General features: G+C 45.3%; 48 protein-coding genes (2 of these 48 running past the window's edge). 21 read left to right on the top strand and 27 right to left on the bottom strand.

Annotation, left to right across the window (positions count from 1 at the left end):
- The 6 genes from D1614_RS05555 to D1614_RS05530 all read right to left on the bottom strand — a co-directional run.
- A protein-coding gene (locus D1614_RS05555; protein WP_241558081.1) for an SMP-30/gluconolactonase/LRE family protein crosses the window boundary here: on the bottom strand, nucleotides 1-814 show its 5' portion. The gene continues 134 nt to the left of window position 1, outside the view; the window shows 814 of its 948 coding nt (coding positions 1-814); it begins with the start codon at nucleotides 812-814; the stop codon falls past the left edge of the window.
- A 69-nt stretch (nucleotides 815-883) separates the two neighbouring features.
- Nucleotides 884-1,696, bottom strand: coding sequence for a purine-nucleoside phosphorylase (locus tag D1614_RS05550; RefSeq protein ID WP_119436896.1), 813 nt, complete (start codon nucleotides 1,694-1,696; stop codon nucleotides 884-886).
- Complete coding sequence (lpxK, locus tag D1614_RS05545; RefSeq protein ID WP_147384035.1) at nucleotides 1,635-2,741, bottom strand: tetraacyldisaccharide 4'-kinase; 1,107 nt, start codon at nucleotides 2,739-2,741, stop codon at nucleotides 1,635-1,637. The genes D1614_RS05550 and lpxK overlap by 62 nt, the downstream gene beginning before the upstream one ends.
- Before the next feature lie 729 nt (nucleotides 2,742-3,470).
- Entirely contained in the window at nucleotides 3,471-4,769 is a 1,299-nt protein-coding gene (locus D1614_RS05540; protein WP_119436894.1) for an IS1380 family transposase, read from the bottom strand.
- Between the two features lie 222 nt (nucleotides 4,770-4,991).
- Nucleotides 4,992-7,373: a S9 family peptidase gene (locus D1614_RS05535; protein ID WP_119436893.1), complete on the bottom strand. Its 2,382-nt coding sequence runs from the start codon at nucleotides 7,371-7,373 to the stop codon at nucleotides 4,992-4,994.
- Between the two features lie 278 nt (nucleotides 7,374-7,651).
- A complete protein-coding gene (locus D1614_RS05530) occupies nucleotides 7,652-8,476 on the bottom strand; it encodes an aldo/keto reductase (RefSeq protein ID WP_119436926.1) in 825 nt (274 codons plus the stop codon).
- Nucleotides 8,477-8,711: 235 nt separating this feature from the next.
- On the opposite strand from D1614_RS05530, the gene D1614_RS05525 reads away from it, so the two are divergent.
- From D1614_RS05525 to D1614_RS05510, 4 genes are all read left to right on the top strand, one after another.
- Nucleotides 8,712-9,962, top strand: a complete 1,251-nt coding sequence (locus D1614_RS05525; protein WP_119436892.1) for an aspartate kinase — start codon at nucleotides 8,712-8,714, stop codon at nucleotides 9,960-9,962.
- A gap of 92 nt (nucleotides 9,963-10,054) precedes the next feature.
- A complete protein-coding gene (locus D1614_RS05520; RefSeq protein ID WP_119436891.1) occupies nucleotides 10,055-11,377 on the top strand; it encodes an efflux RND transporter periplasmic adaptor subunit in 1,323 nt (440 codons plus the stop codon).
- A gap of 182 nt (nucleotides 11,378-11,559) precedes the next feature.
- Nucleotides 11,560-13,371: a sensor histidine kinase gene (locus D1614_RS05515; RefSeq protein ID WP_119436890.1), complete on the top strand. Its 1,812-nt coding sequence runs from the start codon at nucleotides 11,560-11,562 to the stop codon at nucleotides 13,369-13,371.
- Between the two features lies 1 nt (nucleotide 13,372).
- Nucleotides 13,373-14,146, top strand: coding sequence for a LytR/AlgR family response regulator transcription factor (locus D1614_RS05510; protein WP_162304423.1), 774 nt, complete (start codon nucleotides 13,373-13,375; stop codon nucleotides 14,144-14,146).
- Here the strand turns inward: D1614_RS05510 and D1614_RS05505 are convergent, their stop codons facing one another.
- A complete protein-coding gene (locus tag D1614_RS05505; protein WP_162304422.1) occupies nucleotides 14,147-15,268 on the bottom strand; it encodes a carboxypeptidase-like regulatory domain-containing protein in 1,122 nt (373 codons plus the stop codon). It abuts the gene before it with no gap.
- 272 nt (nucleotides 15,269-15,540) lie between these two features.
- Between D1614_RS05505 and D1614_RS05500 the strand changes: the two genes are divergently transcribed.
- The gene (locus tag D1614_RS05500; protein WP_119436887.1) at nucleotides 15,541-16,197 is read left to right on the top strand and encodes a hypothetical protein; all 657 of its coding nucleotides are present in this window, start codon (nucleotides 15,541-15,543) and stop codon (nucleotides 16,195-16,197) included.
- A 107-nt stretch (nucleotides 16,198-16,304) separates the two neighbouring features.
- On the opposite strand, the gene D1614_RS05495 is transcribed toward D1614_RS05500, so the two are convergent.
- The 5 genes from D1614_RS05495 to D1614_RS05475 all read right to left on the bottom strand — a co-directional run bounded on the left by D1614_RS05495 (nucleotide 16,305) and on the right by D1614_RS05475 (nucleotide 23,780).
- Nucleotides 16,305-17,057, bottom strand: coding sequence for a redoxin domain-containing protein (locus D1614_RS05495; RefSeq protein WP_162304421.1), 753 nt, complete (start codon nucleotides 17,055-17,057; stop codon nucleotides 16,305-16,307).
- Between the two features lie 303 nt (nucleotides 17,058-17,360).
- Nucleotides 17,361-18,113, bottom strand: coding sequence for a carboxypeptidase-like regulatory domain-containing protein (locus tag D1614_RS05490; RefSeq protein WP_119436885.1), 753 nt, complete (start codon nucleotides 18,111-18,113; stop codon nucleotides 17,361-17,363).
- Nucleotides 18,114-18,256: 143 nt separating this feature from the next.
- Nucleotides 18,257-20,884, bottom strand: coding sequence for a valine--tRNA ligase (locus D1614_RS05485; RefSeq protein WP_119436925.1), 2,628 nt, complete (start codon nucleotides 20,882-20,884; stop codon nucleotides 18,257-18,259).
- A 715-nt stretch (nucleotides 20,885-21,599) separates the two neighbouring features.
- Nucleotides 21,600-23,105 (bottom strand): NupC/NupG family nucleoside CNT transporter, encoded by a 1,506-nt coding sequence (locus D1614_RS05480; protein ID WP_119436884.1) that lies wholly within the window; start codon nucleotides 23,103-23,105, stop codon nucleotides 21,600-21,602.
- 84 nt (nucleotides 23,106-23,189) lie between these two features.
- Nucleotides 23,190-23,780 carry a bifunctional nuclease family protein gene (locus tag D1614_RS05475; protein WP_119436924.1) on the bottom strand — a complete coding sequence of 197 codons (591 nt, stop codon included), beginning with the start codon at nucleotides 23,778-23,780 and terminating at the stop codon, nucleotides 23,190-23,192.
- 287 nt (nucleotides 23,781-24,067) lie between these two features.
- On the opposite strand from D1614_RS05475, the gene D1614_RS25940 reads away from it, so the two are divergent.
- The 6 genes from D1614_RS25940 to D1614_RS05450 all read left to right on the top strand — a co-directional run bounded on the left by D1614_RS25940 (nucleotide 24,068) and on the right by D1614_RS05450 (nucleotide 30,075).
- Complete coding sequence (locus D1614_RS25940; RefSeq protein ID WP_175579266.1) at nucleotides 24,068-24,226, top strand: hypothetical protein; 159 nt, start codon at nucleotides 24,068-24,070, stop codon at nucleotides 24,224-24,226.
- 131 nt (nucleotides 24,227-24,357) lie between these two features.
- On the top strand, nucleotides 24,358-24,669 hold the full coding sequence (gene rplU / locus D1614_RS05470) for a 50S ribosomal protein L21 (RefSeq protein WP_119436883.1): 312 nt from the start codon (nucleotides 24,358-24,360) through the stop codon (nucleotides 24,667-24,669).
- 19 nt (nucleotides 24,670-24,688) lie between these two features.
- Complete coding sequence (gene rpmA / locus D1614_RS27825; RefSeq protein WP_119436882.1) at nucleotides 24,689-25,216, top strand: 50S ribosomal protein L27; 528 nt, start codon at nucleotides 24,689-24,691, stop codon at nucleotides 25,214-25,216.
- Nucleotides 25,217-25,438: 222 nt separating this feature from the next.
- Nucleotides 25,439-27,676: a tetratricopeptide repeat-containing sensor histidine kinase gene (locus D1614_RS05460; protein WP_119436881.1), complete on the top strand. Its 2,238-nt coding sequence runs from the start codon at nucleotides 25,439-25,441 to the stop codon at nucleotides 27,674-27,676.
- Nucleotides 27,677-27,810: 134 nt separating this feature from the next.
- Nucleotides 27,811-29,085, top strand: coding sequence for a serine--tRNA ligase (gene serS, locus D1614_RS05455; RefSeq protein WP_119436880.1), 1,275 nt, complete (start codon nucleotides 27,811-27,813; stop codon nucleotides 29,083-29,085).
- A 132-nt stretch (nucleotides 29,086-29,217) separates the two neighbouring features.
- Nucleotides 29,218-30,075 carry a CHAD domain-containing protein gene (locus tag D1614_RS05450; RefSeq protein ID WP_119436879.1) on the top strand — a complete coding sequence of 286 codons (858 nt, stop codon included), beginning with the start codon at nucleotides 29,218-29,220 and terminating at the stop codon, nucleotides 30,073-30,075.
- Here D1614_RS05450 and D1614_RS05445 read toward each other — a convergent pair.
- Nucleotides 30,072-32,288, bottom strand: coding sequence for a glycoside hydrolase family 20 protein (locus D1614_RS05445; RefSeq protein ID WP_119436878.1), 2,217 nt, complete (start codon nucleotides 32,286-32,288; stop codon nucleotides 30,072-30,074). The two genes, D1614_RS05450 and D1614_RS05445, sit on opposite strands and share 4 nt — an antisense overlap.
- Before the next feature lie 38 nt (nucleotides 32,289-32,326).
- Nucleotides 32,327-32,842, bottom strand: coding sequence for a 2-amino-4-hydroxy-6-hydroxymethyldihydropteridine diphosphokinase (gene folK, locus D1614_RS05440; protein WP_119436877.1), 516 nt, complete (start codon nucleotides 32,840-32,842; stop codon nucleotides 32,327-32,329).
- Between the two features lie 202 nt (nucleotides 32,843-33,044).
- Between folK and sppA the strand changes: the two genes are divergently transcribed.
- Complete coding sequence (gene sppA, locus D1614_RS05435; RefSeq protein WP_119436876.1) at nucleotides 33,045-34,829, top strand: signal peptide peptidase SppA; 1,785 nt, start codon at nucleotides 33,045-33,047, stop codon at nucleotides 34,827-34,829.
- 307 nt (nucleotides 34,830-35,136) lie between these two features.
- Here sppA and D1614_RS05425 read toward each other — a convergent pair whose 3' ends face one another.
- The 8 genes from D1614_RS05425 to D1614_RS05385 all read right to left on the bottom strand — a co-directional run bounded on the left by D1614_RS05425 (nucleotide 35,137) and on the right by D1614_RS05385 (nucleotide 41,997).
- Complete coding sequence (locus D1614_RS05425; RefSeq protein ID WP_119436874.1) at nucleotides 35,137-36,009, bottom strand: glycine betaine ABC transporter substrate-binding protein; 873 nt, start codon at nucleotides 36,007-36,009, stop codon at nucleotides 35,137-35,139.
- A gap of 21 nt (nucleotides 36,010-36,030) precedes the next feature.
- Nucleotides 36,031-36,891 carry an ABC transporter permease gene (locus D1614_RS05420; protein WP_119436873.1) on the bottom strand — a complete coding sequence of 287 codons (861 nt, stop codon included), beginning with the start codon at nucleotides 36,889-36,891 and terminating at the stop codon, nucleotides 36,031-36,033.
- Between the two features lies 1 nt (nucleotide 36,892).
- Entirely contained in the window at nucleotides 36,893-38,137 is a 1,245-nt protein-coding gene (locus D1614_RS05415; RefSeq protein ID WP_119436872.1) for a quaternary amine ABC transporter ATP-binding protein, read from the bottom strand.
- 16 nt (nucleotides 38,138-38,153) lie between these two features.
- Complete coding sequence (locus tag D1614_RS05410; protein ID WP_119436923.1) at nucleotides 38,154-39,284, bottom strand: porin family protein; 1,131 nt, start codon at nucleotides 39,282-39,284, stop codon at nucleotides 38,154-38,156.
- 376 nt (nucleotides 39,285-39,660) lie between these two features.
- Nucleotides 39,661-40,386 (bottom strand): DUF6261 family protein, encoded by a 726-nt coding sequence (locus D1614_RS05400; protein ID WP_119436870.1) that lies wholly within the window; start codon nucleotides 40,384-40,386, stop codon nucleotides 39,661-39,663.
- Between the two features lie 35 nt (nucleotides 40,387-40,421).
- The gene (locus D1614_RS05395) at nucleotides 40,422-40,724 is read right to left on the bottom strand and encodes a hypothetical protein (RefSeq protein ID WP_119436869.1); all 303 of its coding nucleotides are present in this window, start codon (nucleotides 40,722-40,724) and stop codon (nucleotides 40,422-40,424) included.
- A gap of 9 nt (nucleotides 40,725-40,733) precedes the next feature.
- A complete protein-coding gene (locus D1614_RS05390; protein WP_119436868.1) occupies nucleotides 40,734-41,288 on the bottom strand; it encodes an REP-associated tyrosine transposase in 555 nt (184 codons plus the stop codon).
- Between the two features lie 148 nt (nucleotides 41,289-41,436).
- Complete coding sequence (locus D1614_RS05385; protein ID WP_119436867.1) at nucleotides 41,437-41,997, bottom strand: hypothetical protein; 561 nt, start codon at nucleotides 41,995-41,997, stop codon at nucleotides 41,437-41,439.
- 728 nt (nucleotides 41,998-42,725) lie between these two features.
- Here D1614_RS05385 and D1614_RS05380 point away from each other — a divergent pair.
- Nucleotides 42,726-43,229: a hypothetical protein gene (locus D1614_RS05380; protein WP_147384032.1), complete on the top strand. Its 504-nt coding sequence runs from the start codon at nucleotides 42,726-42,728 to the stop codon at nucleotides 43,227-43,229.
- 191 nt (nucleotides 43,230-43,420) lie between these two features.
- Here the strand turns inward: D1614_RS05380 and D1614_RS05375 are convergent, their stop codons facing one another.
- From D1614_RS05375 to D1614_RS05360, 4 genes are all read right to left on the bottom strand, one after another.
- Nucleotides 43,421-44,419 carry an NAD-dependent epimerase/dehydratase family protein gene (locus D1614_RS05375; protein WP_119436865.1) on the bottom strand — a complete coding sequence of 333 codons (999 nt, stop codon included), beginning with the start codon at nucleotides 44,417-44,419 and terminating at the stop codon, nucleotides 43,421-43,423.
- A gap of 80 nt (nucleotides 44,420-44,499) precedes the next feature.
- Nucleotides 44,500-45,072 (bottom strand): Crp/Fnr family transcriptional regulator, encoded by a 573-nt coding sequence (locus D1614_RS05370; protein ID WP_162304420.1) that lies wholly within the window; start codon nucleotides 45,070-45,072, stop codon nucleotides 44,500-44,502.
- Nucleotides 45,073-45,287: 215 nt separating this feature from the next.
- Complete coding sequence (locus D1614_RS05365; RefSeq protein ID WP_119436863.1) at nucleotides 45,288-46,865, bottom strand: family 10 glycosylhydrolase; 1,578 nt, start codon at nucleotides 46,863-46,865, stop codon at nucleotides 45,288-45,290.
- A 57-nt stretch (nucleotides 46,866-46,922) separates the two neighbouring features.
- The gene (locus tag D1614_RS05360; RefSeq protein ID WP_119436862.1) at nucleotides 46,923-48,167 is read right to left on the bottom strand and encodes a DUF5009 domain-containing protein; all 1,245 of its coding nucleotides are present in this window, start codon (nucleotides 48,165-48,167) and stop codon (nucleotides 46,923-46,925) included.
- 231 nt (nucleotides 48,168-48,398) lie between these two features.
- Between D1614_RS05360 and D1614_RS05355 the strand changes: the two genes are divergently transcribed.
- From D1614_RS05355 to D1614_RS05330, 6 genes are all read left to right on the top strand, one after another.
- The gene (locus tag D1614_RS05355) at nucleotides 48,399-49,097 is read left to right on the top strand and encodes an epoxyqueuosine reductase (RefSeq protein WP_119436861.1); all 699 of its coding nucleotides are present in this window, start codon (nucleotides 48,399-48,401) and stop codon (nucleotides 49,095-49,097) included.
- A 148-nt stretch (nucleotides 49,098-49,245) separates the two neighbouring features.
- Nucleotides 49,246-50,292: an alpha-L-fucosidase gene (locus tag D1614_RS05350; RefSeq protein WP_119436860.1), complete on the top strand. Its 1,047-nt coding sequence runs from the start codon at nucleotides 49,246-49,248 to the stop codon at nucleotides 50,290-50,292.
- 603 nt (nucleotides 50,293-50,895) lie between these two features.
- A complete protein-coding gene (locus tag D1614_RS05345) occupies nucleotides 50,896-51,825 on the top strand; it encodes a magnesium transporter CorA family protein (protein WP_119436859.1) in 930 nt (309 codons plus the stop codon).
- Nucleotides 51,826-52,064: 239 nt separating this feature from the next.
- Nucleotides 52,065-52,445 carry a hypothetical protein gene (locus D1614_RS05340; RefSeq protein WP_119436858.1) on the top strand — a complete coding sequence of 127 codons (381 nt, stop codon included), beginning with the start codon at nucleotides 52,065-52,067 and terminating at the stop codon, nucleotides 52,443-52,445.
- A 191-nt stretch (nucleotides 52,446-52,636) separates the two neighbouring features.
- Nucleotides 52,637-53,656 carry a TQO small subunit DoxD gene (locus D1614_RS05335; protein WP_119436857.1) on the top strand — a complete coding sequence of 340 codons (1,020 nt, stop codon included), beginning with the start codon at nucleotides 52,637-52,639 and terminating at the stop codon, nucleotides 53,654-53,656.
- A 123-nt stretch (nucleotides 53,657-53,779) separates the two neighbouring features.
- The gene (locus D1614_RS05330) at nucleotides 53,780-54,961 is read left to right on the top strand and encodes an MFS transporter (RefSeq protein WP_119436856.1); all 1,182 of its coding nucleotides are present in this window, start codon (nucleotides 53,780-53,782) and stop codon (nucleotides 54,959-54,961) included.
- 58 nt (nucleotides 54,962-55,019) lie between these two features.
- On the opposite strand, the gene D1614_RS25630 is transcribed toward D1614_RS05330, so the two are convergent.
- A complete protein-coding gene (locus D1614_RS25630; protein WP_155523331.1) occupies nucleotides 55,020-55,157 on the bottom strand; it encodes a hypothetical protein in 138 nt (45 codons plus the stop codon).
- Nucleotides 55,158-55,429: 272 nt separating this feature from the next.
- On the opposite strand from D1614_RS25630, the gene D1614_RS05325 reads away from it, so the two are divergent.
- Together D1614_RS05325 and D1614_RS05320 are read left to right on the top strand one after the other, a co-directional pair.
- On the top strand, nucleotides 55,430-57,388 hold the full coding sequence (locus tag D1614_RS05325; protein ID WP_119436855.1) for a GNAT family N-acetyltransferase: 1,959 nt from the start codon (nucleotides 55,430-55,432) through the stop codon (nucleotides 57,386-57,388).
- Between the two features lie 54 nt (nucleotides 57,389-57,442).
- On the top strand, nucleotides 57,443-57,671 hold the 5' portion of the coding sequence (locus tag D1614_RS05320; RefSeq protein WP_119436854.1) for a glycoside hydrolase family protein. The gene runs 980 nt beyond the window's last position; only the first 229 of its 1,209 coding nucleotides appear in the window; it begins with the start codon at nucleotides 57,443-57,445; its stop codon lies beyond the right edge, outside the window.

Raw genomic sequence — 57,671 nt, 5'->3', positions numbered from 1 at the left:
TTCCCAGGTCGTTGCCACCAAAAGCACAGGAGGTCACGTTTTTTGCGGGCACCTCAATTTTCCGGATCAGTTCACCGTTTTCGGGATTAAAACAAGCCACCGCCGAACCGCCCCACAAGGCCACCCACAGGTTGTCCTCTTCATCAATGGTCATTCCATCGGGGTACCCGGCACCTTCGGGAATTTCAACTGCCACTTTCGGGTGGCTGATGGCTCCCGTTTCATTGTCGTAATCGTAGCCCATCACCTGGCGCGTGGGCGTATCGATGTAATACATTTTTGTTTTGTCGGCCGACCACACAATGCCGTTCGAAGTTCCCACTCCGTCCACCATTTTATGGACCGAAGTGTCGGGATCAAAACGATACAGCGCCCCGGCCTGTTTGGCTCCCACCAGGCTCATTGTTCCGGCCCACAGGCGGCCTGCCGGATCGCATTTTCCGTCGTTAAAACGGTTGTCGGGTTTGTCGGCTTCGGGATCTGCCAGCAGCTTTTTCGTGCCTGTTTCAGGGTCGAGGCTGTAAATGCCGTTCTGCAAAGCCACCAGCACCTGCCCCGATTCGGCGGGAACCACCGTGCCCACCATTTGTCCGGTCAGCATCTCCTTGTTTAAACCCGAAGCCGGGTTGTAAAAATTCAGGATCTTTCCTTTTATGTTCACCCACATCAGCTCGCCGGTCCGGTAATTCCAGATCGCTCCTTCCCCCAGTTCCGACTTCGAATCGATCACCAGCTCCACCTCGCTTGATTTTGGGGCCGAGCAACTCATTCCAATCCATAAAACGAAAAAAATAAGGCCGATTTTATTCTTCATGCTGATGTATTTTTAACCGTTATCCTTCCCCCATTTTCCTCCCGATTACTTTGAACTCTGAACCCTAAACTACAAACTCTTAATCAGCTCGCGCATGATCAGGGTCATTTTAGGCTCCGCTTTCATGGCCACTTCCTGCACTTCTTCGTGCGAAATTTCCACAATTTCGCCGGGAACGCCGCTGTCGGTGACGATGGAAATACCAAACACTTTCAGGCCCATGTGCACCGCCACAATCACCTCGGGGACGGTTGACATTCCCACAATGTCGGCCCCCAGAATACGGAACATCCGGTACTCGGCAGGCGTTTCAAAGGTAGGTCCTGACACTCCCACATACACACCTTCCTTTATGTCGATGTTGTGCTCAGCGGCAATCAGTTTTGCACGGTTGCGCAGGCGTTTGTTGTAGCATTTGCTCATGTCGGGGAAACGCGGCCCCAGTTCGGCCAGGTTTTTCCCGCGCAACGGATGCTCCGGAAAATGGTTGATGTGGTCGTTGATCACCACGATCTCCCCTACTTTCCAGTCGGGATTCAACCCACCGCTGGCATTGGAAACAAACAGGTGGGTGATTCCCACGTATTTCAGCACGCGCACCGGGAAGGTTACTTCTTTCATGTTGTAGCCTTCGTAATAATGAAAGCGGCCCTGCATGGCCAGCACTTCGCGGTCGCCCAGCTTACCGTATATCAGGCGGCCGGCATGCCCGTCAACCGTTGAAACCGGGAAATCAGGAATTTCGTTGTACGGAATGGAATCGATGATCTCGATCTCTTTTACGAGTCCACCCAAACCGGTTCCCAGAATAATTCCTACTTCAGGACTGGCCTGAATTCTTTCTTTTATAAAGCTCGCGGTGGCTTTTATTTTCTCCAACATAATTTAAAATCTTCTTGTTAAACGACTTCTTTTCTTCTTCCGGAAAACTCACTTTTACCGGAAGGTAGTACCACGCCGCCTTCACCTCTCCACTCAGGTGGGCGCTATCTTTCAAACGCATGGCATCCTTTTCGGTTGTGACAATTATCTTTTTTTCTGCATTCATCGATGCAAATGTGCTTTCAATTTGGTGAATATCGTCGCGCGAATAATGATGATGATCGCTAAACGCCAGGCTTTTCACTTGCCCTGAAAAACGTTCCAGGTATTTCAACAGCGGTTGTGGAGCTGCAATACCCGTAACCACCAGCAAGGCATATTTTCGCTCTTCCGAAAACGATTTTCCAAGTTGCGGGCCATCAAATACCGGGGTTACCTTCCCGTATTCAAGCTTGGTAAAAAACAGGCTTTGGTAGGGCAGCAAGCCCACATCGTTCTGAAGAATACGCCGCATAATGGGGGTTACCTCATCGGGACACTTGGTAAAAACAATGATGTTGGCCCGCCGCATTTGCCGGGCACTTTCGCGCAAACGCCCCAGTGGCAGCAGCCGGTCGTCTTTTACCGGGCGATTGTAATCGATCAGCAAAATATTGATTCCCGGGGTGATCCGGCGGTGCTGAAAGGCGTCGTCCAGCAATACCACATCCGGCACAAGGCCGTCGGTTGTGCTTAGCAGTTGCTTCACACCCTCCACGCGGTTTTCGCACACCGAAACCCTGACATCGGGGTGTTTGTGCTTGATCTGCAAAGGCTCGTCGCCCACTTCGAGCGCGGCAGAGGTAGTTTCCACCCAGCGAAAGCCTTTGGTATTGCGCTTGTACCCCCGGCTCAGCGTGGCTACCCGGTATTTTTCCTTTAGCAAGTCGGCCAGGTATTCCACATGCGGAGTTTTGCCGGTTCCTCCCACCGTAATGTTTCCGATGGAAATCACCGGAACATCAAATTCCTTCGATTTAAGGATATGTAAATCGTAGGCATTGTTCCGGAGGTAAACCGCCAGTCCGTACAACCAAGAAAGAGGATACAAGAGGATTTTTAACATGTAATTGATTTCTGTTTGATGCACGAAGATAAGAAAACAATCATGATTCCCGGAAATCAGCAGTAAGAATGGAAGTTGATTTATTATGGCTTGCTTTACCCTTTCTCCTGTCTTCCCTTCACGGAAAGGAAAGACGATTAGCCCCCAAAAGAAGCCACGACCCAAATACTTGATCTCGATTTGCTTCGATCCATTTGCCAATCGTACTTCTTTACAGGTAGCTACCTTTTATACACAAATATGAATTTGAAAGAAGCCAGAGAATAAGAAATAAACAACAAGGAACAACGAATAAAAAAGTGTTGGAAACGAAATAATGCAGGCCAATATTTTCTGATTTTTTATTCCTTATTCCATGTTTCTTATTAAAAATCGTCAGATACTATCATCCGAAACGTTTCTCCTCCTGCCCAGGAGGAGTACTCAGTGGCAGCTTACGGAGACTGAGGGAGGTGCTTATTAAATGATTTGTATTGCAAGAGAAAAGTTGTACCACCCCGCTCCCGCGCGCATCCTTCCTAAAATCCGCATGTCTTAAAATTTGGAGAGCTACAGAACCAATCGCTATTGGTTCTGTAAAGATTTTTAATGATTTGCGAGCCGGTTTTCGCTATTGTCCGTTTTTTTTTACGAATAAAAAAAAAGATTAATCTGTAGTATGAAGCCTATTGTTCCATTAGAATTGCATCTTCTTCGGTTTTTAATATGGAAGTTAACATTTCGGTTTTACTAAGTTCTAAAACTATTATTTCCATATAACTTTAGTTTTGTTTGCCTTCCTGATTTTATCCATTTCCCGGGAATGCAAATAAAACGAAAGATGAATTTTTTGATCCTGAAATTTTCCGACAAAAATGCTACTCTTTTTGAAAATGTTTCAATAATATGCGCGTATAAGTTTCTACACATAGCCATAATCAGCAGAAACACAGTATTCTGTTCCAGCTTCGGGAAAGGCATTTTATCCCATCCAAAATCGTTTTTTAGAATATCAAACTCCCTTTCTTTTGCTCCTCTTGCATTATAAAAGAACACAACTTCATCGTCTGTCATCTCAAAATCATTGGTCATGATAGCGCTGTAATTATAGGCCTCTCCTGTAAACATATTTATTTGTCCATCTCTCCGGGCTTCTTTGGTTACCACCAGCCGGTATTCTTTTAAGGAATCGGTTTTGGTGTTATTTCCTCTGGCATGGCGTTCAAAAGGAGTAAAAACAGTGGAACCTCTGAGTAATATTGAATCTCCGAGCTTTATTTCGTTCCATTCCTTAATGCTGGTAATAGCTCTTTCCAGGGTATCCGTCATCCTTGCCCGTATAAAAATACGCTCGGCACTTTCTTCCATTGCTTTGATTATCTCGTAGCTATATGACGCAGAATCTGCCCGTATCACGTCAATTGTTACCCCTGCTTCTTGTAATAAAGAAGTCATCCGTTCAATGGTTTTGTGCTGTAGCACATGGGCAGTACTATTTCCGTTACGGTTTTCTACATAAACAATATGTTCCCCGATTATTCCAACACCGGGGTAATAACCAGGCTCTTTTTTGTAGGTTCGTTGTGCATCGGCTTTTTCAGTAAATATCAAGGTGTTGTCATAATCCAAAATCACATTTTCTTTTTGGAATCCTGGCAATAACGACAGCATTTTTATATTGAGCCTGTTCAATTCCAGGGCCAATGAGAAATGGTGCTCTGTTTTTCCCCTTTTCGCAGTAAAAAATTGTGGACTTTCCGACAACGATTTAAGTCGGTTCAAAATCCTGTCCGGGCTGGGAATATTGATAAAAGGGTTATTCTGAAGTCCTTCTTTCAAATTAATAGACAGATCTTCAGCACAATCTCCTCCACAAAAAAATACGGACCAATAAGACATTATTATATCAAACCAATTGTATTGAGATTGTTTGGGCAAAGCTGGCAAACTAGTGTTTAATAAAGCATTGACCTTTAAATTGACTGCTTCCTGAATAACAAAATTTAATCCACCAAAGGCTGAAACAGGTTTAGAATTTATTACTTTCATATTGGTATTTTGTAGCAACACCAATTTAGGTGAAAGTACCAAAGCTGTAAAGCATTCATTTGAATAGCCTTACAGCTTTTTTTCAACAGAACATGCGGATTTTAGGTGCAATCGCGCGGGAGCGAAGTGCAGCAGCGAAGGTTTAAGAGAGTATTCTTTGCTGTCGTTTCAAAATGCTTTGCGCCCTTTGCGTGAAAAACGGTGATCCCGGAAGACGGTTACTTACTTCAGGTTTTCTTCGAACAGTTTAAAAATACGTTTGTATTCGTCGGTCCAGCTGCTGGGTTCGGTAAAACCGTGTGCTTCGACGGGGTACACCGCCAGTTCCCAGTTTTCCTTGCCCAGTTCGATCAGCCGCTGGCTAAGCCGCACAATGTCCTGGAACTGCACATTGTCGTCGACCATGCCGTGGCACATCAGCAGGGCGCCTTTCAGGCCGTCGGCAAAGTAAATGGGCGAGCTTTGCACATAGGCCAGGCTGTCTTCGGCGGGCGTATTCAGGATGTTGGAGGTGTAGCCGTGGCTGTAATGCGCCCAGTCGGTTACCGCGCGCAAAGCGGCACCGGCTGCAAAAACACCGGGTTGCTTAAACAGGGCCATCAGCGTTATAAACCCGCCGTACGATCCGCCGTAAATCCCGATACGTTGCGGGGAAACATCGTATTTTTCAGCCAGCATTTTGGCACCGTCCACGTGGTCCGAAAGATCCAACCCGCCCATGTGCCGGTAAATGCCGGTGCGCCAATCGCGGCCATAACCCGCACTTCCGCGGTAGTCGATGTCGAGCACCGTGTAGCCGTTGTCGGCCAGAAAATTGTGAAACTGGTATTCGCGGAAGTACGAACTCCATCCTTTATGGGCATTCTGAAGATAGCCCGCGCCGTGTACAAAGATCACCGCCGGGCCTTGCTTTTCGGGCGATGCGGGGCGGTACAAACGCGCGTGTACCGTGGCTCCGTCGGCCGCCGTAAACGTAATGTATTCGGGCATCCGCCACGGGTACGATTCGAAGGCGGTAGTGGTGGAATGTGTGAGTTGGGTGGGGCTGGCCCCTGCTTTGTTCTCCTGCACGTAAAGCTCCCACGGGCGGTTGCCGGTGGAGTGACGGATGGCCAGGTATTTCTCGTCGGGCGAAAGCGTAACTTCGTTGCCGCCTTCCATCGACGTAATTTGCGTGGGTTCGCCTCCGCCAACCGGCATCCGGTAAAAATGGCTTACGCCGGGGTGTACCTTGTTGGCGGTGAAGTAGAAATGCTTTTGGTCTTTTGAAAGAAAGGCATCCGATACCTCGAACTGGCCGCTGGTGAGTTGTGTTCTCTTTTTGGAATGAATATCTACGGCGTACAAATGCGAGTAACCCGATTCTTCGGAATGAAACCACAGCGATTTTCCGTCGGGCATCCAGCCCATATCGCCTGTTGAAAATCCCCAGCCGCCAATTCCGGGACCGCCAATCCAGGCTTCGTCGCGTTGGCGGTCGAGCAATTCGAGTTTGCCTGTGGCCGGATCGAGCAGCAATATCCAGCGGTCTTTGTTATCGGCCGAAAGCGCCACCACTACTGCCAGATCTTCGCCGGGGTTCCACAGTGGCCCGGTGATGTTAACGGGGCGGTTTTTTATTTCCGAGCTGTCTTTGGGCATCCTGTCGGGATAGTCGCTTAGATAGCCGGGCAGGTCCTTTAATCCGGGAATTTGCGCGGTGTTGACCTTTACTGTCTGGTTGTTCCGGATGTCGAAAATACCCAGTTCGGAACTCCCCTGCGGACTACCGACTTTTACGCGTGCATTGTGCTCTTCGGCGTAGCCCGATTGGGTGACATGGTGGGTGACGGAAGTGGATTTGGCCCCGTTGGCACTTTGGTACAGCGAATAGATGAGGTAATCCCCCGACGGACTCAGCGCCAGGCGGCTGACGCGTTTTTTCCCGGTATAAATTTTAGACGGTTCTTTGGGCTCTTCGGCTTTCTTCCGGTTTTCGCGGGCTTTGTTTTTGGCTTCGCGTTCGTTCAGCACCACAAACAGCTCTTTTTGCTGTTGTTCGAGCCATTGCTCCTGTTTGCTTTTTCCGGCTTCGGGACGTTCGTCTCCGGCTACAAAATTACTGATCTGGCTGATCAGCCCTGACGCAATGTGGATGGTGTACAGGTTGTTGTCTTTGGTGAACGCAATTTCCTGGTCGTTCCTGACAAAGTAGGGCGAAGAAACCCGCTCGAGCCAGTTGGTAAGTTGTTTCTCGGTTCCGGTTTTCAGGTCTTTCAGAATAATGTTCCCGTTGCGCAGAAATACCTTTTGCGTTTTTGTGCTGTTGTAATTCTGTGAACGGCCGGGCAAGCTTCTCTTTTCTTCGGGCGAAACTTTCTCAATCTTTTTTCCTTTTAATGAATAGGCATACAACGATGCAAGCGTGTCTTTTTCGGGGTTCCAGTCGAAATAGATCTTGTCGCTGTTGTCGCTCCATTCAATGCCCGACGGAGAAGTGCCGATCCACTGTGCGGGGTCTTGCATGATCTGTTCGATGGTGAGTGCGCTTTGGTTGTTTCTTTCGATTTGCGCAAAAGCACACAGTGTGTGAATGCTAAGGAAAAAGATGAGCAGTTTCTTCATGTATCGTTTTTGTTGGTTTTAATGATTGAATTCAGCACTGTTTAAATTCATCAGATACCGGAGGTATCAAATGTATGTAGAAAAAATGGGATGAGAGGTTGGTTCGACCCCGGTGGGGTCGTATGTCTTTGGTTCATGTGTTTTCTAAAGACATGTAAACCCGCCGGGTTTATGATGGGTGTTACAATATTGCAGAGGTGCTTCATTCAATTAAATTATTCTTGCCTGTTACTTCCGGTTTTTAGGTTGGGCTAACCGGACAGCAATATTTTCACTTTCTAAAACGTAATGTGATCCGGGTGTCCTCCGATGCGTTTGTTCCGATCGAGGGCATCGATTCTGGCCATGTCTTCGGGCGAAAGCTCAAAATCAAAAACATCCGCATTGGCGATGATGCGCTCCGGTGTTACGGATTTTGGAATGGTGACCACGCCTTTCTGAATGTCCCAGCGAAGTACGATCTGAACCGGAGTTTTCCCGTATTTGGCGGCCAGCTCCTGCATAAGCGGAACATCGTTTACCCGTCCTTTCATAATGGGCGACCAGGCTTCGAGCTGGATGCCTTTCTTTTGACAGTAGGCCAGCAGATCGGGCTGAATGAGTTCGGGATGAAACTCTACCTGGTTTACCGCGGGCATTACCTTGCAATGGGGCAGGAAATCGTCTAAATGATGCACCAGAAAATTGCTGACACCGATTGCTTTCATTCTTCCTTTTTGATACAGTTCTTCCATTGCTTTCCAGGTTTCCTTCGATCTTTCTCCCTTGGGCCAGTGAATCAGGTACAGGTCGAGGTAGTCGGTCTGCAATTTCTCCAGGCTCTCCTCAAAAGCCGCCATGGTGGTGGAGTAGCCCTGGTCGGCGTTCCACACTTTGGAGGTCAGAAAAATATCTTCGCGCGGAATCCCGCTTTCGCGAATGGCCTTCCCAACTCCTCTTTCATTTTTATAAATAGCTGCGGTATCAATGCTTTTGTAACCGTTGGCAAGCGCCACTTTCACTGCATTTTCCACTTCTGTTCCTTCTTTTGATAAAAACACTCCCAATCCCAGCCAGGGCATTTTCAACCCGTTGTTCAGGGTTGTTGCGGATGATAAATTCATTTTGCTTAATTTTTGAATGCTACCTAAAATAACTATTTTCCGCCGAAAAGAAATCATCGTTTCGGATCGATTCAGAATATGCCCGAAAAAATTAGATTTGCATAAAGATTGCAATGGATCAATCAATAACTACAAAATAAAAGGTACATGAAACTGGCAGAAAGCAGATTTGAACAGAATAAAAACATCGGGCTGCCCGTTTCGGTTAAAACCACCGGAAACAAATTAATGTAAAATGAAAGTATTCAAGTTTGGAGGAGCTTCGGTAAAAAGCGCCGGGGCTGTAAGAAATGTTTGTGGTATCATTCAGCGCGAACCTGAACAACTGGCCGTGGTGATTTCGGCCATGGGGAACAGCACCAACCTGTTGGAAACGCTGGTGAGAGCGTATTATGATCAAAGCGAGCGGAAGTGGGAGATTGCCAAACAATTCAGGGACTATCACATGGAAGTGATCGAGGGATTGTTTGGTGAAAAAGGCATGCCACAGGGAGTTTATGAGTTATTTACCGAGTTGGAGCACAAACTGAAAACCCGCCCCGCGTACGATTACAACTTTGAATACGACCAGATAATTTGTTACGGTGAACTGATCTCGACCCGGATTGTAAGTGATTATATGAATGCAGCGGGGCAGCCTAACAAATGGATGGATGTGCGCAGCAGCCTGAAAACCAACGATACTTACCGCGATGCCAAAGTGGATTGGGAATGGACCGACGAGCTGGTAAAGGAAGATTTTAATTTCAGCGATACACAGGTGTACATTACACAGGGTTTTATGGGCTCGACCAGTACCAACATGACCACTACTCTGGGAAGGGAGGGCTCCGATTTCACTGCCGCTATTTTGGGAAGTGTTCTGGAAGCCGAAAGTGTTTCGATCTGGAAAGATGTACCGGGAATCATGAGTGCCGATCCGAAAAAAATGAAGGATTCGGTGTTTATCAGCGAGTTGTCGTATAAAGAAGCGGTGGAAATGACGCACTCGGGAGCCAAAGTAATTCACCCTAAGACCATGCAGCCCTTGCACAATAAAGGCATCCCCTTGTTGGTACGCTCTTTTGTTTCGCCCGATGACCCGGGAACCGTGATTCACAAGATCGATCACCGGATTGAGTTGCCGCCGATTTTTATTCTGAAAGAAAACCAGGTGTTGATCACTTTATCGGCCAAAGATTTTTCGATTATTTCGATCAACGACATCGACCGTGTGGTGAATTTCCTGATCGGAAAACTGATCAAGGTAACGCTGATGCAACAATCGGCCATCGACCTGAACATTGTGGCCGATGCAACCGACGAAGACCTGGAGGAAGTGTTTGGCGAACTTTCTGAACATTATAAAATCAGGTACAATACAGGGTTAACGCTGGTTACCATACGTCATTACACCGAAGACGTGCTCGACTGGATGGTAAAAGAAAAAGATATTTACCTGGAACAACACAGCCGTTTAACGGCCCGAATGCTGATAAAAGAGTAAGCTGGCAAACAGATTCAGGATATTTATTGGCAAGTTGTTTTTTCTTGTAATTTTAGAGACCAATTGCTGACCTATAAAAAAACTACTTCAGAATGAAGCAAAAGAAAATCCTGCCTTATCTTATCGGACTTGTGGTTGTTGCGATTATTTTCCTGGTGATAGGAAAGAAAAAAGGATGGTTTGGTGAAGACTTTACCATCAGTGTGGCCACGCAAAAAGTGGAAAGTAAAACCATTACCGAGTTTATAACCGCCAACGGAAAAATTCAACCGGAAACCGAGGTGAAGATCAGCCCCGATGTTGCGGGTGAGATTGTGGAATTGTATGTGGAAGAAGGCGATGAAGTTCCCCAGGGCAAGTTGCTTTGTGTGATCAAGCCCGAGATTTATATTTCGGCCGTAAACCGCTCCGAAGCTGCTGTGAATTCTGCCAAAGCCCGGTTGGCCCAGGCCAAAGCCCAGCTGATTGAACGGGAACTTTCGTACAAACGGTCGAAAGAACTGTACGACAAGGGAACCATTCCGGTGGCTGAATTTGAAACCGCGGAAGCTGCCTACAAAGTGGCCGAGTCGGAAGTGATGGCCGCCGAGTATTCGGTTCGCAGTGCCGAAGCTTCGTTGTCGGAAGCACAGGAACAGCTGACCAAAACCAAGATTTATGCGCCTATTCCGGGAACCATTTCGGCCCTGAACGTTGAAAAAGGCGAGCGCGTGGTTGGAACCAGCATGATGTCGGGAACCGATATGATGACGGTGGCCGATCTCGAGAAAATGGAAGTGCAGGTGGAGGTAAACGAAAACGACATTGTAAAGGTAATGAAAGGCGACACCGCGCTGGTGGAAGTAGATGCCTACCTGAACCGCAAGTTCAAAGGGATTGTAACCGAAATTGCCAACTCGGCCAGTACCACCGGAACCACTGCCGACCAGGTAACCAACTTCGATGTAAAGGTGTTGCTGCTGAAGGATTCTTATGCCGATCTGATTCAACCCGAAGAAGGCAACCGCTATCCGTTCCGTCCCGGAATGTCAGCCACGGTTGATATTTTGACAGAGACCCGCGACAATGTGATTTCAGTGCCGATATCGGCTGTTACCACCCGCATTAAAAAAGAAGGCGGCGGTACCGAAGAGATTGCCGAAGAAACAGAGACCGCAACGCCCACCGAAACCACCGAAGAAAGTGCAACGCGTGAAGAAAAACAGGAGGTAGTGTTTGTATTGAGCGGCGACCGGGCCAAGAAAGTGGAAGTAACCACCGGTATTCAGGACAACGCCAGCATTGAAATTCTGAAAGGTTTAGCTGAAGGTGATCAGGTTATAACTGCGCCTTACAACGCGATCAACCGCACGCTGAAAGACAGTATGCTGGTAAAAGTGGTAAAAGAAGAAGAGCTCTTCAAAACCGAAAAGTAAACCTAACAATTCAATAATAATAGAATTGCAACGGAGATGCCGCCAGTCGGTGTTTCCGTTTTTTTATGATTTGGAAAGCCTCCTTTTGCACTTTGTCCCTGCGACATTGCAGCTCATCCGGTTTTTCTTTTTTTAGTGGGGCAGTCTGTTTTTCTTTAAAGTAAAAAGTAAATTTGGTTGCTATGAAAAGACTGACCTTTCTGCTCTTATGTGTAATGTTTTTTTCGCTGGATTCTGCCATCGGTAAGGATTATACTGAGAAGGAACTGAAACAAATTGTTGATGAATATTTCATTATAAAAGATATTCCCACCCGCTATTATTCCAACATTCTTATACGAATGGATGGAGAGGTGACACAAGGTGATTTGGCTTTTATGAATCAACTGACTGATAATCTAAAATCACATATCGATAAATGGGATGTATGTCTTATCTCGGAAGGAACAAGTAATCTTATCTTGTCAATCAATCAACCCCGAAGTGAAAGCTATCCCCAGGAACGCCTTGGAAACAAGAATAAAGTAGAAATTATTTCAAGAAGAGAACCCATTAACATTCCGGAAGGAACATTGCAACCCGAGAGAAATAAGATCTTGTATTTTACTCTTATGAATAGTCTTGTAAAGTATTACAAGCACAAAGAGGTTCATGAACTAATTCCGGAAACGGTTTTTGCACTTGACAAGCCGGAGGGTGTTATTATTAATAATCCGGTTGATTTTCAGATTATTGATGAGATTTATTCTTTGGAGTATGATAATAGGCAAATGAATAGTGTGCCACAGGCTTCGACCGTTATAAGAAATCTTGACAATAAATATTCAAGGGTGCTTGGGCTACTTGCAAATATCGTATCTGCCTTTGTTGCTGTATTGTTAGTATTCTTTTTGTTTAAAAAGGAAGTATTCAAACCCCATAATTATCAGTTTGTCAGGTATGTCAAACAAGGCTCTTTTGTGCTTCTTGTAGTGCTCATTCATCTTTCTGTTAATTTTGTGCTGGCTTATTTTTTACCAATCTCATCTTCTTTCCAGAGGATCCTCTCAATGAATGCGGTAGTAGGGGTATTGTCAGTCTTGATCGTTGTCCCAATAACTTATTTTTCAATTATCATTCTTTATTTTTCAGAGAAAAGAATATTAGAGAACGGGAAGTCATTCATCGGTGCCATCGTATTTCCTTTTATAACTACTTTGTTCGTTCCCTCATTTTTGGTTTTGATTTTATTTATGATTTTTGCGGATTCGGGTAAGCCTAAAAATGCAGTTGATGTTTTTACCTTTTTATTATCGATGATCTCGGTAATGATTATTGTAGCTTTTTTTAGAGCTTTTTTTATTTTTCTTACTAAGAAATCAGAAAGTATCATCAACCAAAAAGATGTGGAACTGGCCCGGATGAGCGAGATGCACCGAAAGGCAGAACTACAGTCGTTGCGGGCAAAGATCAATCCGCATTTTTTGTATAATTCGCTGAATTCGATTGCCAGCCTGGCATCCATCGATCCAAAGAAAACCGAGCAGATGGCTTTGTCGCTTTCCGATTTTTTCAAATACTCGATCAACCGCGAACAAAAGCAAACCAACCCGCTTTCCGACGAATTAAAGGCTGTTGAGACCTACCTCGATATTGAAAAGGTACGTTTTGGCGAGCGGCTCACTTATTCACTTGAATGCCCGGAAGAGTTGAAATCGGTAGAGATACCACAGCTTCTGATTCAACCGCTGGTAGAAAATGCAGTGAAGCACGGTGTTTCAAAATTATTGGAGAATGGTGAAGTCCGGATTGTTGTTTCCGAATTGGAATTTAAGAAAATCAGCATCCGTGTTTATGACAACGGCCCCGGTTTCCCGGATGGTCCCATGAGCGGTTTTGGTATTCGAAACACCCACGAACGTTTGCAACTGATTTATGGTAGCAAAGCTAGTATCAACTGGCAGAACGATCCGCCAAAGTACATTGAAATTGTTTTACCTAAACACTCTGCATAAAATGAACACAACGACTAAATACCGCACCATTATTGCCGATGATGAACAGTTGGCGAGAGAAAGACTGAAAAAGCTGCTTGTCCCTTTTTCCGAAACCATTGAAATTATGGGCGAAGCTAAAAACGGAATTGAATGCAAAACGATGATTGATTCGCTCCGCCCTGATTTGATTTTTCTGGATATTCAAATGCCCGGGTTAAATGGTTTTGAGGTGCTGCAACAAATTGAACATTCGCCGCTGGTTATCTTTTGTACGGCTCACGACGAGTTTGCCCTGAAAGCCTTTGAAACACACAGCGTTGATTACCTGGTGAAGCCGGTTAAAGCAGAACGGATGGAACAATCGATCGAAAAACTGATGTTCTTGCACCAAGGTACCGACCGTCAGCAATTGCTTGCTCTGATTGATGAAGTCACGGCTCAATCATCGCAAAATGAAATAACCACGATTCCGGTCAAGCTGGGCGACAGAATGCTGATCCTGAATATCGAGGATATCTCTTATTTCCAGGCCGAGGAAAAATATGTAACCATTTATTCTATAAACGGAAAACGCTATGTCTCGGATTATTCCCTTAAAGACCTGGAAGATAAGCTTAATGGCAGTTTTGTCCGTATTCAGCGGGCTTTACTGGTTAACCGGATGCTTGTGAAGGAAATCGTAAAGCACACCAACTCCCGGTGTAAAATACGGATGAACGATTTAAATCAGTCGCTCCTGGTTTCCGGACGAAACTATGTAGATCAAATAAAAAGCCTTACTGTTTTGAAATAACTATTCTCCTGCAAAATAATTCCGGCTGTTAAGTACCGTTACATTATTAGCGTGAGCGCGGTTAACAGTAAGTACCGAATTTTCGGCTACTTCTTTGTTGTTATAAATGTATTGTTTGCTTAATGCGATCTTTTTTACCAGCAGATTCTCATAGCTTACAATGAATACATAGTTTAGATTACTGTAAAAGTCAGCATTGGATTTACTGATTCCCAATCCTCTTCCCTGCGTATTGTTTTTGGCTGACTGAACCTTGACCGCAATACTTTTTACCGAATAGTCTTCTTTATTAATGAATATGCTGCCATCTAGCAAAGTAGCATAAAAATCTCCCGATCCTTCAAGCGTTGGCTTATTCTGAATAAAGCCAATTTCCCAGTATTCTTTTCCATCAATTTGGGGTTGACTTACCAGTTTTAGAGTGTAGTCGTTCAGAAGAGCGGGATTTAAAATTCCGGATGCAGAACGAACCCAGTCCAGGTTAAGCAACTCGTCGATTCCCAGTTGTGCGGAAGAGAAGGTGTAGTCTTCTTTTCCGGCCGGTTTGGTTACTTTGTATTTACGCGAACGAAATGCATTTTCGGGAGACGGTGTTGAGTAACCGTTTTTATCATAAACAAGTACCTTGGCATTCACATCTTTCAGAACAGAATCTTCCCTCGATTGCAGAACAGACAGATCGCAATGCAGGTTAAACGGGCCGGCACCGTAGTTGTAACGGATGTTTTCCGAAGCCATTCGCAGGATACGGATCAACACCATGTTTTGTCCGGCAACATCTATTTTGCCCACATCGTACGATTGCGGCCGAAGCTTCACAATGTTAAACTCTTTGCCAAATAATTCTGTGAGCGGAAACTGCCGGTTCTGAAAGCCAACGGCAGAGAAGAAAATATTTTTCGATTCCAGGTCTTCCGGAATTTTTAGTTCGAAGTTTCCCTCTTCGTCACTGGCCGTTCCGTATAAAGTTCCTTCCAGTCCAATATTGGTGTAGGAAACCGGCTGGTTGCTTTCTGCATTAATTACTTTTCCTTTTAAAACGTGTGCAACCTTACTGCCTTGCTGGGAAAAGGCGAAGAGTGAGAAATGGGCTAATATGATAAAGCTGAATATTGTTTTCATTTTCATTGTTCTGAAATTTTATGTTCTGTTTTCCGTGGTCTACAATTTTTGCGCCGTTCAATCCGAAAGAGGCATTGTTTTTGCTAAAACACCTTAAAAATAAAAAATTAATACCATTCACCTCTTTAAAACGTTATCAATTCAAAATAGTATATGTTAAGGGCCGAATATGTTGAAAAAACGGGTTATTATCAATTTTAACTGAAAGGAGCAAATTCCGGCGTCTTGGCATTAATTGTTATATTTGTTTCATTCATCAAAAACAGAAAATTATGAATCGCACATACCTGATCATTTTACTGGCTGTACTGGCTGTTTCGGTGTCTTCCTGTGTTTCGAAAAAGAAATACGTTGAAATGGAAAACGGCCGTTTAAAAGCCGAGGAGCTTTCGCGGAAACTTGATGCCGAAAACAAAGACAAAGCGGCCAGGATTAAAGCCCTGATTGCTGATTTTGAAGCGATGAAAAACGAGTTGATGGAAAGTAATGCCATGAAAGATCAATACATCGATTCGTTAAAGGGTGAAATAAGCAATATGATGGCTAACCTGAACAAGCAAACCCGCTCGCTGGAAGAAACCAGTTTTAACCTCGACTTTGAGAAACAGCGCTTAAGCAATGCTTTGGAATCGAAAGAGAAAAACATACAGTCGCTTCAGGCAAAGGTCGACAGGCTTGAAAATGAAATGTCGGAAAAAGACCTTCAGCTGGATGAAAAGAGCTTTGAAATCAATAAGTTGAACGACCAGGCGAAAGTGTTACAGGGGCAGATCACTGCCGGAGAGTCGAGTGCACAGAACCTGCAGTCGCAGCTTGAGAAAGTAAAGTCGGATGCGGCAAAGCTGCAGCAGGAAATGGCCGAAAAAGATGCGACCATCACCAAGTTGCAAAACCAGGTGAAGCTTCTTAAAAGTGAGATAGGACAATAAAATTCGGAAGCCGGATAAAATCAAAAGCCCTGCAAAATTGCAGGGCTTTTTTGTGCGGAAGAGTCAACCTAACTGCTGTTTATTGTTCTATGAAAAAACTGCAATGATTATTTGTCGTTGTTTAGAACCACCTGCTGCTCTTTGGCTTTCATAAACCACATGCGGTCGCTTACCTCGTAATAAAGGTCTTTAACTTCCGGGTTGGCGGCCACCTCTGCTTTGGTGTAAGGAAAATAAGGAACCAGGTAATCATCCCCTTGTTCCCAATTGGCCGGGGTGTAAACGTACATGCGGTCGGTCGTTTGAAGCGCCTGCACCAGTCGGACTATTTCCTGCATGTTTCGTCCAACCTGAACCGGGTAGAAGTTAATAGCCCTGACTACATTTTTGTCGTCGATAATGAATACGCCGCGAATATCGCGGTTGGTGCTGGTGGGTTCATGCAGCATTCCGTATTTTCGTGAGGCAACGCCATCCACATCCTCAATCAGGGGGAAATGGATGTCGATTTTTCCGTGATTTTTGTAGTTAATATCTTCCAGATGTGCTTTCCACATATTGTGTACCGCTACATTGTCGGTGGAAATTACAGCCACTTTAACTCCCAATTTGTTGAACTGGGGTTGGAGATTAGCCAACTCCAGTAACTCTGAAGAGCATACAGGAGTGAAATCAGCTGGGTGGCTAAAGAGGATTTTCCAACTGGAGCCAAAATCGTCCGGAAATGTAATTTTCCCGTCAGTGGATTGAGCTTTGATGCTGGGAGCTTTAGATCCGATAAGAGGAATTTGGTTGCCTTCTGCCAAAACTGTACCCGCAACAAGGACAACAGCCATTACGGCTAGCATTAATTGTTTCATGACTTTGAGATTTAAATTGTTTAATATTCTTATGCAAGTTACACTAGGGTAAATCTCAAAGTGTGTGTTAAAGAACATCTAAATGCTGGTCAGATTGTTATAGTTCTAGATATTAATTTGCCATGCGCATGAATAGTTTACATATTGATTGCAATAGGATCTTTTTGGTTTCGATTTAATATTATATTTGGCAGATAGGTTACATATTTACATAAAGGCTCAGTTACAATAAAATACAAATAAGTATTTTATTAACATCTGTTATTGATTTAGTTGAATTATGAATTCAAAGATTCAAATAGACTATTTTAACCCATAGTCGATTTTGAAAAGCAGGTAGTATTCAACAATGGAAGCCCGAACCTGGTACTCGGAAGCAGTATAGGGAAGTACATTCTGGCCGTTAAACCATACCATAAAGGTGTCGGCATATGCTTCATTCAGACCGGTTAGCTTTATCACCATTTCCTTGTTGTAATTTAAGGAATGCATCTCCCAGTTGCGCATCACTGCCATGTCCTCGCGTACGGCCCGTTTACGTTTTTCCTTCTTACTAAGGTGGTATTGCCAAAATGAAACAGGGTTGAAAAAAGCAGCCAGTACCGGAGGCTTTTCATTAAATGCGTCTCCGCGTAACTCGGGGGGAATCACCGTTGGTTGTCCGTGTTCAAAATAATCAAGTTGCCGGGATTGTCCTTCCACCGTAACCTCTCCTACACGGTAGAGAACAGGCTCCATGTAAAAGTTGAGCGTTTCGAATCCGGTGTAATAAGATGGTATTTTTAGGACTGTTTTTTTATAACCAACCGACGTTACTTCGAGACTATCGATATTCAGCATTTCCAGTGAAAAGTAACCGTCGTTGTTGGTAATGGTTCCGCTGTGGGTGCGATGCAAAACGATGTTGGCATACGGAACGGCGGAGCTGTCGGCAGTGCTTAATAATCTTGCCTTAAGCTCAATCAGCATCGGATCAATCATGTCCGCATTATTCTGAGCTCTGGCGTTTAAAACCAGCAACAATGCAATAAATAATAATGCAGGATATCTGATCATGTGAATTCTTTAGCTATAGCTGCAAAACTATGTAAAAGATTTGTTTAGAATGGAAAATAACAAAATTTAACTGGCTTTTAACAGCCGTTAAGGGATAGTCAGTGATATCCGAGACATGTTTCGGATATCACTGATTCAGATATTTATTTCATTGAAGCAATTCGTTCTTCCAGCACCTTTATTTTTGCTTCGGCGTCAGCCTGTTTGGCTTTTTCGTTTGCTACAACTGCTTCAGGTGCGTTATTTACAAAACGCTCGTTGCTCAGCTTTTTCAAAACTGAAGTCAGGAATCCCTGTGTATATTTTAGTTCTTCTTCCAATTTTTTCAGCTCTTCTTCCACATCAATAAAACCTTCCATCGGAACGTAAAAGTTGGTTGATTTAACGCGGAACGATGCAGCTCCCTGAACTTCTTCCGTTACCATTTCGAACGAAGAAAGGTTGGCCATTTTCAGTATCACACTATTGAATTGTGGTTCAAAACCTTTGTCTCCCGCCTGTACTTTTAATTCGAGAGTATCTTTGTTTGGAATGTTTTTATCGCTACGAACTTTACGAATGCCGGAAATCGCTTCTTTTACATTTTCGAAAGCAGCGAGTAAAGCTTCGTCGTATTTCTCAACTTTTGGCAATTGACTGATCATGATGCTCTCTCCGTCTTTTCTTTCGGTCAGCATTTGCCAGATTTCTTCGGTGATAAACGGCATAAATGGATGCATCAATCGCAGCATCTGGTCAAACAGTTCCACCACTTCGTTGTAGGTTTTCGCATCAATCGGCTGTTGATAAGCCGGTTTAACCATTTCCAGTAACCAGCCCGAAAACTCGTCGCGAACGGTTGTGTAAACCGTCATCAATGCTTCTGATATGCGGAACTGATCAAACTGGTTGTTCAAGGTGGCAACCACCTCACCCAGTTTGTTGTTAAACCACTCAATAGCCAATTTGGAATGTTCCGGCTGTTCGATGTTGGCAGAAACTTCCCAGTTTTTCACCAGGCGGAAAGCATTCCAGATTTTGGTTGCAAAACCGGAGCCCTGTTGCGGCAGGCTTTCGTCAAAAAGTAAATCGCCACCGGCAGGAGAGCAAAGCAACATGCCTACGCGAACACCGTCGGCACCGTACTTGGCAATCAAATCGAGCGGGTCGGGTGAGTTACCCAGCGATTTCGACATCTTCCTGCGCTGTGCATCGCGCACCATTCCTGTGAAATATACATTCTTATAGGGTAGTTCATCACGGTACTCGTAACCTGCAATAATCATACGGGCCACCCAGAAGAAAATAATATCAGGCGCAGTTACCAGGTCAGAAGTCGGGTAATAGTAGTTTATCTCTTCGTTTTCAGGATCGCGAATGCCATCGAAAACAGAGATGGGCCACAACCAGCTCGAAAACCAGGTATCCAAAGCGTCTTCATCCTGTTTCAGGTCAACAGCTGTTAAGCTTGCATTTCCCGACTTTTCACGGGCCAGTTTCAGCGCTTCTTCAGCATTTTCTGCACAAACAAAAGTTCCGTCAGGTAAATAATACACCGGAATCTGGTGTCCCCACCACAACTGACGGCTGATACACCAATCCTTGATGTTGCCCATCCAGTGTTTGTATATGTTTTTGAATTTCGCCGGATGAAACTGGATGGTATCGTTCATCACATTTTCCAGTGCCGGTTTTACCAGCTCGTCCATTTTCAGAAACCATTGTGCCGACAGTTTGGGTTCGATGATCACATCGGTCCGTTCCGAGAAACCTACTTTATTGGTATAGTCTTCAACTTTGGCCAGATTACCGGCTTTTTCCAGTTCTGGGATAATGATGTTCCGAACGTCAAAACGATCCTGGCCGATAAACATCTCGGCTTTTTCGCTCAAGGTTCCGTCGTCGTTAAAAATATCGATCGAAGGCAGATTGTGCTTTAATCCTATTTCGTAGTCGTTAATGTCGTGAGCAGGCGTAATTTTCAAACATCCGGTACCAAATTCCATGTCCACGTATTCATCCTGAATAATCGGGATCGAACGATTCAGAAGTGGTACTAAAACGCGTTTGCCTTTCAGGTGCGAAAAACGTTCATCAGCCGGATTCACACAAACCGCGGTATCGCCCAAAATTGTTTCGGGGCGCGTAGTTGCGATGGTTACAAAACCATCTTCACCTTCAATTTTATATTTCAGGTAATACAGTTTTCCCTGCATTTCCTTGTAGATCACTTCTTCGTCGGAAAGGGCGGTTTTGGCTGCCGGGTCCCAGTTAACCATGCGCACTCCGCGGTAAACCAATCCTTTGTTGAACAAGTCGACAAAAACCTTGATCACCGATTCGCTGCGGGCTTCGTCCATGGTAAAAGCTGTGCGGTCCCAGTCGCACGAGGCGCCGAGTTTTTTCAGTTGTTCCAGGATAATGCCACCGTGTTTGTCGGTCCATTCCCAGGCATGTTTTAAGAATTCGTCACGCGAAAGATCATATTTGTCAATTCCTTCAGCACGCAGTTTGTTCACCACTTTTGCTTCGGTGGCAATAGACGCGTGGTCGGTTCCCGGAACCCAGCAGGCATTTTTGCCGGTCATACGTGCCCTGCGCACCAAAATGTCCTGAATCGTATTGTTGAGCATATGCCCCATGTGCAAAACTCCGGTTACGTTGGGCGGAGGTATTACAATGGTGTAAGGCTCTCTTTCATCGGGGGTCGAATGGAAATATTTGTTGTCCATCCAGTATTTGTACCACTTATCTTCAACCGCTGACGGGTTGTACTTGCTAGGAATTTCCATGTTTTTCTCTTTCAGAATTCTACGAAAAAATTTGAGGTGCAAATGTACAATGAAAAGTTCAGAGTTCAATGTTTGAAAGGCAGAGTTTAACTTAGCGTTATGCCTTGTTGATGAGCAATAAACCCTGACTGGGGTGGCAGCTTGGTTCCTAGTGAATTTTTCAGAGTATGCGACAATGTAAACTTTCCGTAATGCGGTATCAATTGATTAAAATTTCTACATTTGATTCGGCTAATTTTAAAGAGTTATTCTTATGTATTTTGTCAGGGTGATACTGGTGGTCGTAGTTATTTTATTGCTGATTTTTATAGTTTTAGGTATTCGGAATATTTATCGAAACAACAAGTAGGAGGGCGTCGTCTGCAACTCCTTACTATACGTCACTCTTTATTCCCCGAATTCATGGTTGTATAACTTCGCTTTTGTAAAAACAAAACCCGACGTTGACGTCGGGCCTCACTTAAATTCTCTTGAATATTTTATACTTGATCGCAATGGTAATCTAACTCTTGCTACTGTGTGTCAAAGAAAAAAGGGCAGAACATTATGGACGCTTTTTTGAAGATGACTGATAATTACAAACCCCTAAACACAAAACCAATCATAAATACTGTTGTTCTACCCTTATAGTTTATCTTTAATTGTTTTTGTAACCGTCAAATAACCGTTACGTCATGCAAGGTACAAAAAAGAAAAATAAAAACCTAATGGTCTTTTATCCTAAAATCATACCAATTATTGTTGCACTCATTAATGATGCGAGCGTGCCCGCCAACAGCGCAGGAACCCCGTATTTTGACAGCAATACCCTTCTTGACGGAGCAAGAGCTCCGATCCCTCCGATCTGGATTCCGATGGAAGAAAAGTTGGCAAATCCGCATAAAATATAGGTAGCCATTATAATTGATTTGGTCTCGGTAAAGGCACCGGCTGCTTTTAAGTCAGCTAAACTGATGTAACCGATAAATTCTGTCAGAATGAGTTTTTCTCCTAAAAGACGGCCAACTACAGCTATGTCTTCCGGTGTTACTCCAATCAGCCACATAAGTGGTGCAAAGGTGTAACCCAAAATAAACTGCAAAGAAAGTTCGTGGTATTTTCCATCGGTAATTTCAGCAATTATCTCGTTCAGATGGGTCCAGCTCCCGATTTTTCCGATGGTATAATTAAACATGGCAATAAAAGCGATAAAAGCCAGTAGCATGGCGCCAACATTTACGGCGAGTTTTACTCCTTCCGTTGTTCCGTTGGAAATGGCATCCAGTACATTGCTTCCAATTTTTTCTTTGCTTACTTCAATTTGTTTATTGATTTCTTCGGTGGGAGGCACCAGCATTTTAGAGAACACAATGGCAGCAGGCGCAGCCATTACCGACGCGGTTAATAAATGTTTGGCAAATTCCAGGCGCAGAACCGGATCGTCGCCTCCAAGCAGCGCAATGTAGGCCGCCAAAACCCCTCCGGCCAGTGTGGCCATCCCTCCGGTCATCACAAGCAGTATTTCTGACTTGCTCATCTTATCGAGGTAGGCTTTGATCATTAGTGGAGATTCGGTTTGCCCGAGAAATATGTTTCCGGCTACCGAAAGTGCTTCGGCACCCGATATTTTCAGTGCTTTGGTAAATACCCATGCTAATCCGTATACTACTTTCTGGATAATACCCCAGTAAAACAATAAACTGGTTAATGCAGAGAAAAAGATAATGGTGGGCAAAACCTGGAAAAGAAAAATGTAGCCATAAGTGTCGGCGTTCATGAGATCGCCCAAGAGAAAGGTGCTTCCTTCTTTTGTAAAGTCAAGAATTTTAACAAATATCTTTCCCAATACTTCAAAAGTGATCTGTATGGCAGGAATGTAAAGGATTCCCAGCGCCAGAAAAACTTGAATAAGCAAGCCAACTCCAACGGTTTTCCAGGGGATGTTCTTTCGGTCGCGGCTAAAAATAAAACCGATAAAGATTAAAACCGCCATCCCGAGCAAACCCCTTAACAGAGTAATAATGGAAAACGGGTGTTCCCTTTTTTTCGCTAAAAGGATGATGGCCTTGTCTTTGGCGTTATCCGGTTCGACGAATGTAGCTGTAGTGGTTACGCTTTCTACAGATTCTTCAACTTGAATCTGGCTATTGGAAAGCTGTGTACTTGAATCTTGCTGGGCAAATGCCGGCTGAAAAAAGAAAATGCCGGTAAGTAGTACCAGCAAGAATAAAACTTGTTTCATCCTTTTAACGTGTTTGTCTTATTTTTACATAGTATGTGTCCGGCAGTTAGCAAAAAACTGAATTTGAGTCCGGACTGTTTACCGTTATTTCTCTCTTTTATTTAACTCGTCTCTTATTAAAGAAGCTTTTTCGTAATCTTCGTTCTGAATGGCTTCGTCGAGCAACTCCAGTAACTCGTTGGTTGAATAATGTGCATACGACGACGGAACCGGTTCATCGTAATCTTCATCAAAAATGCTTCTTACCGGCGACTCTTCATCTTCCTGTTCCAACACAATTCCGGCTTTTTTTAATATTTCTTCCGAAGTATAAATGGGGCAGCGAAACCGAAGTGCCAGGGCAACCGCATCAGAGGTGCGGGAATCCACCCTAATTTCTTTTCCGCCCATTTCACACAATAGCTCCGAATAGAAAATTCCTTCTTCGAGCTTGTAAATAGTTACTTCCAGCAGCGAAATGTCAAAAGCAAGAGCAATGTTTTTTATTAAATCGTGGGTGAGTGGCCGGGGAGGTTTTAAGCCTTCCAACTGAATAGCAATTGCCTGTGCTTCTACAGGCCCGATAATGATCGGAATTCTCCTTTCTCCATTTTCCTCCGCCAAAACCAATGCGTATGCCCCTGATTGTGTCTGACTTACGGAAAGTCCCAAAATGTTCAAACGAATTTTTTGCATATTCTGCCTGGCCTGATTTTCAGTGAAAACAAATATAAGAATCATTTTGGTTTATCGCCGAAATTGAAGGCGTTTTATTGGAAGGACTGAAAATAATGGGGTTTTACATCTGTGTTAAGCACTTTGTTATAATGCTTTTGTGGTGATCGGATCAGGCAGATACTTTTTTTGTTGAAATGTGTAATTTTTTATGAGTCGTATTTTACGGTACGCAGGAACTTTGTTCGAAAGGTTTTACTTGATGTGGATGAGAGCTGTTATCAACCGAATTTTCTGATGACAGCTAGGTGAAAGAGCGTGAAGGTGACGATCTGAACCCGAAGCATTTTGTGAATAGTTTAGGTGTTGAAGTGGTTGCGATCTTTCGCAATGTGAAAGCAATTTTCAGGCCGATGGGAGCTACAGCTAAAGTTGATTTTCTACTGATCATTGAAAAGTATAGGTAATTTATTCTCAATAATTTGCTAATTATCTAAAAATAACTACTTTTGCAGTCCGAATTTTGAATCGTTCAGGCTCGAATAAGTGAAACCCAGCGGGGTATCCGCCTGACGGTGTAAACGTTAAAAGTAAAATTATGTACGCGATTGTTGAAATTGCAGGACAGCAATTCAAGGTTGAAAAAGACAAAAAACTTTTCGTGCATCGCCTGGATGTTGAAGAAGGAACATCGGTTGATTTCGAAAAAGTATTGTTGGTTGACAACGACGGTAAAGTAGCCGTAGGTACTCCCACCGTAAAAGGTGCGAAAGTAACAGCTAAAGTGCTGGAACATGTGAAAGGTGAAAAGGTAATTGTTTTCAAAAAGAAACGTCGTAAGACTTACCAGAAAATGAACGGTCACCGTCAGTATTTCACTCAGATTCAGGTTGAAACCATAGTTGGATAATTAATAAAGAAAATTTACCATGGCTCATAAGAAAGGTGTAGGTAGTTCGAAGAACGGACGCGAATCGGAAAGTAAACGACTTGGAGTAAAAATTTACGGAGGTCAGTTTGCCAAAGCTGGTAATATTTTAGTTCGCCAGCGTGGTACATCACATCATCCGGGAGAAAATGTAGGAATCGGTAAAGACCATACTCTTTTTGCATTGATCGACGGAACTGTTGTGTTCCAAAAGAAAAGAAAAAATCGCTCGTATGTATCGGTAGCTCCGATTGTTGAAGTGGAAGCAGCAGTTGCTGAAGCTCCTGCAAAAAAAGCAGCTCCGAAAGCTGAAGCTCCAAAAGCAGCAGCCGAAGGCGACGATTTAACAAAATTAACAGGCGTTGGTCCAAAATTGGCTGAAGTTCTGGTAGAAGGTGGTTTTGCATCGTATGCTGCAATAGCTGCTGCTTCTGTTGAAGATATTCAGAAAGTGTTGGAAACAGCCGGAAGCCGTTACGCTTCAAAAGATCCTGCTCCATGGATCGAAGAAGCTAAAGGTTTGGCTTAATACTGAAAGGCTCAGGACGAAAGTCCTGAAGAAGATATGAAAAGCTCTCACTTTTAGTGAGGGCTTTTTTTGTGCCTCAAAATTATCCCCGGCAATTCATCAATTAACATAATTACGTTTATAAAAAAACTGGATAATTTGGAATCCGAAAAATGAGGCTAGAGGTAATTTGCCTATCTTACGCCACTTAGACCAGAAAATGCCATGATGAATTGACTCAATATGCTCAGTAACTACTTAACGCCCTTCATAATCCTGTTTTTCTTTGCAACAAATGCCGCAGGAACAAATGTCTCTACAGAGGTTGATACTGCCCGCTTAACGCAAGTGTTGTCTTATGCCAACGAGCTGCAGGAGGCCGACAAAGATTCAGCGCATATTCTTTTTAATCATGCTTTATCGGTTGCTGATGATATAATCAGTCAGAAAAAATACCCAAAAGAGACCATCAATGAAGTGATTTACCGAAAAGCAAAGATTCTTCATGATATTGCTGATTATTATTACGGACAAAAATACGACTACGACAAGGCCCTTGAATACCTTTTGCAAGCAATTGAATTAGCGCAAAAACTTTATGACAACGAGCGAGAGCAAATTCAGAAAGAAATTTATCTGAAAACGCTGGCCAACTCAATGCTTACCTTGGGAGCTGTATATTTTAATAAAGCAGACTATCATAACTCGGCAGAATATTACAATCGAGGGTTGGAGAATGCAAGGCTTGTCAATGACAGTCTGATGCAGTCAAGGGCATTGCTCAATTTAGGAATGGTTTTTCATAATCGCGGAATGTATACCGAGGCCATCCAAAACTACTACACTGCGATTGGAATATTTGAGCATTTTAACGATAAAAAGGGTGTTGCTATTTGTAATCTAAGCATTGGGAATATCATGAGGAGACAGAATTCTCCGGAGAAAGCAATCGAGAGTTATACCAAGGCATTGGAGGTGTTTAACGAATTGAAAGATGAACATGGCGTTTCGTCGTGTTATAACAACCTGGCTATTTGTTATTCGAATCTGGAGGATTACGATAAGGCACTTGAATTGTATAACCGGTCGCTGGAACTGGATCTGCAGAGGGGAAGGAAAGCAAAAGCAGCTTTCACATACGCAAACATTGCCGCGTTGTACGAAGCAAAAAAAGAATTTGGCACTGCCATCGATTATGTGAAAAGATCGATGCAGCTGAACAAAAAGAGCCAAACACCCCGAAATTTAATGGGAAGCTACCTGAATCTTTCGGGTACCTATTTGTCAATGGTCGAGGATTCTGCAGATGTACTTCGCAGCAATCCCGGATACTTGGATACCATTGTTAACTATGGCGAAAAAGGCCTGGTGCTGGCCGATTCGCTGGATTTGATTGTTGAAAAGGCAGCAGCCCTGAATATTCTCAAAGCGGGCTATTCGCTGAAAAAAAAATACCGGAAAGCTTATGAATTGTCTTCGGAATTAAGCGTGCTTCGTGATTCTATTTTTGATAGTGAGAAAACAAAAGTGATGGCAGAAGCAGAGGCCAAATATGAGACAGAAAAGAAGGAGCAGCAAATTAAACAGCAAAAGCACGAACTGGAGCACCAGCAAATGGAATTGCAACATACCCGGCGCTTTCGTAACCTGCTGGGAGCAATTGTTGTTTTGATGGTTGTGATGATTCTCCTGGTGTATTATGATTACAACCGAAATAAGAAGGCCCATAAAATACTGGATGAGAAAAGCAATCTGATTGAGCAGCAAAACGGGAAAATTACCCGGCAGAAAGATCAGTTGGAGGCAGCCAATCAGCAGCTTACCGAGCTGCTGCGTTTTAAGGAGAAGCTCACCGGAATGATCGTTCACGACCTGAAAAACCCACTGAACAATATCCTGAACAGCCACCATATTGACGACCTGTCGTTTCGGGAACAACTCATCCGGCAATCGGGTTTTGATATGCTGAACCTGACGCAAAACATTTTGGATGTTTATCGCCTGGAAGAATCTCAGATGACAATCACCAAAAAGCCGTGCAACGTGTTGGGAATATTGCAGGAAAATACGCTGGAGTTAACACTGTACATTGCGGAAAAAAAACTTGCCCTTGATTTTCCGGAAGACGAACCGATGGTTTATGCTGATGCTAAACTGTTGAGACGGATATTCTCGAATTTGTTGAGCAATGCGGTAAAGTATGCTAAACCAGGCAGTACCATCACGGTAACAAAACGGATGGAAACCGGGAATTTGGTTCGATTGGGGGTTCACAATTTGGGACCCGTAATTCCTCCCGCTCAGCAGGAAACTATTTTCAAAAGATTCCGGCAATACGAGTCGCGCGACATGGGGACGAACACTTCCACCGGTCTGGGGCTTTCATTTTGTAAAATGGCTGTCGAAATCCATAGCGGTGAAATCGGAGTGCAATCTGACGAAGATGGAACCGAATTCTGGTTTACGTTGCCCGGACAGTAAATCATACAATCCTTTTGTGGAGCCAATCAGAATAAGAAGTTAATCAATAAGAACTTAATCTGATTTTACGATTGTAATTGCAATGTTCTGCCACAACATTTATTAAATTTGCGCTTCAATAAAAACAGATTGACATGCTCAACTTAAAATTTATTCAGGACAATCCGGAGCTGGTGGTTGAAAAACTCAAACGCAAAAATTTTGACGCTTCGGAAATTGTCGCCCAAATTATCGAACTCTATCAGCAAAAAAATAAACTGCAAGGGCAGGCCGATCAGGCAAAAGCCGAAATGAACAAAATATCGAAGGAAATTGGTATGATGTTCAAAGATGGGAAGCACGAAGAAGCCAATGCAGCCAAAGAACGTACTTCGGAACTCAAGGAGAATATCAAACAATACGATACCGATTTTGCAGCCATTGAGGACAAAGTGTACCAATTGCAGGTGCAGCTGCCCAATATGCCCAGCGACCTTGTTCCGGCAGGTAGAGGTGCTGATGACAACGAAATTGTAAAAACCGGTGGCGAAAAACCTGCGTTGCAGGCCGAAGCTTTGCCTCATTGGGAACTTGCAGCCAAATACAACCTGATTGATTTTGAATTGGGTGTTAAACTTACCGGTGCCGGTTTTCCTGTGTATCGCGGAAAAGGTGCGCAGTTGCAGAGGGCGCTCATCAATTTCTTTTTGGCTGAAGCTACTAAAGCCGGTTACGAAGAAATTCAGCCCCCGCTGATGGTCAACGAAGATTCAGGCTTTGGAACCGGTCAGCTGCCCGACAAAGAAGGACAGATGTACCACGTTACCGAAGACAACCTTTACCTGATTCCGACGGCAGAAGTTCCGGTAACCAACATCTACCGCGATGTGATTCTGGATTCCAAAGATCTTCCGTATAAAAATACAGCTTACAGCGCGTGTTTCCGTCGTGAAGCCGGCTCGTACGGAAAAGACGTTCGCGGCTTGAACCGTTTGCATCAATTCGATAAAGTTGAAATCGTTCAGATTGCCCACCCGGATAAATCGTACGAGACGCTTGACCAGATGGTAGCGCACGTGGAAGGCTTGGTTCAGAAGTTAGGTTTGCCGTACCGCATTCTTCGTTTGTGCGGTGGCGACATGAGTTTTACATCGGCGCTTACTTATGATTTTGAAGTGTACTCGGCGGCCCAGGAAAAATGGCTGGAAGTGAGTTCGGTTTCCAACTTCGAAGCATTTCAGGCCAATCGCCTGAAATTGCGTTACCGCGAAGATGGGGTGAAAAAGCCGCAAATTGCACATACCCTTAACGGAAGTGCACTGGCATTGCCGCGCATTGTAGCTGCTTTGCTCGAAAATAACCAGACGCCCGAAGGAATTAAAATCCCGGAAGCACTGGTTCCGTTTACCGGCTTTGAAATGATCAATTAGTAGAGCAGATCATTTATCCCTGGTTTAAAATCAGGGAATGAATGAAGAATAATATATTACCGAAAGCTGTCGTTTTTGACAGCTTTTTTTGTATCTATACGTTTGATTCTAAACACCTGAAAAGCAATTGTTATGGAAGAGGCTCACAAGAAAGAACTCATAGCGGCAATTCAAATCCAGTTACAAAAGGTGACAGAATTGTGCGGTGCAGACGATGTTCCACCGGAAATAAAGGTGCATGAAATACGAAAATCGTTTAAACGCCAAAGTGCCCTGCTCAAACTGTTTCCTGCGGAGCTTCAGTCCGAAGTGGACAAGTTCCGAAAGCCACTACGGATCATTGCCCGGCGGCTGACCTTGGGGCGCGAATCAACCGTTAACCTGCAATTGTTGGATCGTCTGGTTGCTGAAACAGGCGGGCTCGACGAAAGTTCGAATGCCATACTAAAAGCAAAGCTTATCCAGACCAACGACGAAAGCCTCGACGAATTGATTGCCAAAGAGAAGGTGCTGGATGACATTCTTCGCCTGATGAGTGACGGACAGGAAACACTGCTTCCCTTGTCGATCTCCACCGATTATTTCGTTTTTGTCTTTGATGAACTTCGAGCTACTTTTCAGAAAAGCAAAGATTGGTACCGGCTTATTGCCTCGGGTTACGATGCCGAGCTGTATCATAACCTGCGCAAACAAATGAAAACGCTGTGGTACCAGTCGGAACTGGAGGCGCCTGGACAAACCGAAGTGCCGGGAACCGTGCTCGAAAAACTTCATTACATTACCGATCAGCTCGGCGACGACCACGATTGGTACATCTTTATCAAGGAGATCAGCCGGGAGATGTATGCGCTGAGCATCGACGACATCCGTAAAATGAAACAACTGGTTCGTGATACCCAGGACCTGAATTTACTTTCGCTCCATCAAAACCTGGCCGACTTTTTTAGCCTGTCAGGAGAAGAATACATTGAATTGCTTCGCCGGCTTTAATTGACCGTTACTTCATCGGCAAAAATCCAGACAGGCAGACCAGCTGCATTGTGCCAGGCCGGTGCCTTGGAGACATTCTTTGCCTTTATTTTGATGTACCGGGCTGTCGCCGGATGATTTTGCACCTCAAACAATTCGATGTCGTTTCTTTTGCTTTCCGGTGAGATCGGATGTTGCGTTGAAACGGTTTCCAGCAGAGTATATTTCGTGCCGTCGTCAGAAGTAGAAAAACTTACCTGCTCCGGGAAAAACACAATGTGGTTAGTCACCTGGAGAAAGGCGATGGAGACGTAGCTGAATTCCTTTATTTCGCCCAAATCGATCACGGCTTCCAGGTTGTTGCCCTCGAACCCCAGCCAGTTGGCGTAGAAACTGGTTCCGCCAAAAGCTCCGTCGGTTAGTACCTGCGGATCCTCGTCGGCGTATTTTTTAGGCTGCGTCAGTAACTGCACTTTTGCTCCACGCGCCAGGTTTTTTTGTCCTGCGCGTTTCAGAAGCATTTGATAAGCCCCGAGGTATTCATCTACCGTATAGCCCATTTCATTCATCAGGGTGATGTTTTCATCCCGGCAACTTTGTTCGAAACGCTGAAGATGTTGGCTCAGCGCTTTGCCTATTTGACCATCATCCAGCAAGCGAAAATCATCCGACATTCCGTTTCGCGCCATTTCAAGCGATGCATAATCGGTACTTATTCGGGCAGCTCTCACGCGCTTTAAAACTTCCGGTTTTGAATCAACGGCCTGTTCTGCCAGGTCAAAAGTCGAGTTGTATTCCTGCAATAATTCCGGTTTCAGGAAAGAAGTAAAAGCCTGTGCCGGATCGCCATACAGATAGAGGAAAAAGTCGGGTTGTTTGGCCAGTTCCTCGTGTATCCGCTTGACGTATTTTTCAACAAAGGGTCCGGCTTCTTCGTAATAACCGTTGGTAAATTTGGTGATTAGTTCATCGGTTTCCAGGTCGGGGTTCCAAAGCAATTTTGCGGTTAACCACGAACGTAATTCAAACAGCTCGCTGGGATTGTGACTGTGTTGTTCAAAAATCCAGGTGGCGTTGTTATCTCTGAAAAAGCGGATATTGGGCTGCAAAGTCATAATGTTGGGGAAGGGAGCCAGAAAATTGGTGAATTGCGTGGTGTAATCCCATATCCGGATGTTTTCGGTAAGCGCTTTCCAGCCCACCAGGTCTTCGGCAAAATCGGTACATTTTTCTTCGATGGGCGCACTGCGGTCGCACTCGATCGAACAAAGGGTGATCAGAACATTGTCGAGCGGCTTGGTTTTGCAGGGTTTTCGCGTGTGCTGATAGGCCAGTGTTGAAATGGTTTTGTCGGGAAATTCTTTGGCAACCGCATTTACAAAACGAATCATCGAACCACTGGGAGAACCTTCCTCTGCATCTGTTTGACTACACGCTTCACATTGGCAATACTGGGTATTGTCGTCCTGGCTAACCGAAACAACCTGCTGGTCGGGGTATCTTTCAAACCAGGTCCGTACCGAATCGATTACGATATTCAGCACCTCTTCGTTACTCAGGCACAATTGTGTTTGCTTGCGAATGCCGTCACGCAGCGCAAAATATTCGGGGTGGCTGCTAAAAAACTTTTCTCCGGGAACCAGGCGATGAAAAGTGTGTACCCGGGCAATCGGCACATAATTGGGAAAGGCATCATGACTGACCTTTAGCTTATCCGCAAAGTCCGGATTTTCATAAAACAGCCTCGAATGCACGGTTCGTGTGGTAATATCGGGAGTAAAAACATAGTTCAGTTCTGCGGGAACGGAGAGGGTGGAAGCTGCCGGAACTTTCTCCACGGCAGGCGAAAACCACTGGCAGTCCAGTTCATTTTCAAGAAAGGAATAAACGGTATACAGCGCACTTTGCCCGTCGGCACCCGAAAGTACAAGATTTTTACCGTCACAAAAATAAGAGACGGTATGGGGAGCCAGGTTGGTATCGGTTTGAATGCGAATGACCGATTTTGCCGCATCGGCATTTTCCCCGGAAGTTACGGGAAGCTTTGCCGAAGAAATCTGCTGCAGGTATTTTTGAAGCTCTCCGGCGGCTTTTTCAAGCGTGGCCCCCGCGTTTTCAGGAAGCTGTATTTCGTAACGACTTTGCCCGTTTTTGACCAGCGTTAACTCGTTTTTACGGGTGCACGAAAAAAGAACAAGGAGAAGGGAGGCAACAAGGAAAAGCGATCTGTTCATAGTTAGATGATTTACAAATTACAAAACAATGCCGGGCATTAGGAGGGGGCAGCAGGCGGAAGCTCAACTTTACGGATAATCGATTTGTCTTTGCAATTATCCAGCAGGGTCAGGTTGGTCATGCGCAACAGGGGGTGTTTGAATTCCGGGGCAATTTCAACCAGCGGAACCAGCACAAACAGCCGGTCCTGGATACGCGGGTGGGGCACTGTCAGCGACTGGGTTTCAAAATAGGCGTCATCAAAATATAAAATGTCGATGTCCATTGGGCGCGAGGTGTAGCGCTCATTGCTTGCTTCGGCGGATTTACGGCCCAGCATTTCTTCTATTTCCTTGATGCGCCAAAGCAATTCTTCGGCTTCCAGCACCGTTTCAATTTCCACCACCTGGTTCCAGAAATTATCTTCCGAAGAAAAACCCCAGGGAGGAGCCTCGTACAGCGAAGATGCCTGTTTTATAGGTCCCAGCATTTTGGCAATAAGCCGGTGAACCCGGATGAAATTTTCTTCCTTATTGCCGATATTTCCCCCCAAACCCAGAAAAACCTTGTGCATAGAATTATATCTTTGTAATGATGCTGAAAAAACCTTACCAATATTGCAACAAACAATACCTGAACAAAAATAAAAAACAGCTGTGAGATTGCCGGCATGCTGCGGAATATTTAAGCCGAAGAAAATGCAGGTTGTCCGGCAGCAGGTTGCAAAACAGGTAAGCTTGGTTTGGAATGTAAAACAATAATTGAAAATTTATAAGATGAAGGAATTTTTTAAGTACGTACTGGCAACCATCGTCGGATTAATTGCCGTCTCATTTATCGGAATTTTTCTGATGATCATGGTGTTCAGTGCCCTGGTAGCCTCTACCGAAAAGCCCGTAACCGTGGCCGATAATTCAATGTTGGTGATCGATCTGACCCGCCAGGTGGTGGACCGCGCCACCAACGACCCGTTTGAAGACCTTGAGTTGCCCACCATGTTTAGCAGCGTAAAAACCATTGGGCTCGACAACATTGCCGAGGCGCTGCAAAATGCGGTTGACGACGACCGCATCAAAGGTGTTTACCTCGATCTGGCAATGATTAACGGCGGGATGGCTTCGGTGGAAGAGATCCGAAATGCGCTGATTGCCTTTAAAGACAGTTGCGACAAACCGGTGTATGCATGCGCCGACAAAGGAATTCTGGGGCAAAAAGCCTACTACCTGGCAACGGTGGCCGATAAAATTGTGGTACACCCCGAAGTGTCGGTCGATTTTCGCGGATTGGGTGGCGAAATGATGTTTTATACCCAGGCCCTGAAGAAAATTGGTATTGAAATGCAGGTGGTGCGTCACGGAAAATTTAAAGCAGCGGTGGAGCCTTTTATGCTCGACAAAATGAGCAAGGAAAACCGCGAGCAGCAGCTTACCTACATGGGCAGCTTGTGGAATCACATGTTAAAAGGAATTTCAGCCGAACGTGGTCTTTCCATTGAAGAGCTGAATAAACTGGCCGATGAGGTACAGACCTTTAGCAAAGGACGGAAAGCAGTGGCGAAAGGCCTGGTGGATGCTGCTTCGTACAAAGATGAAGTACTCGACGACCTGCGCGAAATAACCGGCATTGAAGGTACCGAAGGTGTTCCGGTAATCGGGGTGAAAGAGTATGTGAAAGCTCCTTCATCTGGAAAAGGAAAAAAATACAGCCGGAATAAAATTGCGGTGATTTATGCCAGTGGCGAGATTGGTGTTTCGCTGAGCGGCGACGAAGCCATTGAAGGCGATAAACTGGGCCGCGAAATCCGGAAAGTGCGCCAGGACAGCAGCTACAAAGCCATTGTGCTTCGCGTGGATTCTCCCGGAGGCGCGGTGTTTGATTCGGAAACCATTTGGCGCGAGGTAAAACTGGCCGCCGAAGAAAAAACCATGGTGGTGTCGTTTGGCGATTTGGCTGCCTCGGGTGGTTACTATATTTCGTGTGCCGCCGATAAAATTGTGGCCAGTCCGAATACCATCACCGGATCGATCGGGATTTTTGGTACCATCCCGAATTTTGGCGGATTGCTCAATGACAAACTGGGCATTACCACCGATGTGGTAAAAACAAACGAAAACTCGGACCTGCTTACACTTACGCGCCCGATGACTCCTTACGAACGCCAGATGATGCAGAATACCATTGAAGAAGGTTACGATACCTTTATTTCGCATGTGGCGGAAGGACGCGGCATGACCAAAGAAGCGGTAGACGAAGTAGGCCAGGGCCGTGTCTGGAGTGGTGAAAACGCACTGGAACTGGGACTGATCGACCAGTTTGGCGGTTTGCAGGATGCCATAAAACTGGCCGCCGAAATAGAAGGCCTGGATAGTTACCGCACGGTTGCGCTGCCAACACAGGTAAGTCCGCTCGAAGAAATGCTGAAGATGGGTGGAGGCAGTGTTCGCGCACGTATCCTGAAAAACGAACTGGGCGACAAATACCGTTACTACGAATATTTCAAGAAAGCGACGCATATGAACGGCGTAATGGCCCGTATGCCTTACGATATTTATCTGAATTAAGCGGATTCCCGGAATACAAAACATTCATGATTGTCGGGAATCACCAACAGAAACGAAAGTTAAAATGTATGCTCCTATCCGGGATTTGTTTTTGATTTTTAATGCAGAATATCCAATGTAGAATTCCCAATATCCAATTTCCTGCATTTTGTTGGATATTTTACATTCAAAATTGAGAATTGGATATTTTTTAAGATTGACTTTCAGAAAAAAAGAGCCGTTCTTTACTTGAAAGAGCGGCTCTTTTTTTGCGATCTTTTCCAAAGTTTTGACCTTTGGAAAAGTTAAAAATTAGAAGGACAGTTCGTTACTTAAACCATGCATCTACGAGGGCTTTGTTGGCTTCGTACCATTTCCGGGCACCGGCTTCTTCTCCGTCGGCTTTGATGGCAGCCATCAGTGCATACAGCTGTTGCTCTTCCAGGTTAAAGTTTTGAAAGAATTTAGCAGCCTCCGGTTTGTCTTCCGCAAATCCGCGACGTGAGATAATGGCACAAACGTCCTGCGGGTAAACGCCTTTGGGGTCGGCCAGGTATTTCAGGTCGAAGTTGGCCCACATATAATGCGGTTTCCATCCGGTTACCACGATCCATTCCTTTTTCTTAACGGCTTTGTCTAGGCTGGCAATCATGGCGGGGCCACTCGATGTTACCTGTTCGAAATCGAGGTTGTAGGCTTCAATGGCTTTCAGGGTGTTGGCATGAATACCCGCGCCGCTTCCGATGCCGATAATTTCGCCGTCAAACTTGTCTTTACTGGCATTTAATTCATCGATCGAGTTAATGTCAACATACGAAGGCACTACCAGCCCGGTGGTTCCGCCGCTAAAAGCTTCACCCAGTTTTACCAGTTTGTCGCCGTAATCGGCCCAGTAATCCTTGTGGGTGTTGGGCAGCCAGGCATCGAGGAAAACATCGCCTTTCGAATTGCTTTTGGACAACTCGCCGTAAATGAGGCCGGGTTCCAGGTTGGTGAGCTCTACTTTGTATCCGTGTGCTTCGAGAGCGGCCTGCGCCAGGTGGGTAAAGGCAATTCCTTCGGCCCAGTTGGGGTATAAAATACTCACCTGCTTTTCGGCGGTTTTGCTTGCTTTTTTCTGTCCGCTGTTGGTGCACGAGGTAAAAGCTGCTACCAGTGCTACCACCACCATCAGAATTCCGAATTTTCTACATTTCAACATAACTTATTTTTTTAATGATTACTATTTCTTTGCAATGGATTGTGTAATGCGGTCCAGGATAATGGCCAGGACTACAATCCCGAGTCCGGCCTCAAAACCTTTGGCAATATTGTTTTGCTGGATTCCCTGGTAAACGATGCTTCCAAGTCCTTTGGCACCTACCATTGAGGCAATTACCACCATCGACAGGGCCAGCAGGATCACCTGGTTGATACCGGCCAGAATGGTTGTTTTGGCCAGCGGCAACTGTATTTTGAAAAGGATTTGCTTTTCTGTGGCACCAAAGGCATAGCCGGCTTCAATTACATCCGACGGAACGTTGCGGATTCCCAGGCTGGTAAGGCGAACGGCGGGAGGCAGTGAAAAAATCACGGTGGCAATCACTCCCGGGGTATTTCCCACACTGAAAAAGAAGATGGCCGGAATCAGGTAAACAAAGGCCGGCATGGTTTGCATCAGGTCGAGAATGGGCCGGATGATGGCGTTTGCCATGTTGCTACGCGCCGACCATATGCCCAGCGGAATCCCTAAAATTAAGGCAATTACCGTGGATACAATCACCAGGGTAGTGGTTTGAATGGCTTCTTTCCAGTAGCCCATGGCCCATACCAGCAGCAAGCCCAGGATAACAAAGGCAGTCATACCGGCGGCTTTGCCCGCACCTTCCTTGGTGAAAGCTTTTTTCCCGGCTTTGGCATAATAGGCACCAATGGTAACCAGGGCAATAATTACGTAAAACGGAAGGATCAGAAAAACACTGTTGATGCTGTCCACGGTCCACGAAATAAGGTTGTCGATCGCTCCCCAAAGCCCCGAAAAGTTTTCTTCCAGGGCATTGATCCCGATTTCGATGTATTTTCCTATGTCAATTAACTTTTCCATATCAGATTTCGTTTGCTTTTTCTTTTAACTCCATTACTTCATCCATTTCGTAGCGGGTGGCTTCGATAATCAGCGAGGTTTGCGAAACAATCCCCAGCAGCCTTCCCGAGTCTTCATCCACCACCGCAACGGGGTAACGGATACCCGTAATGAGCGGAAGCATTTCTTCCACGGTGTAATTTTTATAGACACTGGGCACTTCGGTTTTCAGGGCTTTTTCGATGGTGGTTTCTTTGGCTTTTTCCAGCTTCAGAACGTCGTGTACCCATACGTAGCCCAGAAATTTCTTGCTGTCGTCTTCCACGGGAAGGATATCGAGGCCCACCGCGCGCATTTTTCGCAACACGCCCTTGGGGCCTTCTTTGTTGATTTCCACCACTGTATTCTTTTTAAACATCAGTGTTTCGGCGGTAATAATCGATTTGCGGTCCACTTTTTCCACAAACGCTTCCACGTATTCGCTGGCCGGGTTGGTGAGTATGTCTTCCGCGGTTCCGATCTGCTCCACCACGCCGTCTTTCATAATGGCAATGCGGTCGCCGATTTTGATGGCTTCATCCAGGTCGTGGGTGATAAACACGATGGTTTTGTGCAGTTTGTTCTGGATTTGCAGCAACTCGTCCTGCATGTCGGATTTAATCAGCGGGTCGAGTGCCGAAAACGCCTCGTCCATCAGCAAAACCTCGGGATCGTTGGCCAGTGCCCTGGCCAGTCCTACGCGTTGCTGCATTCCGCCCGACAGTTCCGACGGAAATTGCGCTTCGTAGCCTTGCAAGCCAACGGTTTCCAGTGCATGAATGGCTTTCTTCTCGCGGCTTTCTTTTTCTTCGCCCCTGATTTCGAGACCAAAGGCTGCATTTTCCAGAATGGTGCGGTGCGGCAGCAGGCCAAACTTCTGGAAAACCATACTCATTTTGGTGCGCCGGGTTTCGAGCAGTTCTTTGTTCGATTCGCGGGTTATGTCAAAATCGTCAATAAAAACTTTTCCCGAAGTAGGGTCGTTCAGGCGGTTCAGGCAACGGATCAGGGTTGATTTTCCGCTGCCCGACAGACCCATAATAACGAAGATCTCGCCTTCTTTAATCTCGAGGTTGGCATTGTTCACCCCGATCGTACATTTGGTTCTTTTCAGGATTTCGTCTTTCGAAATTCCTTGCTGAAGTAATTTTAACGCTTCCTGTTTTCGTTTGCCAAAAATCAGCGTTAAATTCTCCACATGAATTTTTGTTTTTCTTTTGTCTGACATAACTCCGCGTTTTGAATTAAAAGTAGTACCCGATATTGATGTTAAAGCGCATTTCCCAGTCGGCATCCGGTGTTCCGGCAGCCAGTGCGTCGGTCCACACGGGGCCAAGCCACGGCTGGTTTTTCCCCTGTGCAGCGTCTATGTAGGTATAAACATTACCGGCCGTAATTAAAACGCCGGTTACGTTCATGTAAGAGTCATGAAAATCGTCCATCTTTTTGTCCATATACCCGAAGTCGTCGTAAAATTGCAGGCTCGAAATGGGGCCCCACTCAACCGGAAGCGTATAAGCCACGCCCAGCGTGTAAGTGGTGGCTTCAGCGGCAACCAGGTAAGGCGCACCGTAGGCTGTCATGGCAATTACATCGTTTGTTTGACCAGTCGGATTTTCAGTATTGTACTTGTATTTCGAAGCCTGTGCTTTTGCGTTCCATCTTCCGGCAGTTAATTCGTAATGGCCTGCCAAGGCCCAATGGTCGCCGGTGTTCTCGGTGTCGAGGTTGTAAATACCACCGTATTGAGCCGAAACTCCCAGTATGTGGTGGCTGTTGTTGCCCTCGAATTTACGCGCCACTTTCAGGTTCAGCTGGTTGATCTCCTTGTTGCGGTACAGCCCGTCGCCCGATGAACCCACATCGTACGAATACCGGCTGCCGGAAACATCGGAATTGCTTCCGAAGCCCAGTTCTTCGGCATTTTTAAAGAAAGCCACCGCATACAGCCATTCTTCGCCGTTGTGTGTGTATTTCAGTCCCATGTCGTGGTCGTCTTCCAAACCCATGTAATAGTTCAGGCTGAAAAACCAGTTGTGCGAATTGTACTGGGTAATGCCAAACGGAACTTGTGTTAACCCGATTTGAAGGTTGTTTTCGGGCGTAAAGTCGTAGCCCAGCCAGCCTTGTTTTAGCATTCCTCCGCCAAAACCTTCGGAATACAAACGGTATTCAGCATTGAGTTTTACGCCTTTGTATTTGGCTTTGGCGTTGATACGAAAAACATCGTAGCCAAAATCGCCGCCGCGTTTTTTCTGTCCTTCTTTCCACGACGACAGGTTGTAATTAAAGCGGAGCGCCCCGCCAACATGAAGCTCAGGCTTGTCCTGGGCAAACAATGAAAGAACCGGCATTGCCATAAACAGCAATACCATTTTAAGTTTTAAAACCATAAAATAATACTAGTAGATTAATAAAAAACGGAAGGGGGGAAATAAAAGCAGGGGAAGATTAGCAGCCCGGAGGAATGAATTTATCGAGCTGATTTCGGAAAACCAAGTTGAAGGCAGTAAATACCCTCTCGTTTCTTCTTTCGTGACTTTTAATGTTTTTGCAATTCATTGTGGGCAAAGATACAACAATGAAACAGTTCTGCGAATCAAGGACCCCTTTCCGGGGCTTTGGTAATGTGCTATTAACAATGTTGTTTTGGGGCATTTGCAAAAAGAGCCGTTCTTTACTTGAAAAAGCGGCTCTTTTAGATTCGATCTTTTCCAAAGTTCAAACTTTGGAAAAGCTTAGCGAAAGGTACTAAATCACTTCCGGCTCATCTTTTTTGCTACGGCCTTTGCGCTGCTCCACTGTGTTGTTGTATTTCTCAACGCGCTTGTTCAGCTCCTTAATAAAACCTTCGTAGGCTTCGGGGCCGTTTACCAATACCAGCGCATCAAGCAGGTTGGTCAGGTCTCGATAGGCGGCATCGATCTGTTTGCGGGCCTCTTTCATTTTCAGAGGGTTTTTGTCCGCTTCTTCGGTGTAGCGTTCGTCGAGCAGGGTTTCAAAGGCCGCGTTTCGGTTCTTCAGTTCGCTTACCCAGTCGGCAATGCCCAGTGTGGCCACATCGGCTGCATGCTGGTTTTCGAGGTCGTTTACCAGGGCTTTTATGGCCGCGGTTTCTTCGTTGTAGCCTTTGTCTGCGATGTTCCCCGCGCTATCGAGCAAAATGGTGATGCGGCGGGCGGCTTCGGCCACTGCGGGGTTAAAATGTTTTTCGGCGCCTTTTACCGTGTCTTTTAACCCGCGGGCCAACAGGTCGCGGTCGGCATCGGCATCGGCAATGGGGCCGGTGAACAGACTTTTCTGCAAGAGGTTAAGCACTTCGCCCTCGGTGGCAAAGGCGGCTTCGTAAGCCGGGTAAAGCCGCTGAATGCCCAGCGCTTCGGCAGTAAACCTGACAACCAGGTCGGTCGCTTCGTTGTGAAAACTGTAGTGTTCTTCGTTGCGCAAACGGCTCAAATCAATTTTTTGAATTTCCATAATCGCTTGTTTTTGTTTGATTAATATTAGTTGAGTTATGATGTACAGCCTTTAACCGGCTGCTTGTTTTGAGTGGCGGGATCGTTTTCGGGAAGCCCCGAAAGGCTGCCCGCGATCGGTTTCGGTGTTTCGGAAGTTCCCGAAAGCCCGAACCGGGGTAAAAACAGCTGAGCGGGAAGCTCCGAAAGTTTCAACTTTGGCCGGGGCTGGGTTTCGGACATTCCCGAAAGCTTGTTCTTCTGCGGGTTCAGGTTTTCGGAACGTTCCGGCGGCTTGTTTTCAGTTCTCTTTTGCTTTTCGGAAGGTTCCGGTAGTCCCTTGCTGCCGCACGATTGCATCGTGTGGCATTATTTCACAACAATAACATCCTCTAAAATACCTTTCTCGCCGGCATAATCTGCAGCGCTGCTATACCGATAATCTTCGGCTCTGAAAACCAGCCCTTCCTCTACCGGATTTTGATGGATGTAGTTTATTTTTTCGTCGATTACTTTATTGCTCCACAGCTCGATCGGTTTATTATCGTGTTGCCAGAATTGATATATTTTTACGTTGGAAGCTTTAATTCCTGCTTCTGAAAACGTATTCAACAAAAAGTCTTTCCTGCTTTCCTGAGGATTACGGGCAATGGCTCTGAGCACAGCCTTACTGCTGAACCGTTTAAAATCGCCCAGCAACAATTCTGGCTTTTGTTCGCTGGCGCTGCGAAAGATCAGATGCATGTGGTTACTCATAATGCACCACGCAAAAATTTCCATTCCTTTTTTGAGTTGACAATAACGCAAACTGTCAACCAAAATGGTTTTGTATTCATTCCTGGTAAAAACATCTAACCATTCAACAACGGCGAAGCTTACAAAATATACACCGTCAGGATTATGAAATTTGTAATTGCGGCTCATTTTAACAGGATGCAATGCTTTAGAATTACTATAAGTCAGGAATCTTTTTCAAACCACGCGATGCAATCGCGCGGGAGCGGGGTCCGTAGGTGATACAAAGAAAGATTGTTAATGTAAGTAAGGTTAATATTGTTTTTTTTCATAATAACTATTTCATTTTCTCAAAATATTTATCGATCTCTCCATCTAATAGTATTTGTTTTATTTCCAGGGAATCAGACAGTCTAAACCGTTTTATTCCTGTTTTGTTCCTGTAAAATTCGGTGTAAGGGTCTTTATCTAAAATGTATTTAAATAATGTGTCATCTGGAACAGCAACGCCAATTCCATTCTCGAAATTTATAATTTCTCTTCTCAGATGCTCTTTGTGAGTCATGTCAATAAAAACATCATATCTTTCATCTGCCTCTGTGTCTAAAATATAACCGTTTCCCAAATGGTATCTTTGGGTATAGAGCGTGTCGCCATTTATAAATTTTATAAAATGATAGGAACTATATCTAGCATTCCAGAAACTATTGGTCCTGTATATTTCATCTCCTTTCATCCCTATATCAACCAGATTAAAATAATCTCCTCTGGTTTTATATATAGAAATACCAGGACCAAGGTCTTCATTTTCTTTTTCACAGCCTGCTCCCAGAAAAACCACACAAAGCGGTAGTAAAAGCAGTAAAGGGATAAATCGTTTTAATTTTTTTGATTTCATGTTTAATGTATTTAGTAGTGAGGAATATAGTACAAAGTAGATTTTCGTATTCAGGGTAACGGCAGTTAACCTGAAGGAGAGCATAGAGGTTTGGTTCTACACGCTTAGCAGTTTGGAACTGCTTAGCGCATCATTTTCTGTTTTAATTTCTGGTGGTGCTACGGGTCATTTTTCATGGTTGGTAGTTTTAGTTTGCTTGATTAACAGATGTTTAAAAATAATAAAAGGTTGCGCGGCGGGCAATATGTTTTGCAGCAGAGGGAGGAAGGAACCCAGGCGATGCAATCGCGCGGGAGCGGGGTTTCAGTTATCAACCAAGGTTGGTATCGAATCAACTCGTTCTGTTTAGTTATCAACTTATTCCGGATTAGCATCAACTAAGGTTGGTATCGAAAATACCTAAAGGATTTGGCTGCCAACCATGGGGATAGCTCTTCTCCCCAAAGTACGGAAACCCTTACCCTCTGCCCGAAAGCCGCTACAGCACTGCCGAACCACTCTTTTTGAAGGAATTACCATGATTTTGTATGGTTAAGCAAAGCGCTCATGCTTTTTCTTTTTATCTTCGGAAAAACTAAAAAAACAAAACCACCGCTCATGAAATCGCTCCCGACTTTTGCTCCCGCACGATTGCATCTAAAATCCGCGCGGGAGCGCGGGCAGCAAGGTTTTACAAATCCACGATGGCTACACACTTGCATACCTTACACCCATAAAATACGATAGACGTGAATAGAATTTTAACCCTAATTATTTTGACGCTTTGCAGCCTGACTCTTTCGGCTCAAAGCCAGGTATATGAACTTCACCCGGCGGTGGGCGATACCATCGACAAGCTTGAAATCAGGAAGTATTTTCTTTTTAGCGACTACTTGGGCGACAGTATCGATTATGTGATTATCCGCCAAAACAAAGATCTGTTTACCCTCGAAGGAATCTCCGGCGGCACCGAAGCGATAAATATTCCAATCAGTAAGGATGAAATATTACTGCAAAAGGAGCAGGTAGAGAAACTGTCCAGCTACTTTAGTGCTGTTTCCGAAAAGGACTCAGCCAACTTTGAAGCATTTCCCCACAAGGCTTCGATGGGTGATTCCGTAAATATTTCAAACTTCGATTTAAACATTACTCCCGAGTTTATTAAATCGGTAAAAAAAGACATGCGGAGAAAGTTCTGGGAAGAGAAGCGAAAGGAAATAGATAGCAACCGGAAAAAAGGTATGATTTTTTAAGAAGGAAGATTTAGAACCGACACCCCTTCGCTCCGTACGATTGCAGTGTGGCATTGTTACAACACATAATTCTTTTTCAAACTACGCGATACAATCGCACGAGAGCGGGGGGCCGGGTACACCACCTTGTCGATAAGGAAGTGTACCACATAGCCGGTACCCAAACATCTTTCAGGTATTATTTATTTTGTCTATTCAATGTTGATGTTTTTCAGGTAATGAAACGTTTCAACAATCACCTCTTCAATTTCCCGTGGCTGATACCCCAGTTCATTTCGGGCTTTGCCAATATCCATTCGGGCATCAGCCTGGTAATAATGTTCAACATTTCCTACCAGCAACAAAGGGGCTTCGCCTGTAATTTTACTTTCAGCCTCCATTTTCTCAGCAATGGCGAGCAGTTGCTCTTTTGGCAATACAGGGGCCACTCCCATTTCCGGATACAGTTGCTTGGCAATCTGCACCAAATCAGTGGTTGATACCGAGGGTTCGGTTGCCAGAATGTAGCGGTTCCCCGGTTTTCCGTTTTGTTCGGCCAGCACAATACCCTTTGCCACGTCCTTTACATCCACGAAGTTCAGGCAAAAAGCGGGATCAAAAGGCAAATCGCCTTTTACAATACTACGCATCACATTCATGCTGGGAGTTAAACGCCCGTAAATATCAGGCCCGATCATCGACGAAGGCAGAACCGTAATCAGCTCAAGTTTTAAATCTTCGGCCATCTTCCAGGCCAGTTGTTCGGCTTTTTGTTTGGCTTCGTAGTAGGGATTCGGGAAGTCTTTTGCCCACTCTTTTTCGTTCATCGGAGCAACGCGGTGGTCGATTGCAGCAATGGAACTCACCAGGATAGTTTTTCTGATATTCATTTCGGCAGCTGCTTCAAGTACATTCCGGGTTCCCAGAATATTAGGTTCAAGAATTTCCTTTTCGGCATCAGGCGCCCAGTGTTTAAATACCGCAGCCACATGAAACAACACATCAATATCTTTCATCGCAGCCAAGAGCGAATTTTTATCGGTGATATCGGCGTAAACCACTTCGCAGTCCACCCCTTCAAAAGGTGCCTTGTTTTTAAGATTGCGCACACTTGCCCGAACCTCGTAACCTTGTTTTGTAAGTTCTTTTACCAGGTTATTTCCCAAATGGCCGTTGGCCCCGGTTACCAAACATTTTTTTCTTGCTTTCATTCGTTTTACTTTTAGAATTAATACAAGGGCAAAAGTCAGATAAAAGACGGGGGTAATTTTTCACATTTGTTAAAAAGCAATTACAGGGTCATATTTTTCCGTATCCGGCTAAGCGATTGTTGTGCAATTCCCAGGTACGAGGCAATATCGCCAAGGGCTACGCGCTGTGCGATATCGGCATGTTGGGTTAAAAAGTGAAGGTATTTTGTTTTGGCGTCGGCATGAATCAGGTTGGTGCTTCGATCGATTTTCTGAACAAAAGCCTTCTCGGTAAATTTCCGGATTAAAAGCGGCCACTTCTCCAGTGTTTTGTATAAATGATGGTCGTTTTCGCGGTTAAAGAAAACGATGGAGCAATCGGTTACGGCTTGTATGTACTGATCGGAAATTGTATTGTTCTGATAACTGGATAGGTCTCCAAAAAAATGGTTCTCATTGTGGAAACAACGTACAACTTCATTTCCTTCCGTATCGTAAAAAAACATTCGTATCACACCGTTTGTAATAAAACCAAGGCGTTTGCATGTTTCTCCGGCCCGAAGAATAAACGTTTTTGCGGGAACATGTTCTAAATAAACATTTTCTTTAATCGTCTCAATCTCGCTTTCGCTTAACGAAATGTATTTTTGCAAGTAATTGATAAATACTTCCATGGTACCGCCTTTTTTACTCCGGATTTGAAAAACAAAGATATTTTCTATTCTGAAACCGGAAGTAACAAACATCATTTTCTACCAACAGAAATTCTCAAAACATCCCGGTTCATACATCCCCGGCACCATCCATTCTAAAAACGGGCGCTGTAATCCGGGAATATTCCCCTTCCTACAGCGCCTGTTTTATCTGTTTATTTTTGGTTGGTTCGGTATTACTTCAGCCCCGATATGTATTGGTTGTACGATTCTTCCTCAGGCTTTACACTCCAGCCCGAAAGAATACCTCCGTACATGTAAAAGGCCACATCAAACACCACCTGGCTGTTTTCTTCGCTTACCTGGTAGTAAGTTGTTACATCGCGCTGGTTTACCTTTTTAAACTCGCCCAACTTGATGCCTCCCTCTTTTGTGTCGGTTTCAAACTGCTGAACAATGGCATCGATGGCCGGAGCCAGGTCCTTACGCCAGCGGGTAGAAGCGTTCAGGTACCCGATTAGCTCTTCGGGAGTATTGCTGACCGTACGCTGCATCATACTTTTCAGCATTTGCGGATCGATGTCCTGCAATTCGGGCAAAACCGATGCGTTGGCCATACTAATATTGGCCTGAATATGCAACTTAACGGCCTTCATAATCCCCTCTTTCTGGAACGGATCGTTAATTACCTGGTCACGCGGCGTGGTGGCAGGCGTATAATCCGGCGAAGCACGCAATGCTCTTACGCTGTCGGTATAGGCCTTAAATTGTTGCCTGAGTTCGGGTGTGCGCAGGCTTTGTACGGTAAAAATGGCAATCCCCCGGGCACCGTTGTTTAATGCGGCATCCATGCAATCGAACAACACCGGCCCGTCGGAAGCCATTAAGCCGCAATACAACGTGGTATTCGGGTTTTTATCGCGTACATTTTCGTTGGTACAATCCGAAACAAAACTTACATCGCCTGTATAAAAGTTCCGGTACACCATTGGGAAGACAATGTCGAGGTTCCATTTTCCCCAGTCCTGGCGAACCATACGGCGCGACATGGCGGGAGTTGGGAACGGCGAAGCTGCCATTACCTTGTTGTAGGAATGTACGGTTTCGGCAATCATATTGGCCACTTCGGTAATCTGGTCGCAGCGGAATTGGCGCCATTTGACGTCGGCCGACGGATCTTCCTGTTCCCGCGGATCGTAACCAAATTTCTCCTTGAACAAACGAATCATTTCTGGATGGTATCCATAATCAAACTCCGGGTATTCAACATCCTGAACGATGCCGTATTTTGCCCACAACGAGGTTGGCAGCACCACATCTACAAAACGGTGATAATCTATGGCAATCCCATTCAACCCCTCCACCTCGCAGTAGGCAACTATTTTTTTGCGAATGTACTCGCGCACCTCGGGCAAGGCCGGACACATAAATTTGTAGTAACCCACATAGGCGATGGAATCGGCCAGGCTCTCCCCTTTCCGGTTGACACTAAACCACTCGGGATGCTCTTTTAAAACCGTTTCGCGGTCGTGCTCCAGGTTCATGGTCCACAACCAGGCATATACCTCGATGCCGTACTTTTGGGCAATGGGGATGGCCTCGCGGTAATCGTCGGGAGTAGGAGCATTCAGCATTACCCCATCGATACCGGTTTCACTCATAATGTTACAAACAGAATCGAAGTTTATTCCGGCGCGGTAATCGAGCCAGGTCCAGAACAGCGGGTAGTCGGTTGTTTTTTCCGCCTTTTCTCCCGAACAGGCAGCGATAACAACCACCGCGAACAATAAAATCAGATAGTTTAGTTTTTTCATCGTATTAAAATTGCTTGTTGTTAAAGGCATATGATGGAACAAGTTACCACCATTCCTTTAGATTTTCAGTTTAATATTTATTTTTCCGAGCAGGTAAGTTACCCCGATAATAAAAAATGCAAAACAAAGACAATTTACAATACCCATAAAACCATGGGTCAACCAGTCGGGTAATACAATGCCGGTAATATCGGCAAAACCGTACGACACATAGGGCACCAGGTAGCAGGTTAGCGTGGCGGTTCCGGCGGGCTTAATGACATCCAACCACCCGGACTTTCCTTTTTCTGCCATCCAGTTTAGCAAGGCATAGGTAAGTACCGAAATGGCCGACACATAAAACACCCAGGTGGGAGTTGCCCCCAGTTTTGCCAGAATCCAGAACCGGCGCGCAACAATGCCGGCAGCCAGCAGCACGGCAGCCAGCACAAAACTGTACAACACTTTCTTTTCGGGCCGCCAACCGGCATATTTAGTCGCCAGCAGCGAAAGGAGAACACCGCCCATGGTAAAGGCAGGAAGTGCTCCGTTGCCAATGTGAAGGATCGCCAAAAAGTCGTTGTAAAAATTAGGCCGCGGGAACGACAGGATAGCGCTTGCACCCCAATGCTCGTTCATTTTTGTTCCGAGCATACAAATCAGCACAAATACGCCCCAGGCAAGTGCCAGGTATTTTATGTTTTTGCGGCAAAGCAGGTAAATAAAAGAGCACACCAGGTAGGTCCAGCCGATGGCTCCCAATATGCCCCAGTGGGCACCAAATACTTTTTCCTTCGGACTTCGGTAAGTAATGGCCAGGTAAAGCAATATGCCCAGCCCAATTAGTTTTAGAACCTGAATCAGGATTTTCATTTTCCGGTTGTTTGTGCGGGGATATTGGTTCCAGATCAGTACAAAAGCCACCACCATCAGAATAAAGTAAACACCGATTGGGTAGGCTACATTGGGCGACAACCGGGCCTCTGAGTTGGTAATAAAAGCCCCCATAATCAGCAGCGCCAGGGTACGCGAAAGAATGTGCCCGATGGTGGATTCAACCGAAAATCCCTTCATGTACCGGCGTTCGATGGCAAAGGGAATCGACATTCCCACCACAAACAGGAAACAGGGAAAAACCACATCGGCGAGCCCCATAAAGTCCTCTCCCCATTTGGCATGCTCCAGCCATTTCGGCACATCGTGAATTTTCCAGAAATCGTTTACAAAAATCATTACAAACATGGTAAGAGCCCTGAAAAGGTCAATGCCCACATTGCGTTGTGTAAAGTCGATACCGGCAGCAGTCGATTGATTTGTTGTCATAAGCAGAAGTTAAGGAATAGTTGTTGATTTCAGTTTTTAGTCCGTCGTTTTTTTTACCGGAAAACCCCCAAGGCTTTTGTTCCGCTTCCAACACTTCCCCGGCACCAAAATTAATCAGCTTAAACGATACTACAATGCAGAATATCATTCCTTCGCAACTGCAAAATTGTACCTTGTGGCATTGTTACAACATAAGTTTTTTTTAAACCACCTACAGATAGGCAAAACACGATGGAGACAAGCATTTTTAAGGAAGAACTTTTGGCCGAGATACAATCGCAGGGAGCCGGTTTTGTTCGTTTTGTCGATATTTCGCATCTAAACCCACAGCAAAACAAAGAATTTCCAACGGCCATTTTAATAGGAATCGCGCTGACCAAAGCTTACCTCCGAAAAGTAGCCGCAGCCCCCGATTACGTGGAACAAATGAAAAGCAAGGGCACCATCGGGCAGGACGAGTTTCATTTAACCGAACTTAAAACGGATCGAATAGCCGACCGTATTCAACAGTTCCTGGAGTTGAAAGGATACAAAGCCTATTCGCAATCGGAGGACAACATTCAGAAAACGGGGTATTACGACCACGAAAACCGGACCACCCCTTTGCCGCATAAAACCATCGCTGGTTTAGCGGGCCTGGGCTGGATAGGAAAGCACAACCTGTTGGTGACCAAAGAATACGGAAGTGCCGTCAGCATGTGTTCGGTACTCACCAATGCCCCCCTGCCCTCGACCTGGCAGGAGCCCCTGCTTTCGCGCTGTGGCGACTGTAACATCTGCACAAGAATTTGCGGGGTAAATGCCCTGAAAGGAAAAAACTGGGAATGCGGAATAGCACGTGAAAAAATAGTTGACGTATTTTTATGCACTACTTGTTTTCAATGCGTGGTACAATGCCCGTGGACAAAAAAATACTACAAGAGTGAATGAATTGCACTTAACAACCTGCCGGCGCGGGCTTGCAAGCTGTTCTGTCGTCGCAAAAGTCACAGATAATAAACCCTCGCAGGTACCGACAATCGCAAAATAAGTGTAATTTACACTTCCATAAACGCAAAGATTAAGCTAAACCATCGCTATGAAAAATTTACTGGCACTACTAATTATCGGAAACCTGTTTTTCTCGTGTACAAATACCCCCAAAGAAATTCTTCCCGTACCGTCGACTAAACCCGGCAAGGCCCAGTTAAAACAGATTGAACGCAAATACGGCATGTTTATTCATTTTGGGATTAACACCTTTCACGATATGGAATGGACGGACGGTTCATTGCCCGCGTCATCTTATACCCCTTCGGCAATTAACGCTGAACAGTGGATTGAAACAGCCAAGAACGCAGGGATGAAATATGTTATTTTAATTACCAAACACCACGACGGATTTTGCCTGTGGGACAGTAAATATACCGAATACGATGTGGCAAATTCGGGCAATACCACCAACGTGGTTGAAGCAGTAGCCAAAGCCTGCAAAAAACACGACGTAGGTTTAGGCTTGTATTATTCGTTGTGGGACCGGAATATCAACGGAGATGTTGGCAATGAATCATTGGACAGTGCCTACAATGCATACATGATCAACCAGCTAAACGAACTGCTGGATATTTCGGAAAAACATACGGAGGTTGTCGAGTTCTGGTTTGATGGTGGCTGGACCAAAGCCAATCACCGGTGGCCCTTGAACGAAATTTACCAAACCATAAAATCGAGAGAACCGGACTGCCAGGTGGGTATCAACTGGTCCATTGGGCTTCCGGAAGATCCCGATCATCACCCCGTGTTACCCAAAGACCAGAAAGAGGGTTACCCGATTCGGTATTTCCCAAGCGATTTTAGATTGGGAGACCCCTATTTACCGGAAGAAAATGACCCCAAGATTTTTACCCACAACGGAAACGAATATTACATGCCCTGGGAATCTACGGTTTGCATTAGCCAGCGATGGTTTTATAACACCACGGATACCGTTTTTAAACCCGTCGATGAACTGGTTGAAATGTACAAAGTTGCCACGGCACAGGACAATATCCTGATCCTAAACTGTCCGCCCAACCGTGAAGGAGAAATAAGAAAAAGAGACATTGAGATTCTTAACCAAATCAGGGAACAATTGGAACTGGATTAATAACAACCGGGATTCACACCTATGACAAGCACTCGTAAATTGGGAATTGGAATAAGCATCTTAGCAGTGTTCATGTTTATTATAGGAGCTTCAGTGTTTACCTACCGGGGAAACATAAATCCTGTTGTCAGTAAAATTGGCATGTTCTCTTTCATGCTTTGGTTACCCACCATTATAGTGGGAATTATTCTGGTTGTAGTTGGGCGAAAAAAATGCTGATCTGTATTTCAGATGAAAAAACAGAAACGTCAAGTAAAGAACTTAAGGTTTCTCGGGAAGACCGCAATGAATATTTTATTGTATCCGATTTTACGATCATTGCGTCTCTTTCATACTTCGCGAGAACCTGATTTCAAGGGAAAAAGCAAATAATCGATCAGGGAAAAAATCAAATCATATAGCCACTCAGCCCACCGCCAAGGTTAAGACTTCCGGGAAAAAAGGAGAAGAGAGGACAAAATAGCCGCAAGAGCCTTACTTTTGCACCCGTAATTCTAAGGAAAACATCAATGGACGAAGGCCCGTGTCATAAGAAATTTAGTAGTAACGCTCTGTAAGGGACCTTCTGTTTCCTTACAGCAAAACAAGTAAGGAGACATCACAATGATTAAAATCTTCGAAACATTCGGTGGCTATGTTGAAATCAATGAACCACGCAAAGGTTGCTGGATCAACGTCACCAACCCAAGCTCGAACGAAATCAAAAAACTGACCGATCAATTTGGATTACCCGACGACATTATTATCGACATACTCGACCAGGACGAACGCCCGCGTGTGGAGTCAGACGATGGCTGGTCACTGATCATCCTCCGCATTCCGGTGGAGAGCAGGAACAACGGCGTACCGTTTCAGACCGTTCCACTGGGTATCTTTATCGCCGACAATTTTACGGTGACGCTCTGCCTGCAGGACAACGAGGTGCTGCCCATGGGACAACCTTCGCCTTTCCGCGAGCAATACCAGCAAATCACCGACAGCATCAATTTCATCCTTCGCTTGTTTCTGCGCTCGGGCAACCTTTACCTGCGCTACCTGAAGCAGATCAACCACATGACTTCGCTGATCGAGCAGGACCTGGAAAAATCGATCAAAAACAAGGAGCTGAACAAACTGCTGAAAATGGAGAAATGCCTGGTGTATTTTATCACCTCCATTAAAGCCAACGAAATTGTGCTGGCCAAGCTTCGGAAATCCAAACAGATCACCACCGAGATCAACGAAGACCTGCTGGAAGATGCCTTTATTGAAAACAAACAGGCGCTGGAAATGGCACAGATTTATTCTGACATCCAGGCCGGCATGATGGATGCTTTTGCCTCGGTTATTTCCAACAACCTGAACGTGGTGATGAAACAACTCACGCTTATTTCCATCATTTTGATGATCCCCACCCTGATCGCCAGTTTGTTTGGCATGAACGTGCCCAATTTTATGGAGAACGCGGCGTGGGCAATGCCTGCCATCCTGATGGGTTCGCTACTCCTCTCGTTTTTAGGTGTACTCTTGTTCCGCAAACGGCAATGGTTTTAACATTGCCTCGGCTCAGCCGCGAGAAATTGAAATAAGATACCACTGCCTAAGTCTGCACCTTTTCATTGCAGCTAGGAGCCCGCAGCCTTCCGGCAATTAACTGTTAATGTTCTGTTTAAGCGCCAAACGCTTGAAATCAGCTACACGCCATTCAAAAGTGGCTAAAGGAATTTACCTCGTTTCAAATTCGCCTGCATCCCGAACTTTTACTATACTTGCGTGTTTAGTCAATCGAAAGGATGCAAAAACTCAGGCGACATATTCATTTTTTACGGCAGGTACCGCTGGTACTTTTTGCTTTGTTTGCGCTGGCTTCGTGTTCGGTAAAAGAACCTGCCTTTAAGGCAATCGGTGCTGACTACCACCGCCCGCTCAATCAAACCAAAGCAACTCCGGCCTCGGGGCACAGCTGCCAGCTTTCGGAACAGGTAAACCTGGCTTCTGTTACTACGCCTCAGCTTAACCCGCAGAAATTACTCGCCACTACACCGGGAACGCTGCATCTCCCTGCCGAAAGAAAAGCCGAAGCTCCGTTATTTCCGGCTATTTCCCGCACTGAGGAGCCCGGCAAACAACCGCTTTACATCCTCTACAAACGCTTTAAGTTTGATCTGCTGTAATCAGCCGCTTCCAACACATTCATTTACCAAATAAATTACAGGCTTATCCCTGAAGCAAAGTTTTGCTTGGTCAAAGAATGCAATCTGCCGCTTTATCATCGGAAGAAGGATTCTTCTTACTGAAAACAGCCGTTTGCATAAAAACTGCTAAGGAGGTAAGCACCATACAAACAAGCGTTTAATAGATTACAATGAAAAATAATATGCAGATACCGGGCAACAACATGGCCGGACTTTTCACATTGTCGATCCGGCTGGTAGTTGGCTGGACCTATTTTTCCGCCTTTTGGCGCAGGGTAATTCTGGTCGATAAACTCGATCCCGAAGTAGCGGGTTACATTGGCGAAAAATTTAACCACTTTCTTCCCAACGCACTCGGGATAAAACCCATTATCGAGCACCTGGTCACCCACCCCGAGCAGCTGTGGCTGGCCATGGTGGTGTTCACCATTATTGAAGCAATTGTTGGCCTGCTCATCATGCTTGGCTTCTTTACCCGCCTGATGAGTTTGGGTGTTTTCGGATTGGCCACCGGTATTTTGCTGGGATCGGGATGGATCGGAACTACTTGTCTCGACGAATGGCAAATCGGGGTGCTGGGCATTGCCAGCGGATTTACGCTTTTCCTGAGTGGAAGCAGTTCGTACTCCATCGACCAGTGGCTGATAAACCGGAAAATGAAATTCACCCAAACAAAATGGTTTGCCTGGCTCGGGTCGGGAGAACTTCCGCTCAAGAATATCAAACACTGGGTACTTGGCGGAGCAATGGCCATCTTGTTTCTGACACTGTTTACCAACCAGTTTTTTCATGGCGGAGTGTGGGGAACGCTGCACAACAAATCGGTAAAACCCAAGATCGAAATCGCCGATGCAGGCATTCGCAACCAAAGCCTGCAGTTTGAAATTTACCGGGTAGAGGGCGCCGATGTGTATGGCTCGTTCCTGATTGGGATACAATTGCTGGATAAAAACGGGAACCTGATCCTGGAGCAGACAGGCAAAGACCTGGCCGGCTTCCCCGTGCAAAACATCGATAACCGCTATGTGGCCAAAGTTAAACCGGGGAAACACAGCATGGTGGTTCCGCTGGGAGCAAAGGCCACCTTAAACATCCCGCTTTCCGGTGTTGAACTGAACGACCAGGAAGAATACACCCTAAAACTCATCGACATCAGTGGGTTGGAATGGGAAAGCAAGGTAAAAATGTAAAAACCTGAAAAAAGGGGTGCTGCCAACGCAGGCGGCACTTCTTTTCTCGCAAACTTACCATTGCAAAGGCCCGCGTTGCGTTTTCTGAATTTATGTACCTTTGGTTGTATTCAATCGGGGAACATGAAGGACGAATCGGTATTCAGAAATAAAAATCTTTACATCATATTTGGTGTTACACTCACCGCCATGATGGGTGTGGCCAGCATAACCCCGGCTTTCCCCGACATCATCCGCTATTTTGACATTCGCCCCGAGCAGGTGGGTTTGCTGATTGTCGCCTTCACCTTGCCGGGCATTTTCCTGACGCCTTTTACCGGAATGCTGGCCGATCACTACGGCAGAAAAAAGGTACTGATTCCCTCGCTCTTTTTGTTTGGTGCAGCCGGCGCGGCCTGTATGTTTGCCCCGGGCTTTTACTGGTTGCTGGGGCTTCGCTTTTTGCAGGGTGTGGGCGCCAGTTCGCTGTCGAGCATGAACATAACCCTGGTAGGCGACCTGTTTGAAGGCAAACAACGCACCGCGGTGATGGGCTACAACGCCAGTGTACTGAGTATCGGAACCGCCTCTTACCCCGCGCTGGGCGGCGTTATTGCCATTTTTGGGTGGCAATACATTTTCCTGCTTCCCTTGCTCGCCATTCCACTGGGGTTTTGGGTAATGAACGGGCTAAACAATCCGGAACCTCACAACAAAGCCGGACTGCGTTCTTATTTCGGACGTGTTTGGAAGACCATCAACCAACGAACCGTTTGGGGGTTGCTGATCATCAATTTTATGATCTTTCTGATTTTGTACGGTACTTACCTTACCTATTTCCCGCTGATGATGGAAAAACGGCTCGGTGCCGATTCGTACCACATCGGGCTGATGATGTCGCTGATGTCAGTTACCACGGCGCTTATGAGCTCACAACTGGGAAAAATCAACCAGCTGCTGGGACTAAAAAGGCAACTGGTACTGGGCAGCAGCGCCTACCTTGCGGCCTCTTTGCTGATGCTAATTTCCGGAAACTACTGGATGCTGGGCTTCTCGGTGATCGTTTTTGGCGTGGGGCACGGCGTTATTATTCCTTCCATCCAGAACATGATGGTGGGTTTCGCCGCCATGAACGAACGTGCCGCTTTTATGTCGCTGAATTCGATGGTATTGCGCGCGGGGCAAACCTTTGGCCCTTTGCTGGTGGGAATTTTTTATGCTCTAAAAGGACTCGACGCTGCCTTCCTGACCGGGGCCGGGCTGGCTTTCGTTATGCTGATCGTTATTTTCGCCCTGGTTCGAGTTGAAAAAACATCCGAAAAATAGACGCTCCGGAAATCTATTTTCCCCATTCTGGGTGATGATAAAACTGACACTGAAAGTGTCAAATATTAATAACCCGGTGCGCCTGCCCGGCTTTTGACGGGAAGCGCCGGGTAAAGTAATCGTCCACATCTCGTCCGGCGAAGAAAGTTGTTCCATGATGATCCGTAATCCCGGACGAAAGAAGACTGACCAACATTTAATTAATCGCGATAAAAGATGCTTATAAACAGGCAGGTTCCGCTCAGGTTAATATTTTTTGAAGAACTCTGCCTCTCCTGAACATTCAATTTGAAATATCTGTATATTCACTCCCGTTAAAAGAGAAAGCAGAAAAGAACGCAAACATTTAATTAGCAATAAATTAAATACGCTCTTTGCACTGTTCTCCCAACAGAATAAAGAACAAAAATAAATGGTTGTTTATCAAGCAACAGTTAACCCGCTGTTTGCCTGTGAGTATATAAAATCATGAACGTAAGCATCAGAAAATCGACCATTGAGGACCTTGATTTCCTCGTTAAGCTGGAAAAGTTATGTTTTTCTCCCTTTCAGCAAAATTCAAGAAAAAACATCCGCCACAGCATAGTAAGCGAATTTCAGGAAGTATTGATCGTTGAAGCCCGAAACGGCAGAAAAGACGCGATCGGCTCCATCACTTTGTTTAAATACCAGCGCTCGATCCGCATTTATTCGATTGCGATTTTACCTGAACTTCAGGGCAAAGGCTATGGCGACCTCCTGTTGAAACATGTTTTTGAGCTGGCCAACCGGAATCAATACGAAAAAATTCTGCTCGAAGCCAGTTCCAAAAACAAACAACTGATTGCCTGGTACCAGGCCCGCGGCTTCAAAATTGTTTCGGGAAAAACCGACTATTACTCCGAAGGCGAAGATGCCGTAAAAATGGAATGCACCACCAACGTGTATTCGCCGACGAACAAAACCACCAATGTTATTGTGATAAACCAGCCCTACAAGTGGTCGTTCATGGAGGTGGAAGCAAAGATCATTACAGTAAAAGAATACATCAGCAACCCGGTTTACCAGAACAGTACCGAATTCAGGATCTTCAACCTGTGTAGTTCGTACAAATACCAAAGCTACGGCTACTATGTTTCGCTGCTGGCTTCGGCACGGGGGCAACGCGTAATCCCCAGCACAGCAACAATCCGCGATTTCAGGCTGCTGAACGTGGTACATTCGGCGGCTTTTGATATTGAAGAAGAGATAAACCGGGCGCTGAACAAAGAAAAAACCAACAGCTTTTCGCTCAAGGTATTTTTTGGGCAAACCAGTACCCGCGGCTTTAAGTCGCTGGCTATGAAACTCTACCAGCTTTTTGAAGCTCCTTTGTTCCGTGTCGATTTTATCAAACACGACAAGTGGCTGATCAAAGACATACAGGTGCTTACCTTGCCCAAGCTAAGCGACAAAGAGCTGAATCACATGTATGAATTTGCACAGAAGTATTTCAGCAAAAAACGCTTTACCAAACCCAAGCTGACCAACTTTAAATACGACATCGCCATCCTTGTAAAACCCGACGAAGAAACGCCGCCGTCGTCGGAAGTGGCGTTGCAGAAATTTAAGACCATTGCCAACCGGAAAGGTATGTACGTTGAGTTTATCACCAAAAAAGACATCGACAAGATCAACGAGTTTGACGCCCTTTTTATCCGGGAAACCACCAACGTGAACGACTACACCTACGAATTTTCGCGCATTGCCTATGCCGAAGGCCTGGTGGTGATTGACGACCCGTGGTCGATACTGAAGTGCTCGAACAAGATCTACCAAAACGAGATATTCAGAAAGCATAAAATTCCGACGCCGCAGACCACGGTCTTTACCAAGAACCTTTTTACCCGGAAACAGCTCGAAACCATGAGCTTTCCGTTGGTACTAAAACAACCCGACAGCGCCTTCTCGCTGGGTGTGTTCAAGGTGGAAAACGAGGAAGATGCCATGAAAGCGCTCGATAAACTTTTCAAACGCTCTGACATGGTGGTGTGCCAGGAATTCCTGTACTCGGAATTTGACTGGCGAATCGGAATCCTTGACAACAAACCGCTGTTTGCCTGTAAATACTACATGTCGGAAAACCACTGGCAGATCTACAACTGGAAAGTAATGGAAAAAGACCAGGCCGGCGACGCCGAAACACTCAGCATCGCTGATGTTCCGGAAATTGTTCTGAAAACCGCACTAAAAGCTGCGGCACTGATCGGCGACGGACTTTACGGCGTGGACCTGAAAATGATCGGCGGAAAAGTGTACGTGGTGGAAGTGAACGACAACCCCAACATCGATGACGGAATTGAAGACCTGGTTTTGGGCGACCAGCTGTATGAAACCGTTATTGACTCGCTGATCAACCGCATTGAAATTGCCAAAAACGTTCAGAAAATCGAGTTGACACCGGAATAACCGGTTTCTCTGGTTGCGATGGAATAAGTATCTTGCGGAAAAATCGAGACCGTCATGAATAAACTGCTTTGGCTGGCGTTGTTATTAATCGCCTTTTCATCGTGCACCAACCCGAAACAAGATAACTTTACCATTGCTGCATTGCCCGTTGATGCCGAATTGAAAGGCAACATCCTGGAAGGGCCTTCGGTGCTGAACGACCCCGATCGTTTTATCTGGGGAGCCAGCGTGGTAAAAGGAGACGATGGCCGCTACCACATGCTGTACTCGACCTGGGAATGTG

Origin of the sequence: Maribellus luteus (assembly GCF_003576475.1) — a bacterium.
Classification (GTDB): Bacteria; Bacteroidota; Bacteroidia; order Bacteroidales; family Prolixibacteraceae; genus Draconibacterium; species Draconibacterium luteum.
This window is presented reverse-complemented; position numbering and strand designations above follow the sequence as displayed.

Excerpts from the sequence above, each read along its gene's own strand:
- D1614_RS05450 (WP_119436879.1), top strand. The coding sequence starts at position 29,218 with ATGGAAGAGGCTCACAAGAAAGAACTCATAGCGGCAATTCAAATCCAG.
- D1614_RS05530 (WP_119436926.1), bottom strand. The coding sequence starts at position 8,476 with ATGAATTTATCATCCGCAACAACCCTGAACAACGGGTTGAAAATGCCC.
- D1614_RS05445 (WP_119436878.1), bottom strand. The coding sequence starts at position 32,288 with ATGAACAGATCGCTTTTCCTTGTTGCCTCCCTTCTCCTTGTTCTTTTT.
- D1614_RS05540 (WP_119436894.1), bottom strand. The coding sequence starts at position 4,769 with ATGAAAGTAATAAATTCTAAACCTGTTTCAGCCTTTGGTGGATTAAAT.
- rplU (WP_119436883.1), top strand. The coding sequence starts at position 24,358 with ATGTACGCGATTGTTGAAATTGCAGGACAGCAATTCAAGGTTGAAAAA.
- D1614_RS05330 (WP_119436856.1), top strand. The coding sequence starts at position 53,780 with ATGAAGGACGAATCGGTATTCAGAAATAAAAATCTTTACATCATATTT.
- serS (WP_119436880.1), top strand. The coding sequence starts at position 27,811 with ATGCTCAACTTAAAATTTATTCAGGACAATCCGGAGCTGGTGGTTGAA.
- D1614_RS05500 (WP_119436887.1), top strand. The coding sequence starts at position 15,541 with ATGAATCGCACATACCTGATCATTTTACTGGCTGTACTGGCTGTTTCG.
- D1614_RS05490 (WP_119436885.1), bottom strand. The coding sequence starts at position 18,113 with ATGATCAGATATCCTGCATTATTATTTATTGCATTGTTGCTGGTTTTA.
- D1614_RS05345 (WP_119436859.1), top strand. The coding sequence starts at position 50,896 with ATGATTAAAATCTTCGAAACATTCGGTGGCTATGTTGAAATCAATGAA.
- D1614_RS05355 (WP_119436861.1), top strand. The coding sequence starts at position 48,399 with ATGGAGACAAGCATTTTTAAGGAAGAACTTTTGGCCGAGATACAATCG.
- sppA (WP_119436876.1), top strand. The coding sequence starts at position 33,045 with ATGAAGGAATTTTTTAAGTACGTACTGGCAACCATCGTCGGATTAATT.
- D1614_RS05520 (WP_119436891.1), top strand. The coding sequence starts at position 10,055 with ATGAAGCAAAAGAAAATCCTGCCTTATCTTATCGGACTTGTGGTTGTT.
- D1614_RS05335 (WP_119436857.1), top strand. The coding sequence starts at position 52,637 with ATGAAAAATAATATGCAGATACCGGGCAACAACATGGCCGGACTTTTC.
- D1614_RS05515 (WP_119436890.1), top strand. The coding sequence starts at position 11,560 with ATGAAAAGACTGACCTTTCTGCTCTTATGTGTAATGTTTTTTTCGCTG.
- D1614_RS05415 (WP_119436872.1), bottom strand. The coding sequence starts at position 38,137 with ATGTCAGACAAAAGAAAAACAAAAATTCATGTGGAGAATTTAACGCTG.
- D1614_RS05425 (WP_119436874.1), bottom strand. The coding sequence starts at position 36,009 with ATGTTGAAATGTAGAAAATTCGGAATTCTGATGGTGGTGGTAGCACTG.
- D1614_RS25630 (WP_155523331.1), bottom strand. The coding sequence starts at position 55,157 with ATGTTGGTCAGTCTTCTTTCGTCCGGGATTACGGATCATCATGGAACA.
- D1614_RS05375 (WP_119436865.1), bottom strand. The coding sequence starts at position 44,419 with ATGAAAGCAAGAAAAAAATGTTTGGTAACCGGGGCCAACGGCCATTTG.
- D1614_RS05370 (WP_162304420.1), bottom strand. The coding sequence starts at position 45,072 with ATGGAAGTATTTATCAATTACTTGCAAAAATACATTTCGTTAAGCGAA.
- D1614_RS05535 (WP_119436893.1), bottom strand. The coding sequence starts at position 7,373 with ATGAAGAAACTGCTCATCTTTTTCCTTAGCATTCACACACTGTGTGCT.
- D1614_RS05360 (WP_119436862.1), bottom strand. The coding sequence starts at position 48,167 with ATGACAACAAATCAATCGACTGCTGCCGGTATCGACTTTACACAACGC.
- D1614_RS05395 (WP_119436869.1), bottom strand. The coding sequence starts at position 40,724 with ATGCAATCGTGCGGCAGCAAGGGACTACCGGAACCTTCCGAAAAGCAA.
- D1614_RS05390 (WP_119436868.1), bottom strand. The coding sequence starts at position 41,288 with ATGAGCCGCAATTACAAATTTCATAATCCTGACGGTGTATATTTTGTA.
- D1614_RS05475 (WP_119436924.1), bottom strand. The coding sequence starts at position 23,780 with ATGCAAAAAATTCGTTTGAACATTTTGGGACTTTCCGTAAGTCAGACA.
- D1614_RS05550 (WP_119436896.1), bottom strand. The coding sequence starts at position 1,696 with ATGTTGGAGAAAATAAAAGCCACCGCGAGCTTTATAAAAGAAAGAATT.
- D1614_RS05385 (WP_119436867.1), bottom strand. The coding sequence starts at position 41,997 with ATGAAATCAAAAAAATTAAAACGATTTATCCCTTTACTGCTTTTACTA.
- D1614_RS05460 (WP_119436881.1), top strand. The coding sequence starts at position 25,439 with ATGCTCAGTAACTACTTAACGCCCTTCATAATCCTGTTTTTCTTTGCA.
- rpmA (WP_119436882.1), top strand. The coding sequence starts at position 24,689 with ATGGCTCATAAGAAAGGTGTAGGTAGTTCGAAGAACGGACGCGAATCG.
- D1614_RS05410 (WP_119436923.1), bottom strand. The coding sequence starts at position 39,284 with ATGGTATTGCTGTTTATGGCAATGCCGGTTCTTTCATTGTTTGCCCAG.
- D1614_RS05510 (WP_162304423.1), top strand. The coding sequence starts at position 13,373 with ATGAACACAACGACTAAATACCGCACCATTATTGCCGATGATGAACAG.
- folK (WP_119436877.1), bottom strand. The coding sequence starts at position 32,842 with ATGCACAAGGTTTTTCTGGGTTTGGGGGGAAATATCGGCAATAAGGAA.
- D1614_RS05480 (WP_119436884.1), bottom strand. The coding sequence starts at position 23,105 with ATGAAACAAGTTTTATTCTTGCTGGTACTACTTACCGGCATTTTCTTT.
- D1614_RS05350 (WP_119436860.1), top strand. The coding sequence starts at position 49,246 with ATGAAAAATTTACTGGCACTACTAATTATCGGAAACCTGTTTTTCTCG.
- D1614_RS05325 (WP_119436855.1), top strand. The coding sequence starts at position 55,430 with ATGAACGTAAGCATCAGAAAATCGACCATTGAGGACCTTGATTTCCTC.
- D1614_RS05400 (WP_119436870.1), bottom strand. The coding sequence starts at position 40,386 with ATGGAAATTCAAAAAATTGATTTGAGCCGTTTGCGCAACGAAGAACAC.
- D1614_RS05420 (WP_119436873.1), bottom strand. The coding sequence starts at position 36,891 with ATGGAAAAGTTAATTGACATAGGAAAATACATCGAAATCGGGATCAAT.
- D1614_RS05525 (WP_119436892.1), top strand. The coding sequence starts at position 8,712 with ATGAAAGTATTCAAGTTTGGAGGAGCTTCGGTAAAAAGCGCCGGGGCT.
- D1614_RS05505 (WP_162304422.1), bottom strand. The coding sequence starts at position 15,268 with ATGAAAACAATATTCAGCTTTATCATATTAGCCCATTTCTCACTCTTC.
- D1614_RS05495 (WP_162304421.1), bottom strand. The coding sequence starts at position 17,057 with ATGAAACAATTAATGCTAGCCGTAATGGCTGTTGTCCTTGTTGCGGGT.
- D1614_RS05340 (WP_119436858.1), top strand. The coding sequence starts at position 52,065 with ATGCAAAAACTCAGGCGACATATTCATTTTTTACGGCAGGTACCGCTG.
- D1614_RS05485 (WP_119436925.1), bottom strand. The coding sequence starts at position 20,884 with ATGGAAATTCCTAGCAAGTACAACCCGTCAGCGGTTGAAGATAAGTGG.
- lpxK (WP_147384035.1), bottom strand. The coding sequence starts at position 2,741 with ATGTTAAAAATCCTCTTGTATCCTCTTTCTTGGTTGTACGGACTGGCG.
- D1614_RS05365 (WP_119436863.1), bottom strand. The coding sequence starts at position 46,865 with ATGAAAAAACTAAACTATCTGATTTTATTGTTCGCGGTGGTTGTTATC.